The 56,183-nt window shown below is 62.3% G+C and carries 56 protein-coding genes and 2 pseudogenes (1 of these 58 cut by a window edge); 33 read left to right on the top strand and 25 right to left on the bottom strand.

Annotated features, from left to right (window positions below; genetic code table 11):
* A protein-coding gene (locus AC1TQG_RS25840) for a hypothetical protein (protein WP_482141706.1) crosses the window boundary here: on the top strand, positions 1-1,298 show its 3' portion. It extends 3,139 nt beyond the left edge of the window; the window shows 1,298 of its 4,437 coding nt (coding positions 3,140-4,437); its start codon lies beyond the left edge, outside the window; it ends in the stop codon at positions 1,296-1,298.
* 1 nt (position 1,299) lies between these two features.
* A complete protein-coding gene (locus tag AC1TQG_RS25835; protein ID WP_482141704.1) occupies positions 1,300-3,054 on the top strand; it encodes a hypothetical protein in 1,755 nt (584 codons plus the stop codon).
* A gap of 12 nt (positions 3,055-3,066) precedes the next feature.
* Here AC1TQG_RS25835 and AC1TQG_RS25830 read toward each other — a convergent pair whose 3' ends face one another.
* Entirely contained in the window at positions 3,067-3,591 is a 525-nt protein-coding gene (locus AC1TQG_RS25830; RefSeq protein WP_482141702.1) for a hypothetical protein, read from the bottom strand.
* A gap of 67 nt (positions 3,592-3,658) precedes the next feature.
* Here AC1TQG_RS25830 and AC1TQG_RS25825 point away from each other — a divergent pair, with 67 nt between their 5' ends.
* Entirely contained in the window at positions 3,659-4,093 is a 435-nt protein-coding gene (locus AC1TQG_RS25825) for a MarR family winged helix-turn-helix transcriptional regulator (RefSeq protein WP_482141700.1), read from the top strand.
* 71 nt (positions 4,094-4,164) lie between these two features.
* Here AC1TQG_RS25825 and AC1TQG_RS25820 read toward each other — a convergent pair whose 3' ends face one another.
* Complete coding sequence (locus tag AC1TQG_RS25820; RefSeq protein ID WP_482141698.1) at positions 4,165-5,157, bottom strand: adenosine deaminase; 993 nt, start codon at positions 5,155-5,157, stop codon at positions 4,165-4,167.
* A 262-nt stretch (positions 5,158-5,419) separates the two neighbouring features.
* Here AC1TQG_RS25820 and AC1TQG_RS25815 point away from each other — a divergent pair, with 262 nt between their 5' ends.
* Together AC1TQG_RS25815 and AC1TQG_RS25810 are read left to right on the top strand one after the other, a co-directional pair.
* A complete protein-coding gene (locus tag AC1TQG_RS25815; RefSeq protein WP_482141696.1) occupies positions 5,420-5,623 on the top strand; it encodes a zinc-ribbon domain-containing protein in 204 nt (67 codons plus the stop codon).
* A gap of 71 nt (positions 5,624-5,694) precedes the next feature.
* A complete protein-coding gene (locus tag AC1TQG_RS25810) occupies positions 5,695-6,207 on the top strand; it encodes a hypothetical protein (protein WP_482141694.1) in 513 nt (170 codons plus the stop codon).
* A gap of 222 nt (positions 6,208-6,429) precedes the next feature.
* On the opposite strand, the gene AC1TQG_RS25805 is transcribed toward AC1TQG_RS25810, so the two are convergent.
* Entirely contained in the window at positions 6,430-6,576 is a 147-nt protein-coding gene (locus tag AC1TQG_RS25805; protein WP_482141692.1) for a hypothetical protein, read from the bottom strand.
* Between the two features lie 145 nt (positions 6,577-6,721).
* Here AC1TQG_RS25805 and AC1TQG_RS25800 point away from each other — a divergent pair, with 145 nt between their 5' ends.
* The 3 genes from AC1TQG_RS25800 to AC1TQG_RS25790 all read left to right on the top strand — a co-directional run bounded on the left by AC1TQG_RS25800 (position 6,722) and on the right by AC1TQG_RS25790 (position 8,677).
* The gene (locus AC1TQG_RS25800; protein ID WP_482141690.1) at positions 6,722-7,318 is read left to right on the top strand and encodes a TetR/AcrR family transcriptional regulator; all 597 of its coding nucleotides are present in this window, start codon (positions 6,722-6,724) and stop codon (positions 7,316-7,318) included.
* 87 nt (positions 7,319-7,405) lie between these two features.
* On the top strand, positions 7,406-8,005 hold the full coding sequence (locus AC1TQG_RS25795; protein ID WP_482141688.1) for a TetR/AcrR family transcriptional regulator: 600 nt from the start codon (positions 7,406-7,408) through the stop codon (positions 8,003-8,005).
* A 72-nt stretch (positions 8,006-8,077) separates the two neighbouring features.
* A complete protein-coding gene (locus AC1TQG_RS25790; RefSeq protein WP_482141686.1) occupies positions 8,078-8,677 on the top strand; it encodes a hypothetical protein in 600 nt (199 codons plus the stop codon).
* A 193-nt stretch (positions 8,678-8,870) separates the two neighbouring features.
* Here the strand turns inward: AC1TQG_RS25790 and AC1TQG_RS25785 are convergent, their stop codons facing one another.
* The 6 genes from AC1TQG_RS25785 to AC1TQG_RS25760 form a co-directional block, all read right to left on the bottom strand.
* A complete protein-coding gene (locus AC1TQG_RS25785) occupies positions 8,871-9,872 on the bottom strand; it encodes a formamidase (protein WP_482141684.1) in 1,002 nt (333 codons plus the stop codon).
* A gap of 73 nt (positions 9,873-9,945) precedes the next feature.
* Positions 9,946-10,221 carry a hypothetical protein gene (locus AC1TQG_RS25780; protein ID WP_482141682.1) on the bottom strand — a complete coding sequence of 92 codons (276 nt, stop codon included), beginning with the start codon at positions 10,219-10,221 and terminating at the stop codon, positions 9,946-9,948.
* Complete coding sequence (locus AC1TQG_RS25775; RefSeq protein WP_482141680.1) at positions 10,218-11,573, bottom strand: cytosine permease; 1,356 nt, start codon at positions 11,571-11,573, stop codon at positions 10,218-10,220. Before AC1TQG_RS25775 ends, AC1TQG_RS25780 begins: the two co-directional genes overlap by 4 nt.
* Positions 11,570-12,367: a 5-oxoprolinase subunit PxpA gene (locus AC1TQG_RS25770; RefSeq protein ID WP_482141678.1), complete on the bottom strand. Its 798-nt coding sequence runs from the start codon at positions 12,365-12,367 to the stop codon at positions 11,570-11,572. Before AC1TQG_RS25770 ends, AC1TQG_RS25775 begins: the two co-directional genes overlap by 4 nt.
* A gap of 3 nt (positions 12,368-12,370) precedes the next feature.
* Positions 12,371-14,548 (bottom strand): amidase family protein, encoded by a 2,178-nt coding sequence (locus AC1TQG_RS25765; protein ID WP_482141676.1) that lies wholly within the window; start codon positions 14,546-14,548, stop codon positions 12,371-12,373.
* A 391-nt stretch (positions 14,549-14,939) separates the two neighbouring features.
* Positions 14,940-15,500 (bottom strand): helix-turn-helix domain-containing protein, encoded by a 561-nt coding sequence (locus tag AC1TQG_RS25760; protein WP_482141932.1) that lies wholly within the window; start codon positions 15,498-15,500, stop codon positions 14,940-14,942.
* Between the two features lie 100 nt (positions 15,501-15,600).
* Here AC1TQG_RS25760 and AC1TQG_RS25755 point away from each other — a divergent pair, with 100 nt between their 5' ends.
* Positions 15,601-17,016, top strand: coding sequence for an MFS transporter (locus AC1TQG_RS25755; RefSeq protein WP_482141674.1), 1,416 nt, complete (start codon positions 15,601-15,603; stop codon positions 17,014-17,016).
* A gap of 175 nt (positions 17,017-17,191) precedes the next feature.
* Here the strand turns inward: AC1TQG_RS25755 and AC1TQG_RS25750 are convergent, their stop codons facing one another.
* Positions 17,192-18,070, bottom strand: a complete 879-nt coding sequence (locus AC1TQG_RS25750) for an alpha/beta fold hydrolase (protein WP_482141672.1) — start codon at positions 18,068-18,070, stop codon at positions 17,192-17,194.
* A gap of 186 nt (positions 18,071-18,256) precedes the next feature.
* Here AC1TQG_RS25750 and AC1TQG_RS25745 point away from each other — a divergent pair, with 186 nt between their 5' ends.
* The 8 genes and pseudogenes from AC1TQG_RS25745 (at position 18,257) to AC1TQG_RS25710 (ending at position 24,638) form a co-directional block, all read left to right on the top strand.
* A complete protein-coding gene (locus AC1TQG_RS25745; protein WP_482141670.1) occupies positions 18,257-18,646 on the top strand; it encodes an ArsR/SmtB family transcription factor in 390 nt (129 codons plus the stop codon).
* Positions 18,643-19,743 (top strand): ACR3 family arsenite efflux transporter, encoded by a 1,101-nt coding sequence (arsB, locus tag AC1TQG_RS25740; protein WP_482141668.1) that lies wholly within the window; start codon positions 18,643-18,645, stop codon positions 19,741-19,743. The genes AC1TQG_RS25745 and arsB overlap by 4 nt, the downstream gene beginning before the upstream one ends.
* Positions 19,744-19,754: 11 nt before the next feature.
* Positions 19,755-19,934: pseudogene (locus AC1TQG_RS25735) on the top strand (arsenate reductase/protein-tyrosine-phosphatase family protein); the annotation flags it as partial.
* Positions 19,935-20,009: 75 nt separating this feature from the next.
* On the top strand, positions 20,010-20,432 hold the full coding sequence (locus AC1TQG_RS25730) for an arsenate reductase ArsC (protein ID WP_482141666.1): 423 nt from the start codon (positions 20,010-20,012) through the stop codon (positions 20,430-20,432).
* On the top strand, positions 20,429-20,836 hold the full coding sequence (locus AC1TQG_RS25725; RefSeq protein WP_482141664.1) for an arsenate-mycothiol transferase ArsC: 408 nt from the start codon (positions 20,429-20,431) through the stop codon (positions 20,834-20,836). Before AC1TQG_RS25730 ends, AC1TQG_RS25725 begins: the two co-directional genes overlap by 4 nt.
* A gap of 31 nt (positions 20,837-20,867) precedes the next feature.
* A complete protein-coding gene (locus tag AC1TQG_RS25720) occupies positions 20,868-21,926 on the top strand; it encodes an ArsO family NAD(P)H-dependent flavin-containing monooxygenase (protein WP_482141931.1) in 1,059 nt (352 codons plus the stop codon).
* 134 nt (positions 21,927-22,060) lie between these two features.
* Positions 22,061-23,410 (top strand): FAD-dependent oxidoreductase, encoded by a 1,350-nt coding sequence (locus AC1TQG_RS25715; RefSeq protein WP_482141662.1) that lies wholly within the window; start codon positions 22,061-22,063, stop codon positions 23,408-23,410.
* A complete protein-coding gene (locus tag AC1TQG_RS25710; RefSeq protein WP_482141660.1) occupies positions 23,403-24,638 on the top strand; it encodes an MFS transporter in 1,236 nt (411 codons plus the stop codon). The genes AC1TQG_RS25715 and AC1TQG_RS25710 overlap by 8 nt, the downstream gene beginning before the upstream one ends.
* Before the next feature lie 143 nt (positions 24,639-24,781).
* On the opposite strand, the gene AC1TQG_RS25705 is transcribed toward AC1TQG_RS25710, so the two are convergent.
* Entirely contained in the window at positions 24,782-25,162 is a 381-nt protein-coding gene (locus tag AC1TQG_RS25705; RefSeq protein ID WP_482141658.1) for a winged helix-turn-helix transcriptional regulator, read from the bottom strand.
* 81 nt (positions 25,163-25,243) lie between these two features.
* On the opposite strand from AC1TQG_RS25705, the gene AC1TQG_RS25700 reads away from it, so the two are divergent.
* Positions 25,244-25,654 (top strand): RidA family protein, encoded by a 411-nt coding sequence (locus tag AC1TQG_RS25700; RefSeq protein WP_482141656.1) that lies wholly within the window; start codon positions 25,244-25,246, stop codon positions 25,652-25,654.
* 347 nt (positions 25,655-26,001) lie between these two features.
* Here the strand turns inward: AC1TQG_RS25700 and AC1TQG_RS25695 are convergent, their stop codons facing one another.
* Together AC1TQG_RS25695 and AC1TQG_RS25690 are read right to left on the bottom strand one after the other, a co-directional pair.
* Positions 26,002-26,685: an SDR family NAD(P)-dependent oxidoreductase gene (locus AC1TQG_RS25695; RefSeq protein WP_482141654.1), complete on the bottom strand. Its 684-nt coding sequence runs from the start codon at positions 26,683-26,685 to the stop codon at positions 26,002-26,004.
* Between the two features lie 36 nt (positions 26,686-26,721).
* A complete protein-coding gene (locus tag AC1TQG_RS25690) occupies positions 26,722-27,111 on the bottom strand; it encodes an ester cyclase (RefSeq protein WP_482141652.1) in 390 nt (129 codons plus the stop codon).
* Positions 27,112-27,265: 154 nt separating this feature from the next.
* On the opposite strand from AC1TQG_RS25690, the gene AC1TQG_RS25685 reads away from it, so the two are divergent.
* Positions 27,266-28,123: a helix-turn-helix domain-containing protein gene (locus tag AC1TQG_RS25685; protein WP_482141650.1), complete on the top strand. Its 858-nt coding sequence runs from the start codon at positions 27,266-27,268 to the stop codon at positions 28,121-28,123.
* A complete protein-coding gene (locus tag AC1TQG_RS25680; RefSeq protein WP_482141648.1) occupies positions 28,120-28,776 on the top strand; it encodes an NADPH-dependent F420 reductase in 657 nt (218 codons plus the stop codon). The genes AC1TQG_RS25685 and AC1TQG_RS25680 overlap by 4 nt, the downstream gene beginning before the upstream one ends.
* A gap of 73 nt (positions 28,777-28,849) precedes the next feature.
* On the opposite strand, the gene AC1TQG_RS25675 is transcribed toward AC1TQG_RS25680, so the two are convergent.
* Entirely contained in the window at positions 28,850-29,887 is a 1,038-nt protein-coding gene (locus AC1TQG_RS25675; protein WP_482141646.1) for an NAD(P)-dependent alcohol dehydrogenase, read from the bottom strand.
* Between the two features lie 105 nt (positions 29,888-29,992).
* On the opposite strand from AC1TQG_RS25675, the gene AC1TQG_RS25670 reads away from it, so the two are divergent.
* The 3 genes from AC1TQG_RS25670 (at position 29,993) to AC1TQG_RS25660 (ending at position 32,636) form a co-directional block, all read left to right on the top strand.
* Complete coding sequence (locus AC1TQG_RS25670) at positions 29,993-30,565, top strand: TetR/AcrR family transcriptional regulator (protein WP_482141645.1); 573 nt, start codon at positions 29,993-29,995, stop codon at positions 30,563-30,565.
* A gap of 189 nt (positions 30,566-30,754) precedes the next feature.
* Positions 30,755-32,092 carry an APC family permease gene (locus AC1TQG_RS25665; RefSeq protein ID WP_482141643.1) on the top strand — a complete coding sequence of 446 codons (1,338 nt, stop codon included), beginning with the start codon at positions 30,755-30,757 and terminating at the stop codon, positions 32,090-32,092.
* A gap of 79 nt (positions 32,093-32,171) precedes the next feature.
* On the top strand, positions 32,172-32,636 hold the full coding sequence (locus tag AC1TQG_RS25660; protein ID WP_482141641.1) for an SRPBCC family protein: 465 nt from the start codon (positions 32,172-32,174) through the stop codon (positions 32,634-32,636).
* Between the two features lie 148 nt (positions 32,637-32,784).
* Here AC1TQG_RS25660 and AC1TQG_RS25655 read toward each other — a convergent pair whose 3' ends face one another.
* Complete coding sequence (locus AC1TQG_RS25655; protein WP_482141639.1) at positions 32,785-33,756, bottom strand: glycoside hydrolase family protein; 972 nt, start codon at positions 33,754-33,756, stop codon at positions 32,785-32,787.
* Between the two features lie 168 nt (positions 33,757-33,924).
* A complete protein-coding gene (locus AC1TQG_RS25650) occupies positions 33,925-35,574 on the bottom strand; it encodes an ammonium transporter (RefSeq protein WP_482141637.1) in 1,650 nt (549 codons plus the stop codon).
* A gap of 806 nt (positions 35,575-36,380) precedes the next feature.
* On the opposite strand from AC1TQG_RS25650, the gene AC1TQG_RS25645 reads away from it, so the two are divergent.
* Positions 36,381-36,809: an Ltp family lipoprotein gene (locus tag AC1TQG_RS25645; protein ID WP_482141635.1), complete on the top strand. Its 429-nt coding sequence runs from the start codon at positions 36,381-36,383 to the stop codon at positions 36,807-36,809.
* An 80-nt stretch (positions 36,810-36,889) separates the two neighbouring features.
* On the opposite strand, the gene AC1TQG_RS25640 is transcribed toward AC1TQG_RS25645, so the two are convergent.
* Positions 36,890-39,007, bottom strand: a complete 2,118-nt coding sequence (locus AC1TQG_RS25640; protein WP_482141634.1) for an oxidoreductase — start codon at positions 39,005-39,007, stop codon at positions 36,890-36,892.
* Positions 39,008-39,369: 362 nt separating this feature from the next.
* Here AC1TQG_RS25640 and AC1TQG_RS25635 point away from each other — a divergent pair, with 362 nt between their 5' ends.
* Complete coding sequence (locus AC1TQG_RS25635) at positions 39,370-40,302, top strand: MBL fold metallo-hydrolase (protein ID WP_482141632.1); 933 nt, start codon at positions 39,370-39,372, stop codon at positions 40,300-40,302.
* A gap of 109 nt (positions 40,303-40,411) precedes the next feature.
* The gene (locus AC1TQG_RS25630; protein ID WP_482141630.1) at positions 40,412-41,041 is read left to right on the top strand and encodes a DUF1353 domain-containing protein; all 630 of its coding nucleotides are present in this window, start codon (positions 40,412-40,414) and stop codon (positions 41,039-41,041) included.
* A gap of 388 nt (positions 41,042-41,429) precedes the next feature.
* On the opposite strand, the gene AC1TQG_RS25625 is transcribed toward AC1TQG_RS25630, so the two are convergent.
* Positions 41,430-42,944, bottom strand: a complete 1,515-nt coding sequence (locus AC1TQG_RS25625; RefSeq protein ID WP_482141628.1) for a Mur ligase family protein — start codon at positions 42,942-42,944, stop codon at positions 41,430-41,432.
* Between the two features lie 726 nt (positions 42,945-43,670).
* Positions 43,671-44,318 carry a hypothetical protein gene (locus tag AC1TQG_RS25620; RefSeq protein WP_482141626.1) on the bottom strand — a complete coding sequence of 216 codons (648 nt, stop codon included), beginning with the start codon at positions 44,316-44,318 and terminating at the stop codon, positions 43,671-43,673.
* 404 nt (positions 44,319-44,722) lie between these two features.
* On the opposite strand from AC1TQG_RS25620, the gene AC1TQG_RS25615 reads away from it, so the two are divergent.
* Positions 44,723-45,211 carry an FBP domain-containing protein gene (locus tag AC1TQG_RS25615; protein WP_482141624.1) on the top strand — a complete coding sequence of 163 codons (489 nt, stop codon included), beginning with the start codon at positions 44,723-44,725 and terminating at the stop codon, positions 45,209-45,211.
* A gap of 336 nt (positions 45,212-45,547) precedes the next feature.
* Here the strand turns inward: AC1TQG_RS25615 and AC1TQG_RS25610 are convergent, their stop codons facing one another.
* The gene (locus tag AC1TQG_RS25610) at positions 45,548-45,646 is read right to left on the bottom strand and encodes a VOC family protein (RefSeq protein WP_482141622.1); all 99 of its coding nucleotides are present in this window, start codon (positions 45,644-45,646) and stop codon (positions 45,548-45,550) included.
* A gap of 172 nt (positions 45,647-45,818) precedes the next feature.
* On the opposite strand from AC1TQG_RS25610, the gene AC1TQG_RS25605 reads away from it, so the two are divergent.
* The 4 genes from AC1TQG_RS25605 (at position 45,819) to AC1TQG_RS25590 (ending at position 49,104) form a co-directional block, all read left to right on the top strand.
* Complete coding sequence (locus AC1TQG_RS25605; RefSeq protein WP_482141620.1) at positions 45,819-46,643, top strand: sugar phosphate isomerase/epimerase family protein; 825 nt, start codon at positions 45,819-45,821, stop codon at positions 46,641-46,643.
* Between the two features lie 14 nt (positions 46,644-46,657).
* The gene (locus AC1TQG_RS25600; RefSeq protein WP_482141618.1) at positions 46,658-47,593 is read left to right on the top strand and encodes an aldo/keto reductase; all 936 of its coding nucleotides are present in this window, start codon (positions 46,658-46,660) and stop codon (positions 47,591-47,593) included.
* A 199-nt stretch (positions 47,594-47,792) separates the two neighbouring features.
* Complete coding sequence (locus AC1TQG_RS25595; protein ID WP_482141930.1) at positions 47,793-48,623, top strand: acyl-CoA thioesterase; 831 nt, start codon at positions 47,793-47,795, stop codon at positions 48,621-48,623.
* 64 nt (positions 48,624-48,687) lie between these two features.
* A complete protein-coding gene (locus AC1TQG_RS25590; protein ID WP_482141616.1) occupies positions 48,688-49,104 on the top strand; it encodes a DUF427 domain-containing protein in 417 nt (138 codons plus the stop codon).
* A gap of 60 nt (positions 49,105-49,164) precedes the next feature.
* Here AC1TQG_RS25590 and AC1TQG_RS25585 read toward each other — a convergent pair whose 3' ends face one another.
* A complete protein-coding gene (locus tag AC1TQG_RS25585) occupies positions 49,165-51,519 on the bottom strand; it encodes an arylsulfatase (RefSeq protein WP_482141929.1) in 2,355 nt (784 codons plus the stop codon).
* 197 nt (positions 51,520-51,716) lie between these two features.
* Between AC1TQG_RS25585 and AC1TQG_RS25580 the strand changes: the two are divergent.
* Positions 51,717-51,853 (top strand): annotated as a pseudogene (locus AC1TQG_RS25580) (dihydrofolate reductase family protein); the annotation flags it as partial.
* Between the two features lie 161 nt (positions 51,854-52,014).
* Positions 52,015-52,329 (top strand): amphi-Trp domain-containing protein, encoded by a 315-nt coding sequence (locus AC1TQG_RS25575; RefSeq protein ID WP_482141614.1) that lies wholly within the window; start codon positions 52,015-52,017, stop codon positions 52,327-52,329.
* Between the two features lie 173 nt (positions 52,330-52,502).
* Here the strand turns inward: AC1TQG_RS25575 and AC1TQG_RS25570 are convergent, their stop codons facing one another.
* From AC1TQG_RS25570 to AC1TQG_RS25555, 4 genes are all read right to left on the bottom strand, one after another.
* Entirely contained in the window at positions 52,503-53,360 is an 858-nt protein-coding gene (locus AC1TQG_RS25570; protein ID WP_482141612.1) for an arylamine N-acetyltransferase family protein, read from the bottom strand.
* Between the two features lie 148 nt (positions 53,361-53,508).
* Positions 53,509-53,865, bottom strand: a complete 357-nt coding sequence (locus tag AC1TQG_RS25565) for a hypothetical protein (protein ID WP_482141611.1) — start codon at positions 53,863-53,865, stop codon at positions 53,509-53,511.
* Between the two features lie 560 nt (positions 53,866-54,425).
* Positions 54,426-55,259, bottom strand: coding sequence for a nitrilase-related carbon-nitrogen hydrolase (locus AC1TQG_RS25560; protein WP_482141609.1), 834 nt, complete (start codon positions 55,257-55,259; stop codon positions 54,426-54,428).
* Positions 55,256-56,047: an IclR family transcriptional regulator gene (locus AC1TQG_RS25555; RefSeq protein ID WP_482141607.1), complete on the bottom strand. Its 792-nt coding sequence runs from the start codon at positions 56,045-56,047 to the stop codon at positions 55,256-55,258. Before AC1TQG_RS25555 ends, AC1TQG_RS25560 begins: the two co-directional genes overlap by 4 nt.
* Positions 56,048-56,183: the final 136 nt, after the last annotated feature.

The following is a 56,183-nucleotide window of genomic DNA, read 5'->3' as shown; positions in this document are numbered from 1 at the left end:
ACAACCCTGCACCGTTCTGGGCACTTCTTCGTCGGCGCCTACCCGGTCTCGCTGTCGAGCCCGAACCGGTCCGTCCGGCCGGACTCCCCGCGAACGCCCTGATCTTCACGGAGGCATGGTCGCTCGCCGGTTCCCTCCGGAATCTGATCGTGGGAACCCGCGCCCTCGGGCCCGAGGACCTGGTGCCACCCGGGGAGGCCGGATCGACGAGCACCACACAACGTCGGACCATTGATCTCGCCGACCTTCATACGCGCGCCGAGGCCGCGGTGACCGCGCTCGGGGCGCTCATCGACGCCGTTGAAGAACCCATCGCCCGAGTGGACGCCTTCGCCCTGTTCGGACTGGGTATGTCTGGTGACCCGACAATTCTGCCGGACAACGAACTCGCGGCACACATAGGTGGGTTGAACGCCGGAGCGCAACGACGGTTCGCGGCGGCCGATGCACTGCTCACCGCATTCAACGGAGAGCCACCAGAAGATGATGCCCGAGCGCAGGCCGCGCTGGCCGAAGTGATCTCGCAGGTATTCGACGACAAGCTGCCGGTATTGCCGGTGATCGAGCAGGGCCCCGACCCGGTTGCAGTGAGCCTCGCCGCCGGAGTCCGTGTGCTGCAGGAGAATCGTGAGGTATCCGACGGCCGAGACGTGCGGCCCTGGCTCACCCGGATCGCCCGGGTGCGACCCGCAGTGGCCCGCTACACCGAGACCTTGCTCCTACGAGAAGCATTGGGGCAGCGGGTACCGCTGCGCGTGGGACAACTACCGGACGGCGCCTTCGGCACCTGGATCGGCCTCCCGTTCGGCAAAGATACTCTGCCTCCGGATGTTTCAGTGACCGGGTTTGTTGTCGAGACGACTGCGGATGCGGTACCGGGACGGCTTGCCGGGTTTGTCGTCGACGAATGGACCGACGTGGTGCCCCGACGAGTATCCGTGCGCGACCAGGCCACCGGAGAGCCGACCGGTGCGCTGCAGGAAGTCGGCACCGCCGGACTCGCGGTCAATGCCAACGGCCCCAACGCCCGTGCGCCGCAAGTCCTGTTGCTCGCGGTGAGTCCGGACGACGCGCCGTGGTCGCCGGAAAAGGTGATCGATCTGCTGCGCGATACCTACGCGCTCGCACAGGAACGCGCGGTCACCCTGGAACGGCTTCCGCTGGCCGGCCGGCTGCTTCCGGCCGCCTACGTGCAGGACTGGTCGCTGCAGGGCGAACCGGTGCTGGACGTCGCCCGGCTGGTGATGAACGCGGGCGTCAAAGAAGCCATACTGACCCACGTCGCAGAAAAGAGCTGAGATGGCCGATCTGATCGCAACGAAGGCCTGGACCGCGACGATGGCGCCGCTGCTTCTGCGACCACCATCCTGGACTCGGCTCGAACCGCAGTCATTCTCGGGTGATCCCGGGCCGGGTTTGTCTGCGGCCGTGAGTGATCCGCTGTGGTTGTTGACGCGACAGTGGCAGTTCGGCGAGTTCGCGGGCGAGGATGCGGGAACCCCGCTGGCCGTACGCGTGGACGCGACAATTGCACCGGTGACGCGGTGGCAACCCGGCGATTGGACGGCAACCGAACCACAAGCCGTGCGGGACCTGACCAACGAACCGCTGGACGTGTCGGTCGAACGCGAGCCGATCGCCGGCCGCCCGGGCCTGCGAGTTCTTGCCCAAGCAGGTGCAGCCCTGCTCACCGCCCTGCGCGACGCCGGGCTGTCCGCAAGCGCCGACAGTCTGATTCGTGAGGCGCCCCTGCCGTTCGGTGACAAGACGGGTCCCGGCTGGACCGGCCCCGGCCTCCTCCTGCGTGGACGGGCCGTCGACGCCGAAATTGCCGCCGTCGCACTCGAACAAGCAAGTCCGAACCTGCCCGCCTGGCTCGACGGACCGCAGCGCACGGAGATCCTCGAGGTCACCAACCGATGGCGGCAGTGGTACCGCAGCGAGATCGCACCCTCCACCGACGCGTCGTCCTGGGTCGGCCGTCGACTCGAACACCGTTACAGCGTGGGCATTTCGACCGGTACAGCCCTGCGCGCCCCGGAAGCCGCCGGCGGCACCGCCGACTGGTGGACATTTGACAGCGACCCCACCGACCTCGGCCCACGCACCGACCCACAGTCGTTCACCCACCGCTCGGTGGCAACTCCACTGCGGTTCCCTGGCATGCCCGCCGACCGATTCTGGGAATTCGAAGACGCCCAGATCGACATCGGCGCACTCGAATCCGACCCGCACGACCTGGCCCGCCTGCTCGTCGCCGAATGCGCACTCATTTTCGGCTGCGACTGGCTCGTCGTTCCGATCGACCTGCCCACCAGGTCGCTGGCCACAGTCACAACAGTGACCTACCGCAACACCTTTGGCGAAACGTATCTCGCGGCGAACGCGCCGGACCGCGATCGGATCCTTCCCGAGGATCCATGGCGGATGTTCACGATCACCGGACCGGACAAGGCTTGGGAGAACCGCAGCGGTACACCCGGGTTCGACGGTCTGTTCGTCCCGCCCGCCTCGATCAGCTGCCTAGAGGGGCCGGCTGTCGAAGAGGTCCTTTTCCTGCGTGACGAAGCCGCCAACCTGGTCTGGGGTGTAGAGCGGATCGTCGAAGATCTCGCGGGCGACCCCCACCTCCGAGAAGCCGACCACCATACCGTCGAACCCCCTCTCTCCGGGCGTATCCCCGATGCCGAACTCGACTATCTGCTGCAGACGTCGGTCCCCGAATGGTGGATTCCTTATGTCGCCCGCATCGAAGTCGACGGACCGGTCCGACTGGCCCTTGTTCGTTCCGCGCTGCTGCGATTCGGTGAAGGTCTACCGCCCGATGGTGTGCCGATACGCGGAATCGGTCGTCTGCTCAACGAACCCGGTCACGCTGTACTCGATGATGCCGAGGTGCCCCGCGAAGGTGTACGAGTACAGCGAGTGCCCGTTCTCGCACGCCGGTCTGACGGGTCCTATGACAACTGGACTGCTCGCCGAGTTTCTGTGGGACGCGGCGAAGGGCGCAGTGGGCTTGAATACGACTCAGCCATTCCACGACGAAATGTGTGACCCCGGAACGGTTTACAGGGTCCTCGTGGCGAACATTGTTTCTTCCAGCTGCCAGCTGTGTCCGTCGTCCACTGAAACTTCGCCAGTCCATGTGAACGAGCGGGCGGTGATCTCGGTGAATCGCCACCGCAGCAACGGATCTTCATCGCGGCTGATGAGTTCGATGCTGCCGCAATCGTCGTTGTGTCCGATGAACTTTCGCACTCGCGAGTTGATTGGCTCTACCCAGGTGGATCGCCACGCATCGATCGCTGGATCGTAGAACCGGATCGTGGAACCGTGGAACGCACGGACACGCCCAGTCATCACCGGCGTCCCGGTTCCAGGCACGATCCATACATCCTGAATCGCTCGACCGCCCAGCACCCAACCGAAGTGCAGCTCCCCGTCGAGGGTGTCCAGCTCAGTCGCCGCCGAGACCCACCGCAAGTGCCACGAGCCGATAAATTGCCCGAACGTTTGCAGCTTGTCAGCGAGATCTTCCTCGGGCGCAGGCGCATACAGGTTCGTTCTCAACGCATCCACATTTGTCAACATGCTGACAGAGTGTCATGGTGGTGACGAATTGTCACCCGATTGACATACTTTTGTGTACCATCGCCTGGTGGACCGGGCCGAGATGTACCGACTATTGATCGCCGACGTGTACGAATTGGCCGGTACATCTCGTCGCACCAGCGAGTCGATCGCGCGGGACGCGAACCAGACGGTTGCCCGGTGGCATGCCTTGAGCGTGTTGTCCGAACCGGCCACCGCGGCCGGCGCGGCCCGGCGTCTGGGACTGTCTCGTCAGAGCGTGCACCGGGTCTGCGGCGACCTGATCCGAGACGGCCTCGTGGAGACCGTGGACAATCCCGACCACCAGACTTCGCCGCTCCTTCGGCTCACGTCCGAAGGTCGCCGGGTGCTTGAGCAATTGGTCGAGCGGGCAGACACTGATCGGGCGCGCCTCCTTGACCGCGCAGCTATCACGGCTGGACAACTCGCCAGTGCACGCGCTGTGATCCAGGCTGCAATTTCGGCCCTCGACGAAACCTGAGATCACCGACCCAACGAGTCGCACCATCAGAGCGCAAAGGTCCTGTGAGCGGACCCACTATCCGGTTGCGCTCAGAGCGTCTGCACCGCGACCGATATTTCCGCCAGGAGTTCGGCTTTACGGGCATCGTTCGCGAACGAACCTGTGACCGAATTTCTTGCCAACGTCGCGAGATCTTCAGCATTGAGGTCGAGCGCGTCGCGGACCCCGTTCAGGTTGTCGTCGACGTATCCGCCGAAATAGGCGGGATCGTCAGAGTTGACGGACACATTGAGGCCCTTGCGGAGCATTGTCCGCAGCGGATGGTCGGACAGCTGATCAACCGCTTTCAAGCTGACATTGGACAGCGGGCATACGGTCAACGGAACACGTTCCTGCACCAGGCGTTTGACGAGCCTCTCGTCCTCGAGGCACCTTATTCCATGGTCGATGCGTTCGACGCCGAGCAGGTCCAAAGCCTCCCAAATGTATGCAGGCGGGCCCTCTTCACCTGCATGCGCGACGAGGTGCAAACCTTCGGCGCGCGCCTTCGCGTACACATCCACGAACTTCGACGGCGGGTATCCGACCTCCGCGGAGTCGAGTCCGATCCCGAGCATCGGAGTTCCGAGCGCAAGCACGTCGTCGAGGACGGTCATGGCCGACGCCGCACTATGGTCACGCAGCATCGAAACGATCAGGCCGGTGCTGACACCGTGATTTTCAATGGAGCTACTGAGCGCCGAGGTGACTCCCTCCATCACTTCTTCGAGTGCAACACCCCGAACCAGGTGGGCCTGTGGGTCAAGGAACACCTCCGCATGTCGTACACCGGCGAGCGCTGCTCGCGCCAGGTAGGCATTCGTCATCTCGGCGAAGTCGGCCGCGGTCCGCAACGTCGACATGTTGGCGTAATACAGATCAAGAAATGACTGCAGATCCGCAAACTGGAACCGGCTCCTCAGTTCATCGACGTCGGCGTAGGGCAGGGTGATCTTGTTTCGTTCGGCGAGACTGAAGATGGTCTCGGGCTCGAGGGTTCCCTCGAGGTGGAGGTGAAGTTCGGCGACCGGTAGGGACGTCATTTGCGGTCCAATCATGTTGTGCAGGTGTCGAAGTGGCTCAGTGAGCGAAGTCCAGGGCGTTCGGTCATCGCATTCCTACTCGGACCCGGCGAACGGTCCACACTACCATTCGTGGTGTCGCCGGCCGGCCGGCCGGCTCGCACATGGACTGCTCCCCGATACGTCGCCTACTAACACGACGAATTCTGTCGAAAGGGGCGTTCTCGCCCTGTCAGTGTCACGGGGCACTCGGCGACCCAGACGGGGCCTCTATGCTGGCCTTGTGTTCTTCATCTTCGGTTACGGCATCAAGCGGCAACACATCGGCCCGGGTCAAACCCGAACGTGCCCGCACTGCCACAACACCACGCAATGGACACGCATCCAGCAATTCAAACAATTCACGCTGTTTTTTCTTCCGATCGCACGTTGGAAGCGTCGTCAACTCGAGCAATGTGGCATCTGCGGCACCATCACCGAGGTTTGAGCGCCTGGCCCGCGCTCTGCACGACCGACAGAGTCGAACGCGTACACGGCGCTCTCCTGTACAACTTGACCATGACAAGCCGCCGCGTATTCCCGCTCGCGCGCATCACGGGCCATGTCGCGTGGTGGATCTTTGTGGTCGCAACACTGTTCGCTGGCGGCATCAGCTGGACGGGCGCAAGCAATCGCTTGAACGGCAGCTTTATTGACGCCTCTTTCACCGCGCGATCAAGTCGGTGGACCGCCTACACCCCGCTGACCGACTCGCCGGTGGGCATTGCCAACTTCAGCGCTTCGGCGCCATATGACCGATGGACCGATCCGGAGTTCTGGTCGATGGTTGCGTTTGTTGTGGTGCTCATCGCCGCTGTGGCCGAAGCAATTTCGGCTCGTCGGTTGCTACCGGGGCTAGTTACGGTAGCCGCCCCGTGTGTGGCGTTGGGGCTACTGCTGCTGGCTACCCCAGGCATCCTCGACAGCGTCGAACTCGACACCATGTCCGCGATGGGTGTTGTGCTGGTCGCGATCGCGGCCCGAGAAGTATGGGCACGCCAATTCGCGCCCCGCCCACCGCTACCCGACTGAACGAGTTGTCTCAAGCTTCATCTGGCAGGGGCATCTCAACTCGATAGACGAATGACCGTCGGATAGTCGATTGCGGCCCAGAAATTTACGTCACCACCGAAGGATCGCAGTTCTGGTCAAATGTCCAGGCATCGGTAAGCTTGCGCGATGGATCTGGTCACGCTTGTTCTGGCGTCACCTCGGGGGCGTTCTTTCTGCGCCGCCATCGCGTACTTGTGCAGCTCAGATCAGCGAGTTGCGGCCAGACGCCGACCCCAGACTGCGGCGGACGTTCGCGAAGTCATCGAGGCGGTTGATCTTCAAGCGATCCCCAAACTGTCCGAACTCGAGTTGATCGAGGCTCTGGAGTTCGCCGCGAACTGCGCTCACTACTGGCAAGAACCAGACGATGAAGATGTGATCTTCGCCCGCCCGGAAATAACTGCCGCTCTACGCCCGGTAGCCGCCACTGTCTTGGCCGCGGCGCATACCGCTTGGTGGGGGGATGCTCCCCACTTAGTCAAGGAGTGCTGTCATGGCCGCTGCGCAGGGTGCTGCCCCGAAGTCGCCCCGTCCCATGCGCGCCGATGCCCGGCGAAACCGCGACGCCATCCTCAACGCCGCCCGCGAAACATTCGATGACGAGGGTGTTCTCGCATCTCTCGATGGCATAGCCCTGCGCGCCGGTGTGGGCAATGCAACGCTCTATCGCAACTTCCCCACCCGCGATGATCTGCTCGCGGCCGTCATGGAGACGAACACGGAAGCAGCGCTCAACGAGCCAGAGGAGCTGTCTCGATCGTCCACTCCACGCGAGGCACTTGCCGAATGGCTGTTCCGTCTGACGTGGCAGATGCGCATCTGCCACGACCTGCCGTACTGCATTTCCACAGCCCGCGAAGACCCGTCATCATCGATGAACGGGGCCTGCAATCCCCTATTCACCCAGACAAGCACCCTTCTCGATGCAGCGAAATCCGCCGGCGATGCGGTCGAGTCCATCACTGCGGACGAGGTGTTCGAGTTGATCACCGCACTGTCATGGGGTGTGGATCGCTTCCGTGACGACACCGAAGCCGCACGCCGCCGCGTTGCCATTGCGACAGCGGGCATCTTCACCCGACCTGGATAGTGGCGATGTTGCCTAACTGGGCCGGTGCGTAACGTGTGTTACGGTCACACATAACGCATGTTACGTATCACCGGGACGGGATCATCTATGACCGACGGGCCGACACAAGCTGTAGTCGACCGGATCTCCGCCGCTGTGTGGGCTGTGGCGGCCGACTGCGGCTTGGAGAACGTTTCGCTGCGTGCGGTCGCTGTCCGCGCAGACTGCACCACCGGCCTGATTATGCACCACTTCGGCTCGCGCACAGACGTTTTGGTTCACGCCTGTCGGACGATGTACAGCCGCGTCGTCACACGCGCCGACGCAATCCAGGAAGGCCGCAAGCCGAGCATCGACGTGCTTGTGGACGTCCTATCGGCCGTGCTGCCACTGGATCACGACCGGGTCGACGAGGTCCGCGTGTGGGCAGGCTTCGCCGCGACCGCCCTGGCGGAGCCGCAACTCAAAGAGGTCCACATCAACCACCACCGCCAGTGGGTCACGCGCATCACCGCCCTGGTCCAGGACCTGCGTTCAGACGCCACCGAAAACGACGTCGAAGATATCGCGAAGTCGCTGTCCGCCACCGTCAATGGTCTCGCCTTGACGGCCATCTTGGACACCGAGACATATCCGCCGCGAACGCAGCTACGCCTACTCACAATGTGTGCCGCCGAGGCGCTCAACTCGCTGACAACAACGGACTGATCCACATCCGAAAAGCCCGGCGAAGCAGAACCATTCCGCGTTTCGCCCTCCGATCGAAAAACGAGTTCAACGATGATTGACCCCCACTTCGTCCTGTTCGGCGCGCTGCTGAGCCTGGTCGGCTGTTCCTTCTACATCCGCGCAGTGCTGACAGGCTCGGCCAGTCCGAACAGGGTCTCGTGGTTCCTCTGGGCTGCAATGCCCGTCATCGCTTTCCTCGCGCAGATCGACGAAGGTGTCGGACTATCCTCAGTCCTCACCCTGTCCGTCGGCCTGGGACCGGCGTTCGTCTTTGCCTCGTCGTTTGTCAACCGGGAAAGCTACTGGCGCATCACGACGTTGGACGTAGTCTGCGGCGCGATCTCGGTGGCCGCCATCGCGGCATGGCTCCTACTGGACAGCGCCACGATGGCGCTCGTCATGGTCGTGATCGCAGATTCTGTCGCCGCACTGCCCACCATCGTGAAGAGCTGGAGGTCACCGCACACCGAGAGGTCGGACTACTACGTGCTCGCCGGACTCAACGGAGGGATCGCGTTGCTGACTCTGGACTCGTGGCGCATTGTCGACTGGCTGTTCCCCGTCTACGTTGTCGCCGTGACCACCACCATCGCTGCCACCATCGCGATCCGGCGCCGAGCGAACGCCACTCCGGTTGCTGTCACCAACTGACCGGCCCCGGGAGCACTCGCGGCAACAACACGATCAAAGGCGACCGGTCACCGTGGACCGAAGACTTCTACTCGTTCCACATCACATCCCCCGCTGCCGAGTGAATAGACCCTCGAGGAGGTGAGAGACAGAATCGGATAGTCCAGCGGCACACGCACCGAAGGCTGCTCGAGCTATTTCGGGATCGAAATGCTCACCGCGCCCGTACATTCTGCGGGGTATCCCACCCCGCGCCGGTCCCGTCCACGTGCTGCACGTCGGCTTCCCATGGCAAGCGGTACTCGCCCGCTACCAGATCCTGCATGAACGTGTAAGGACAATCTGTGGCCCCGCCGTCGACTGCTGTGTACCCGCGGTGCCCGAGTTGGTAGATGTTGTTCTCGACACCCCACCCCCGGCGCGCCTCATCTGCCCGGGCGGGGACGACCTCGGCGGTGACGACACGATCTGGCGATCCGTCACCCCGCACCAGCACGGTGCCATCGATGTCACACACCATCGCCTCACCCTGCGACCAGATGTTGTTCTCGTCCGGGCCGGCGAGCGCCACCGAGGCCGTATAGGCGAGGTTGTGAAAGGCGTTGGTCTGATTGGTGATTCGCCATGACTGCTGAATCGGGTAGGTGTATCCCGCCGTGCGCAGGATGACGTTGGCGCCCTTGTACGCTGCCTCCCGGGCCATCTCGGGCAACATTCCGTCGTGGCAGATGATGAGCGCGATCCGGGAACCGGACGGGCCGTCGCAGACCGGGATCCCTAGATCTCCGGGCGCCCATGGCTCGGCGGGCACCCACGGATGCATCTTCCGGTAGTAGAGAACCTCCTCGCCGTTGTCGTCGATGATGATGCCGCTGTTCCACGGCGCACCGGACGGGTTGCGTTCCATGATCGAAAAACACCCCCAGACCCCGGCCTGACGGCAGGCATCGGCGAGCAGCGCCATCTCGGGTCCGTCTCGGTCACAGAGCATCTCGTTGTCGAGCCAGGTGTCCGGGTCAAGACCGTTGATGCTGTACTCCGGCATCACGACCAGGTCGAGCGTCGGCATGCCCTTCTTCGCACCCTTGACGACACTGGCGAGTCGTTCGGCGGTCGTCTTCAGGTCTGCCGGGGTCTTGATGATCGGCACCCGGGCCTGCACCAGTCCCAGGACCAGCGCCCCGGGCGTCGGATTGAGTCCATCGAGTCCACTCATGGTTGTTAGTTCCTTACTGTCGCGGTGGAGAGCGACGACAGTTGTGGCCATCGCCCTCCGAATGGTCTGACACTCACGAAAGTTGCTGCAGCATCGCCCAGATGCGGGCATCTGCGCGGTGGTCAGCCTTCGGCGGACCATGGACTAGCGCAGCATCGACCGCAACGGCCTGGGCGCGAGCGGCGTCGTCGGTGCGTTCGACAAACGCGTGCAGATGATCGTCGAGCCTATTCATCTGTGCAAGTGCGGCTTCGGTGATCTCGACAGCGGTCACCGACCGGGAACGGACCGCTGCCGAGACCGCGGTGGCCGTCATTCGGGTCAGGTCGACGTCGGCCGGGAGCGTCATACAGCGACCTCGATCTCCGCCGCGACATCGTCATTCACCTTGGCAGGAGCAGCCGTCGGCACGAACTTGTCGATGATCAGATAAGCAATTGCGGCACAGACCATTCCGACGATCGCTTCGCTGAACTGCGGAGCCCAGTGATGCACGGCGTAGGCGCAAACGGCGCCGATGATCCACGCCGCGAAGGGTTGTACGCGGAACGCGGTGATGCCCCGTGTGGCGGCCCGGCGGGTGATGAGCTGATCCACGATCAGCACCGCACCGATCGACGGCACGAAGATGCCGAGCAGATTGAGCCAGGTCGAGAAGTGACTCCACACACCAGCCAAAGCGATGACCAGGCCGATTGCGCCGAGGATGAGCGTGAGCACCCGCATTTTCGAACCGGTGAGCTGGCTCCACCCCACTGCGCCGTTGTACAGGCAGTGTGAGCACACCGAACCGAGGTTGACGAACACGAAGAACACCGCGAGCGCAGTCAGGACAGCGCCATGATCGACGAGGATGGGCATGAAGTCGCCACCGTCGGTTGCCGGGTTGAGTGCTCCCCCCGCGGCCACGATCACCGCCCCGGTCACCATCGCGATGAGGTTGGCGACCGGAAAGGCGCTGAAGGTGGCGATCACGGCTTCTCTGCCGCCGCGTGACCACCGCGTGAAGTCCGCCGCCATGGTGCCCGAGTCGATGAAGGTGGCCACGACGATCGTCACTGCCGCACCGATCGAGAGAACGGTCGCGTCACTGGCACCGCCCTCATAGGAGGTGATCGCACCCCACCCGTTGCTCCGGGCTACCAGGACGATCGACACGACGCCTAGTGCGATGAACAGTGGTGCGGCAATCATGCCGATGACGGTCAATGCGCGGATCCCGATGAAGGTCACACCGATGTACAGCAGCCCGCCGATCAACGCGACCAACGTTTCGTTCCAGCCCAGCGACGTGTTCAGGGTGGCGCCAGTCAAGCCGGTCTGGAAAGCGAACCAGCCGATGACGACGGTCGCGAGAAAGCCGGTGACAATTTTGGATCCGTGATGCCCGAACGTCTCAGCAGCGCTGAGTGCGAAGTTCTTCCCGGTTTTGCCTGCGATGAATGACAGTGCGCCGACGTATCCGAACAGGACGAGGTTGCCGATGATAATCGCCGCGATGCCCTTCCAGAACCCGAGGCCATAGACGATGGTGCCACCGAAGATGGCACAGGTGAGGACCATTGGGAACCCGAACCACACCGCGGAGACCGACAGCGTCGATCGACGGTGCGAGTCAGGAACTGGCGAGTTCTCGAACTCTGAGTCGAGATGCAGTGTGCCGTGGTCGGGCTCTGCATTGGATTTGGCGGAGGTTGTCATGAAGCACCTTCTGGCATGGTTGCCGGCAACTGTGAATGTGCCGTGATGGATTCCCTGGGCACCGATGACGAGGGAGAAGTGAATGAGTAGCCCGCATCGACGAGGGCTGTTCTCAATTCAGCGAGTAGTGTTGGCGCGCTGGGTGAATCGCTGTGTACGCATACCGATCGGATGCCATGATCGCTTGGCCTGGCCAGTTGCGCCAGCGTGCGGGCGATCACTTGATCGACACCACCTATGCGATCAGCCGTTCGTTCATACATCTGCACCTGGCCATCGCGATAGGGCCGGTCGGCGAAAGTCTCGCTGACTGTACCCAGACCGAGTTCTGCCGCCCGGGAATGCAATTCGGAACCGGGCAGCACATAAACGAGCAGTGACGGATTGAGTTCGGTAATCGCAGCGCACACCGCATCGGCCAGATGCGGATCACGATTGACCATCATGTAAAGCGACCCATGGAGTTTCACATGCTGCATGGTGCAGCCGCGGACCCGAACAAACGAGTCCAGCGCACCGACCTGGTACAGGCACAGGTCATACGCCTCCTGAGGCGTCGTCGGGATCTCGCGACGCCCGAACCCGATTCGATCCGGGAGACCGACATGGGCACCGATCGCAACTCCATGGCCTGCTGCCAGATCAACACTCCGCCGCATGACCGCGGGGTCGCCGCCGTGAGCACCGCACGCGATGTTCGCCGAGGTGATCATGGGCATCATCTCGGTGTCGGCGCCGTAGTCGTAGACGCCAAAACTCTCACCGAGGTCACAGTTGAGGTCCAGGACCGGCATTGATCATCCCTCCACGTCTGCGGTCAGAGCCGCAGGTCGCCGAGGGTTCACTGCCAGTTCCCACGCACGCGCGAACCTCAGCAGACTGCGCTCGGACAAGGGGCGGCCGAGTACTTCGAGTCCGACGGGAAGTCCACCGTCGGTGAAGCCTGCGGGGATGCTCATGGCGGGCAGCGACGTCTGTGAGGCGATGACGGTGTTGGTCGGGAAATCCAGTGCAGTCCAGCGCTTTGCTGCAAGCTCTTCGCGGGTGGGTGCCGGTACCTGGACCGTCGGGTAGATCAGGAAATCTACATCGGCATCGGCCATCATCGAGATCAATGTGCGTCGCCATTCGTCTTGACGCAGACGGCGCGGGAAGTAATCGGGATCCTCCTCGGGCACAGATGGACCATCGGCGATGTCGGCGATCAGGTCGGTGAGTGGATGGAATCCACCGTCAACGATCTCGCGGAGCGTGGTGACGGGCGCACCCGGCCGTGCCTGCAGAAACTCTTCGATGTCGGTTTTCGACTGGATCGTGTACAGCGAAGTACCTGCCACCCACGCCGGCAGATCACCGAGTTCCAAACCGTCGACCACGGCAACCCCCCGCTGATTGAGCTGGGTGATGGCGTCTCGCACAACCGAATTGGTGAGACCTTGATCTACACCCTCACCAAAACCGTCCGTGAGCACGCCGACCCGGAACGACGAGATGGAGTCGGCGTCGACGTCGGCGATCGCCTCGCGGTAGTTCCCGACATCCGAGGTTGTGGTGGCGATGGAGGTGTAGGCATCGGCCGGGTCGTACCCGACGATGACGTCAAGGATCGCGGCAAGGTCGGGCACATTGCGCGCCATGGGTCCTGGTGTGTCCTGGAAGTGCAACAGCGGGGAGAAACCAGTGCGCGGGATGAGCCCGGTGGTAACGCGGAGACCGAACAGATTGGTGAACGAGGACGGCAGGCGAATCGATCCACCGGTATCTTCCCCGATCCCGACGAGGCAGAGGTTTGCGGTCACGGCTGCGGCCGTCCCAGCACTCGATCCCCCGGTCTCGCGATCGAGATCGTAGGGGTTCTTGGTGTGCTCGGTCCGTGACGAGAACGAGAACCACCCCGCGGCAAAGTCGCACATCGCCGTTTTACCGAGGATCACCGCGCCGGCCTTACGGAGCCGATCGATGACCGTGGCGTCGGCCTCGGGGATGTACTCAGCGAATGCCTTGTTACCGAACGAGGTTGGGATACCTTTCGTTTCCCCTTGGTCTTTGACCAGAATCGGCACACCGTGCAATGGGCCGACCAGAGTACCGGTGCGTGCGTACTGGTCATCGATCCGTGCGGCGTCCTCGAGTGCCGCCGGGTTCAGTGTGACCACCGAATTGATCTGCGGTCCGTCGGGGTTATCGGCTGCGTCGAGGGCCGCGATCCGGTCGAGGTACCACGCGGTGAGACCGGCACTGGTCGCATCGCCCGTCTCGATCATTCCGTGGAACGAACTCACTGACAGCTCTTGGTATTTCACCTGTTTCTCCTTGCCCGTACCGGCATCTGTTCCCAGTGCTCCGACGATGGTTTCTGCCGTGTGTTCGAGGTGATCTCGGGTGGCATCGAGGAGTGCGTCGAGGTCGCGAGCAAGCATCAGTTGATACATACGCTCGTGCTGGCGGTCGGCTTCCTCGAAGTTGTGCATGGCTGTCGCATAGATCGCCATATAGGGCTGGATACGATCCCAGATGTTGTGGATGAGCTCCATCAGGTAGCGACTGTTGCCACCGGCATAGAAGGTCTGATGAAACTTGCGATTCAGCTCGCGCCACTCGTGAGGGGTGATGTCCGGATCGGTCATCTGATCGAGAACCGAACGCAGGGCCGCGATTCCGTCGTCGTCGAGTTCGTCTAGCGCCCACTCCGTGGCAAGGGACTCGAGTGCCAACCGGATGGTGAAGAGTCTCCTGATCTCGCTCGGCGTCAGCGTGGTGATCGTGACAGCTCGGCGATCGAACGCCACCAGACCCTCAAAGTTCAGCCGTTTCAGAGCTTCTCGTGCCGGCATGGTCGAAACCCCGACCGATTGGGCGAGTGAGCGGATGGACACACGTGTCCCCGGAGCTATTCGGCCTTCAACTATGTTGCGGCGGATCTGTTGATAGACGCTTTCCGCCAACGTCGTCGGCGGCAAGACCTCGACTGCCATGTGATATCAACTCCATCCCTGATCCAACTGTGATCACACATGAAGGTTTCCGGTTGCCGATGACGGCTACGTTGTTGATTTGTTGCGGCTGTATGACGTCATCGCGGTCTCGTTACGTCCTGATGACGAGGTCTCAAAAGAGGGAGAATGACTACGCAGTGCGTAGGTCTTCTCGGGCGGGAACCGAAGAATCATGGTCAGCCCTGAACTCGTGCTGGACGAGTTTCTCGGACGTATCCACCACCCAACCCTTGCAAATCGGTGAAGCTGCCGCCGAGACCATCGGGTACGCAGGAACTTCCCGACGTCGCCATCTGGCCGGGATACACGCCTACGAGTGCGACGAACACCGAACAGCACTGTGTGGGTCGCATGGCTGAGCTCAACGCCGTTACGTTCGGATATGAGCCTTGTCTCCATGCGGGCCGAACAGATGGAGTATCTCGATCACCTGATCGTCAGCAGGCCCAAACCAGTGCGGCTCATTGGTATCGAACTCCGCTACTTCACCGGGGCCTAGTAGAACTTCATTGGCGCCGAGAATGAGCCGCACGCTTCCCGCGAGAACGTAAAGCCATTCGTATCCGGCATGAGTGACCAGCTTCTGAGGGCGAGGACCGATCACCTGCTTGAAGACCTGCACGCGCCCCGGATAACGCGTCAATGGAACCACGGCGCTCCCGTTACCACTGCGCCGCGGCGTGAGATGGACTCGGGGATCGCCGGTGGCAGGTGCACCGACAAGTTGGTCGAGAGCCACTCGATGCGTTCGAGCCAGCGGCACAAGCAGATCGAGAGTTGGGCGGCGCTTCCCGGACTCCAACCGCGACAACGCGCTGACAGATAGACCAGTGGCGTCGGCCAGCGCCTCGAGCGTCATACCGCGATCACGACGAAGTGAGCGCAAACGCGGCCCTATGTCGGCGAGCATCTGTGCAAGTTCGGCGTCCATAGCGTCCATTTTTGCACTTTTCGCAAATTCTCTATCGGGTTCGGCGGAGCGACTGCGACTATTCGCCCGACGAAACAGCCCACGACGATAGGAATCGATCATGAGTCCGCCAATCCGGCAATCCAAAACCAGCACGGCGCCGATCGATTACGCGGGCAACACCCAACGCCGCTGGGGAGTGCTCGCAATCTGCGCCGTTGGCATTTTCGTGGTCGGTCTCGACACAACGATTGTGAATGTTGCCCTGCCGTCAATAGGCGAGGATTTCGACGTCGGAACCAGTGGTCTCGAATGGGTCGTCAACGCGTACACACTTGTACTCGCGAGTTTGTTGATTTCATCCGGTGCGATGGCCGACCGTTTCGGGCGGAGACGGATCTTCCAACTCGGGCTAGTCGTTTTCGGTGTGGCTTCGGCGGCCTGTGCACTCGCGCCGTCTATCGGCGTTCTGGTCGCAGCACGTGTAGTTCAAGGGATCGGTGGATCGATGCTGAGCCCGGTCGCACTCGCCATCGTGGTCAACGTGATGACCGAACCCAAGGAGCGGGCCAAGGCGATCGGCGTGTGGGCTGCGGTATTCGGAATCAGTATGGCCGCAGGGCCGGTCACCGGCGGCCTCCTCATCGAGAATTTCGGTTGGCGGTCCGTGTTGTGGATCAACGTGCCGGTGATCGTTGTAGTCCTGGCCCTTAGCAGAGCATTTGTTCCGGAATCGCGTGCCCCACAGCCGAGAAGACTCGACGTACCTGGTCAACTGTTGCTGACCATAGTGATCGGCGGGATGGTTGCGCTCCTCATCGAAGGACCACAAATCGGGTGGACATCACCGGGTTCACTGGCCGGATACCTCCTCACGGCCGTGGCGTTGGCGGCTTTCACGCGGATCGAGTCACGGCGTAGCGAACCGCTCATCGATCCCCAACTATTCCGGCACACAGCGTTCTCTGCCGCCGTTGCAGGCGCCGTGGTGGTGTTCGTGTCTCTCAATGCGACATTGCTTCTCGGCACTCTCTACCTACAACACGCGCGAGAAATGACCCCAATGGCCGCGGGCGCCATCACTCTCCCGATGGCGATCGGCGCAACCGTCTGCGCGCCGTTGTCCGGGATGCTCGTCGGTCGTGTCGGCGCGCGAAGGCCACTGTTGATCGCCGGTGGTTTCACCACCCTCGGCGGCCTGTGTCTGGTCTCGCTCGACAACACCACGAGCACAACGACATTGCTCGTCGCCTACCTGTTTCTCGGCATAGGATTCGGCTTCTCGAATGCACCCATCACCACTACCGCTGTCAACGGCCTACCGTCTTCGCGCGCGGGTCTAGCTGGTGGAATAACCTCCAGCGCCCGCCAATTGGGAGCAGCGCTAGGCATCGCATTGGCCGGCGCAATGATAGCCGGCAGTGCACCGACTGACCTGGCACAAGCATCTCGGTTGGGGTGGATGCTCGTCGTGGTGTGCGGACTACTGCTCCTCCTGATTGCCCGCATTTCACCAACATCCGGCACGCAGAACTGACCAGCCGTCGACCGCGCCGATCCGGGTGAACCACGTGTCCCCAGACGCTCACACTCGTCGTCCAACGAGAACCACTCGTGTCACCCAAATCCTTACAGGGCATGGGTTATGAACTCCGGATCGACGCCAATCCATCGCACTGTTGATGGTGACCAGGCTCGCGACGCCCAGCAGGTCACCGAATACCGGTCACAGCCAGCAACATCTGTTCCCAGTGCCGCAGCGGTAACAAGTGCCCTTCGTCCTTGTAGAGGACCAGTTTGGCATTCGACAACTGCTTTGCGAGCCATTCACCGTTGTTCTGAGGCGCCATTTCGTCTCGGTCGCCGTACCAAAGGTGGACCGGTGCAAAGACGTCGGCGGGGTCGAAACCCCATGGACCGACGAATGCAACGTTGTCCCAGGCAATCGCCATGGGGCCCTGCCGCAATGCCTCTTGAAAGGAAACGAAGATCGCTTGTCTCGCTGCGGGATCGGCGACCACCTCAGGATCACTGGCTCCCCACATCCAGTCGATCCACGGCGCCTTCTGGTCATCCCGTACCGACATCATGGCATCGAGGAACTTCTCGTTGCCGGCCAGGAACTGTTCGGCTGCACGGGTAGGTTCGGCAGGCAGGTAAGAAAGCGCAGAGAGGTCGTTCTCGGTTAGAGCATCCATCGCACCAGGCATCTGCTGCACGGGCCCGAGTCCACCCGACACACCGACCCGGGTCACACGATCGGGCATCGCGGCTGCCGTCGCCAAGGCGAACGGTCCGCCCCCCGACCAACCCAAGGTGGCGAACCGGTCCACTCCGAGTTCGTCAACGATGGCCTCGACGTCCGCTGCAACCCGCCCGAGGCTGCTCGCAGCGGCATCGGACCGGCCGTAGCCTGGGCGGTCGAAGCTGATCACGCGTATGCCCATCCGGTGGGCGCGGTCGGCTCCGAAATCGACCTCTAGCCGCGATCCAGGTGTGCCGTGGAAGTGCACAACAGGCGCACCCGTCGTATCCCCGGTGTCTCGAACCATGACCGAACGGCCACCGACTACGACTTCGAACTCCATCATGGTGGCAGCGTACGGTGCGTACCGGGCGCAGCAGAGAGTTGCTCAGCTTGTCGAACCGATAGCCGAGTCCGAAATCCGTTCTTCTCCAGGTGAAGTGAATGAGCGCCGGACACGTCAGATTCGATCCGCGCCTGCAGCGGGCGTTGTTCACTTGACCTTTGATTCGGCGACCATCAATATAGATCTATGTCGAAACAGAGGTTGCCAGTCACCGATGTCGCCAGCGAGGAGTGCTGCTCACCGTTGATTCGCGAACCGTTGTCCGCACCGTGGGCGGGTGATCTGGCGCGGATGTTCAAGGCGCTTGGCGATCCGGTGCGCCTGCGGTTGCTCAGTTTGGTCGCCAGCCACGCCGGCGGTGAAGCCTGCGTCTGTGACATTTCAGATTCGTTCGACTTGTCCCAGCCGACGATCTCCCATCACCTCAAGGTGCTGCGTGAGGCCGGCTTGCTCGATTGTCAAAGGCGCGGAACCTGGGTGTACTACTGGGTGATTCCAGCTGCCCTGCAGCAACTCTCATCAGTGCTCAGCGCAGCTGACCCCACCTGTGACGACGCCCCGCTGGTCACCGCGTGAGTACCGCCGCAAGTACCGCCGAGCATCCGGCAGTCGTCGGAAAACTATCCACTCTCGACCGTTTCCTACCGGTCTGGATCGGCGTGGCGATGGTTGCCGGCCTCCTGCTCGGACGATTGATCCCCGGCCTGAACGACACTCTGTCGGCAATCTCTGTCGACGGCGTTTCCCTACCCATCGCGATCGGGCTGCTGATCATGATGTACCCGGTGCTGGCGAAGGTCCGGTACGACCGCCTCGACACCGTCACCGGCGACAAGAAGCTGCTCATCGGGTCGCTGGTACTCAACTGGGTGCTGGGGCCTGCTCTGATGTTTGCCCTGGCGTGGATCTTCCTGGCTGACCTTCCGGAGTACCGGACCGGTCTGATCATCGTGGGTCTTGCCCGCTGCATCGCGATGGTCATCATCTGGAACGACCTCGCCTGCGGCGATCGCGAAGCGGCTGCGGTCCTGGTGGCCATCAATTCGGTGTTCCAGGTGATCATGTTCGCCGTCCTCGGCTGGTTCTACCTGTCAGTGTTGCCGGGCTGGCTTGGCCTCGAGCAGACCGAAATCGACGCCTCTCCATGGCAGATCGCCAAGTCCGTCCTGATCTTCCTCGGCATCCCTCTGGTCGCCGGATTCTTGTCGCGCTATTTCGGTGAGCGTTCCAAGGGTCGCGACTGGTATGAAGCGAAGTTCATCCCAAAGATCAGTCCGTGGGCGCTCTACGGTTTGCTGTTCACCATCGTCATTCTCTTTGCGCTACAGGGTGATCAGATCACCTCCCAGCCCCTCGACGTGGTCCGCATCGCGATTCCGCTTCTGATTTACTTCGCGGTGATGTGGGGCGGTGGGTACGGCCTCGGCGCGGCAATGGGGTTGGGCTACGAACGCACCACCACCCTCGCGTTCACCGCGGCCGGAAACAACTTCGAACTCGCCATCGCCGTCGCCATCGCCACCTACGGTGCCACGTCCGGCCAAGCACTCGCCGGCGTCGTCGGTCCGCTCATCGAAGTACCGGTCCTGGTCGGCCTTGTCTATGTATCTCTAGCCCTGCGTAAACGGTTCACCCCACAACCATCGGTGACGGCAGCGACAAAGGGGTCTTGATGTCCGAATATCCCGGGCGGGTACACGTCAGGTCTGCCGGGTCTGCACCGACACACGAGATCAATCCCACCGTCGTCCACGCGATGGCCGAGATCGGTCTCGATCTCGGTGCGGAGTATCCCAAACCGCTCACCGACGATGTGGTCGCTGCCGCTGATGTAGTGGTGTCAATGGGTTGCGGCGACGCATGCATCAGCCGACTCCTCACCGAGTTGACCTCCACCATTTCCGCCTGACTACCCGCCTCCGACTCACGAAGGGCCTTCATGTCCACCACTCCCAGCGTGCTGTTTGTCTGCGTCCACAACGCCGGACGATCGCAGATGGCTGCCGGTTTCCTCTCTCACCTCGCCGGCGACACCATCGAGGTCCGCTCTGCGGGCAGCGCGCCGGCCGCGACGATCAATTCCGCCGCAGTCGAAGCGATGGCCGAAGAGGGCATTGACATTTCGGCCCAATCACCGAAGATTTTGACTCCCGCTGCAGTGGAAAGCTCGGATGTCGTCATCACCATGGGATGCGGCGACGCATGCCCGGTCTTTCCTGGCATCAGCTACCGCGACTGGGCACTGCCTGATCCAGCAGGCAAGGGCGTCGAGGCAGTACGCCCGATCCGGGACCAGATCAAGATTCTCGTCAAAGACCTGATCGCCGAACTCGTTCAAGCACGATCAGATACCAGCCGATGAGCACACCAAGCGTGTTGTTCGTGTGCGTGAAGAACGGCGGCAAATCGCAGATGGCTGCCGGTCTTATGCGCAAGGCAGCCGCAGACGCAGTCGAAGTCCACTCGGCGGGAACCCGGCCCGGCGGCTCGCTCAACGCATTGTCGGCACAATCACTGATCGAGGTCGGCGTCGACATCACCGCCGAACAGCCCAAACCTATTGATCCCGCCCTGCTGGCCCGGATGGACTATGTGATCACTTTGGGCCGCGAAGCCACCGTCGACCGGATTGATGGTCCGAGGTTCGAGAACTGGGACACCGACGAGCCTTTCGAGCGCGGTATTGACGGTATCGAGCGGATGCGTCTGGTCAGAGATGATATCGCTGCCCGCGTCGACGAACTCGTAGCGAGACTGCGTCGCTGATCCGTTGAGCGCAAGCAACATCGAGGTTCCAATCTCCACCACCTCGACCGATGTGGTCGTCGTCGGTGGCGGTCAAGCTGGATTGGCCGCCGGGTATTACCTGCGCCGAACCAGGCGCGACTTCGTCATCCTCGATGACCAACCTCGGCCCGGTGGTTCATGGCAACAGTATTGGCCGTCGTTGCATCTGTTCTCCCCCGCCGAGTACGCACGGCTGCCAGGCTGGCCGATGCCGCCCTGGCCCGACGGCTTTCCACCAGCATCACACGTCGTGAACTACCTCACCACGTACGAAAAAAGGTACGCGCTGCCCGTGCAGCGTCCTGTCACCGTGACCGGCGTCCACCGCACCGCCAACGGATACCGTGTGGACAGTGCCACCGAATCCTGGACCGCCGCAGCGATTATCAACACCACCGGAACATGGTCACGACCGTTTTGGCCCAGCTATCCCGGAATGCGCGACTACCGGGGTACTCAACTGCATGCCAGCAACTACCGCACCCCCACTCCGTTCGCCGGCCAACGCGTGGGCATCGTCGGCGGCGGCAATTCCGCCGCACAGATTCTCGCCGAAGTCTCCACCGTGGCCGACACCGTGTGGTTCACCGCGCATCCACCAAAGTTCCTACCCGACGACGTCGATGGACGGGTCTTGTTCAAAGTCGCCACCGAGCGAGCCCGTACCCTCGCCGCCGGCGGCACCGATTCCGGTGGCGTCGCCGGGCTCGGCGACATTGTCATGGTCCCGCCGGTCAAAGAAGCCCGCGATCGCGGCGTGCTACACGCACGGCCGATCTTCACCACCCTGACCGCTGACGGGGTCAGCGACGGTACCAGCACCGAAAAACTCGATGCGATCATCTGGTGCACCGGCTTTCGTCCCGCACTGCGTCATCTCCAGCCGATGCATCTGCGCTCGGACGGCTCAGCAGGCATCACACTGGATGGCAATCACGCGCACGGCGAGCCGTCGTTGGTGTTCCTGGGCTATGGCGATTGGACCGGCCCGGGGTCTGCCACGCTCATCGGAGTGGGACGCACCGCCCGCGCCGCCGTCATCGACCTGGTACACGATGTCCTCAAGTGACCATCGTCGGTGGTACGAACAGATACCGAAACGGTCACGACCACGCTATATCGATGACTGTCAATGTTGCTTATATTGATAACTGTCGATACAGTGGGCCGCAAGTACTGATCCTCGTCAATGGAAGGTTTCCCATGAGTTCCGAGTACCCCGTCGCAGTGGTAGGAGCCGGCCCCATCGGCCTGGCCGCCGCCGCACATCTGACCGAAACCGGTTCTGACGTCATCGTTCTCGAACGTGGACAGTCCGCCGGCAGCGCTGTCGCGGAGTGGAACCACGTGCGTCTGTTCTCCCCGTGGTCCGAAGTCACCGATCCCGCCGCAGCCCGCCTGCTCGCTCCCACCGGATGGACCCCACCCGAGGGTGAAACCTATGCGACTGGCCGGGAATGGGCTCGCGACTACCTCGAGCCACTCGCCGCGGCCCTTGGTGAGCGTGTCCGGTTCGATTCCGAGGTCATCGGCGTCGCCCGCCGCGGTCGCGACCGTGTCGTAGACGCCGGCCGCGATACCGAACCCCTTTCGGTCCACGTCCGCCACTCCGACGGCAGCGAGGAACGCATCCTGGCCCGTGCGGTCATCGACGCCTCGGGAACGTGGGGTTCACCCAATCCACTGGGCAGCGAAGGACTTCCAGCAATCGGCGAACGTGATGCGGCCGACCGGATCAGCTACCGCGTCCCCGACCTCACCGATGAGGCCACCCGGGCCCGGTACGCGGGCAAGCACACCGTCATTGCCGGCAGCGGGCACTCAGCCCTGACCGCCATCATCACCTTCGCCGAGCTGGCCGCCGAACATCCGGGCACCACGTTGACCTGGGCAGTACGCCGGCCCGTCACCGAATCTGTCTTCGGTGGCGGCGCCTCCGATGAACTCGCGGCGCGCGGAGCGCTGGGTCTGCGGGCCAAGAAGGCCGTCGATGACGGATACCTGCAGATCGTGTCCGGATTCCGGACCGAAGCCGTTGATCGTCAGGGTGAGCAGCTCACCCTTGTCGGGGACACCGGGGCCCGTATCGACGGCGTTGATCAGGTGATCGCCCTGACCGGTTTCCGGCCCGACCTGTCCTGGCTGTCCGAGGTGCGGCTCGATCTTGATCCCACGCTGCAGGCACCCAAGTTCTTGGCGGAGTTGATCGATCCGAACATGCATTCCTGTGGAACCGTCTACCCCCACGGCGTCGATGAGCTCACCCAACCCGAACCTGGCCTCTACCTGGTCGGAATGAAAAGCTATGGCCGTGCACCGACGTTCCTGGCGATGACCGGCTACGAGCAAGTGCGTAGCATCGCTGCAGAACTCGCCGGAGACCACGACGGCGCGCGCAAGGTCGAGCTGACCCTGCCCGACACCGGAGTCTGCGGCGGCGCCGGACTGTTCGACGATCCGAACGCCGAAAGCTCTGCCGGCGGCGGCTGCTGCGCCGCGCCCTCCGCCGAGCCGGAACTGATCAGCCTGAGCTCGCCCACCTCGAGTGACTGAGTCGATCACCGATCCAGCGTCACTACGGGAAATACCTCACCCCGGGCGACGCCGGGTCCTGTCGGTTCTGTGTGTCACCGAGATCACCAGCTGGGGCATTCTCTACTACGCGTTTCCTGTTCTGTCCCCATCGATTTCGGCCGATACCGGGTGGTCGACAAGTGCCGTCGTGGCCGCGTTTTCGATCAGCCAACTCATCGCGGCCCTGGTCGGTATCCCGGTTGGACGGATCCTCGACCGGCACGGCCCGCGCTGGGTCATGACCGCTGGCTCGGCCATCGCCGTCCCCGCGGTGGTCATCATCGCCACCGCCGAACACCTGGCCACCTTCTATTTCGGTTGGATCATCGCCGGAATAGCCATGGGCGCAGTGTTGTACCCACCGGCGTTTGCAGCATTGACCCGATGGTGGGGCTCCGAACGTGTCCGCGCGCTCATGATCCTCACCCTCGCCGCAGGATTGGCCAGCACCGTTTTCGCGCCGCTGACCGCACTATTGGTCGATCACTTTGATTGGCGGCGAACCTATGTCATCCTTGCCGCAATCCTGCTCGCCATCACGGTCCCAGCCCACTACCGCGGCCTCCGCGGCAGCTGGCCCCTCATCCCACACCAAGATCCCGCCACCTCCCCCGCCGACACAAATGACACCACCCGCAGCCGGCCGTTCATCGCACTCACCGTCGCCCTGAGCCTGGCCGCATTCGTCGCGTTCGCCGGGGTCTTCAACCTGGTACCGCTACTCCTCGAGCACGGTGCCGATCCCACCGTCGCTGCCACCGCACTCGGCCTCGGCGGTGTCGGACAAGTCCTGGGCAGAGTCGGATACCTTCCGTTGCAACGCCTCACCGGAACCAAGGGACGAACCGTCGGCGTCATCGCGGCCGTCGCGACCACCACGATCGCCCTGGGATCTACCACCTCGGTATTCGCGCTGGTACTGGTTGCCGTCGGCGCTGGACTCGCGCGCGGCATCTTCACTCTCATCCAGGCCACCGCCATCACCGACCGGTGGGGGCCGGCGCGCTACGGGCACCTCAACGGCGTCATGTCCGCGCCCATTGTCATCACCATGGCCTTCGCACCATGGGCAGGGGCACTACTTGCAGACTGGACAGGAAGCTACTCAGGCGCTTACCTCATCCTCGGCATTCTCGCCCTGGCAGCCGCCGCTCTCTCCGCAGCAAGCATGCCCCGCCGATCCAACGACCAAGTCACCGCGAAATAGACCAACAATCGTGCACACTCGCCGTCAACTCGGCTTCGCGCGATACTCGCCACCAGGCTCGTCGACAACCCCACCGCGACATTCACCGACGACCGCACAGTCGCCTGGTGACAGGCGAAGATTCAAACCATCCACGCCTATCGCTAACTGCCCTCCTCGGCAGTGTCGAACTTCAAGCGAGCTCGTTCGATGTCCGGCATGTGCGCAGTAGCCCATTGAAGGATCACGTCGACCGGTGGCCGGAGCGTCTTTCCCAGCGGGGTAATCCGGTACTCAACCGCGACCGGACGTGACCTGAGTAGGTTCCTTTCGATGATTCCGTTCCGCTCGAGCTTGCGCAATGTGGCGGTGAGCGACTTCTGAGTCACGGTCGGGATTGCCCGCCGCAGTTCGTTGAAACGGCAGGGGCGCTCACAGAGTTCGTTGAGGACCGCCAACGACCACTTGTCGAGCACCTGATCCAGCAATTCGCGGTGTGGTGCGCTGACCGTGAGCTCGGCCGGCGTCCTATGGGTTTCGGTCATGAAACCTAGTCTCCTTGAAGTGTCCTTGATATACCAGGTATCAGTTATATACCCACTCGAATTCATTTGAAGGAGACCATCTTGTCCGTCAACTACTCCACCCCCGAAGGCATGATGCAACCCACGCCCTACCACCACGTCGCGGTGGGTACGGGGTCGCGCCACGTCCACGTCAGTGGCCAGATTGCGCGATTGGCCGATGGAACACCTGTGGCCCCAGACGACCTGGCCGGACAGGTCGCGCAGGCTCTGCGCAACACTTCGACCGGTCTGGCCGGCGCAGGTGCCACGTTCGCCGATGTACTCAGACTGACGTTCTACGTCACCGGCTGGACGCCGGAAAAGATCACCCCGTTCATGGCCGGCGTCGAACGCGTTGCCGCTGACATCGGACTGCCCCTTCCGATGCCCCCCGCCTCATTGATCGGCGTCGACTACCTCTTCGAACCCGACGTACTCGTGGAAGTCGAGGCCACAGCGATCCTCGACTGACCGGGTTCACCCCGCGCTCTACGCGCGGGGTGAACCAACCGGACGCTTCCCCTCGAAGGACAGTTGGCTCCCGCACCGCTCACTTGTCGGGCGGCTACTTTTCGATTTCGACGACGAAGCAATACGACAATGGTTCGGAGCCGGCATGCTCGCCAATGTCGTCACCGCACTTAACCTCTCCGAGGTTGACGAGCCGTGGGCACGAACTATGAGCGGTGCGTGATCGGGAGACCGACTCGGTCTTGACTCAAGGCTAACTGCGTTTTTCGCGGTGGCGTTGGCGCAGATGCGTTCGTTATCACCCGGCTGCAACCCTCACTCGTGAAATCAGTTTTGGAGGATGTGGCTCACCAAGGCAATTCGCCCGCCTCGTGCTGGAACGTCCCGGTAGGGCCTTCCGGTCCGAGTGTCGCCCAACGCACGACGACCCGTGCGCTCTCGTCAGCAGGCCGGCCGATCCCGAAGGCGGCGGTCAAGTCCGTTGCGGTGGGTCCCGGCTCGACGGCATTGAACTTGATGCCCGGCTGCGACTTGGCGTACTGCACTGTCAGCATGGTCGCGGCAGATTTGGACGCCGAGTAAAGCGCGAGAGGCAGGTTGAACTCCGCCCGCTCGGGGTTGTTCACCGCCCAGAACGATCCAGCGCTGCTGGATACGGTGACCACGGTGGGATTGGACGACTTGCGAAGTAGCGGCAAGGCCGCCTCGGTTACTCGCACGATGCCGACCGCGTTCGTGTCGAACGATCGTAGCGCCGCAGGTCCGTCGAGCTCGGTCTCCAGGATGCCCGCATTGTTCACCAGAACGTCAAGGCTGCCTTCGGCCTCGTCGATCACCGCCAGTGCGCTGCGCACCGAGCTTTCGTCAGTCACATCGAGCTGAACGAATCGTGCGCCGATCGATTCCGCCGCCTTTTCTCCTCGCTCGACATCACGCGCGCCGATGTAGACGACGTGTCCGAGGTCGAGAAGCTGCTTGGCGGTTTCGAACCCAATGCCCTTGTTGGCGCCGGTAATCAAAGTGACGGTCATGATTTTCCCTTTTTCGAGATCAGTTGCGTGGGGTGGTCAGGCGGCGAGCTGGGTGCTCAAGGCGTCGGCATCGTGCAGCGCCGACATGTGCAGAAACTTCCCGTCTCGGATTGTGTAGATCGCGAACTCGGCAAGTTCGATGGACTTTCCGGTGGGTGCGACACCGAGCCATTCCTTCACAGGTGTGCCCGTGTTGGTCAGACGTGCAGCCAGCCGATCGCCATAGGCAACGAGTTCTTGTACCTCCCACTGGAAGTCAGGAACCGCGTCAACTATTCCGTTCAGGTCGGCGACGAGAGCGTCTCGGGAGCCCGGTTCGCTCTGCAACGTGACGTGATCGTGAACGAACTCGTGCATGCGGTCGAACCGATGAGCGTTGAGCGCCTCGATATAGCTCGTATAGAACTCGCGGGAGTCAAAAGACATTGGATTCCTTTCTGGGCGAGGCAAAGCCGGGCAACCCGCCCGAGCCGACTCTCCGAAAGTTATGCGCGGACAAGTCCTTCGACCAGAGTCCCGTCGTGCCCAGGGTGTGACAGGACCCCCTCTGACTGTGTCGCAGCGACCTATGCTGATCCGTATGAGTGAAACGACAAATGCTCTCGGTGCGTACCTGCGTGCTCGACGCGAGTTGGTGACGCCGCAGCAGGCGGGTATTCCCGACGGCGGTGTGCGACGCGTGCCAGGGCTGCGGCGTGAGGAAGTCGCCATGCTTGCCGGCATCAGCGCCGACTACTACCTGCGACTGGAACGAGGACGCGACCGCAACCCCTCACTACAAGTGCTCGAGTCGATCGCACGCGTACTGCAACTCGACGACGAGCATCTGGCCCACCTGATGACGCTGGTGGCGGAGGTTCCCCGTCGCCGCAAGCGCCGCAAGCGTTCGGTGACGCCGCCGGCCGGTGCACTCAAACTGCTGCATTCACTGGTGCAGCCCGCATTCATCGAGGATCGGTACTTCGACATCGTCGCCGCGAACAGCCTTGCGCAAGCCCTCTCGCCCGGTCTGAGCGTCGGAGGAAATCAGTTGCGAGGCATGTTCCTCGACCCCGCCGAGCAGGCCCTCTACCCGGAATGGGAGGCCGTCACAGAATGCTTCATCGCGAACCTGCGGCAGGCCGTCGGCAACGACGTCGATGATTCTCGGTTCATCGAGCTCACCGGCGAGCTGTCGCTGGCGAGCCCAAGGTTCCGACAGCTCTGGGCTCGGCACGAAGTCCGGGGACAGCGTGGGGTGCCCGTCCGGTTCGATCACCCCCAGGTCGGTGAGATGACGCTCAACCGTGAACGGCTCGCCATCAGCGGAACCGAGGACCTCATGCTGGTCGTATATCACCCGGACACCGGTTCCACTGCTGCGGAGAAGCTTTCACTACTGGCTTCAGCCGGGCTGCCCGCTTCGGGGGCGGTACACACTGTAACGAGCCAGCTGTGACGACCATAGGGATCATCGGCGCAGGAGAAGTCGGAAGCCAGATCGCCCGCGCCGCAATCGCTCACGGCTACACGATCGTCATCGCCAATTCGCGTGGACCGGAAACGCTCGCGAGCCTTGTCGCCGATCTGGGACCAGCGGCCCGCGCCGCACGCGCGGATGAAGCCGCAGCAGCAGGCGATTTCGCCGTCATTGACGTGCCGCTCACGCTGGTGAACAACATGCCCGTCGACGCACTCGCCGGAAAGATCGTGCTGGACACGAACAACTACATGGCCTGGCGCGACGGCCACTTCCCCGTCATCGATTCCGGCCAGAAGACGATTCACGAGCTGCGGCAGGAACAACTGCCCACATCGAAAGTCGCGAAAGCCGTCACCCACATCCAAGCACCGAGCCTGTTGAAGTTCGCACGCCCCACCGGCGCCCCCGACCGTATGGCATTGGCCGTCTCCAGCGACTACCCCGAAGCCATTGAGCTCGTCGCGCGGCTGTACGACGAGTTCGGCTTCGACACTGTTGACAACAGCCCACTGCGCGAATCCTGGCGATCCGCACCCGGAACACCCATGTGGAACTTTCACGACACAGGGCAGACCCGCGAAGAGCTCGTGCTCAATCTGGCCCGAGCGCAGCACGTCAACAACTCGTGACGCCGGCGGTCATCCAGGGAGCATCAAAACATCTGTTGTTGAGTGTATTTCAACACTTGTGACATCCACAGCCTCAACGCAGGTCGCTCATGTCGAGTACGAAGCGATACCGAACGTCGCCGCTTTCGAGACGTTGAAGAGCGGTCTGCACCGCGGCCGATGGCATCACCTCGATGTCGGCGGTGAGGTCGTGCTCACCGCAAAAGTCGAGCATGTCCTGGGTATACCGGTGTCCCCCGCTGCCGGCCGAACTCAGCGACTTGCGACCACCGAGAAGTTCGAGCGTGTCTACTGAGATGGGTCCCAGGAAACCAACCGAGCACAACGTTCCGTCCAGCGCGAGGCATCTGAGGTAGGGAGCAAGTTCGTGCGTGACGGGTATGCAGTCGATGATCAGGTCGAGCGTCCCGAGTTGTGCATCCATGGCGCTCTGGTCGGTAGACAAGACTGTGGAATCCGCACCCAGCGCCTTGGCCTGATCTGCTTTCTCTGCCGACGTCGTGAACACCGTCACCTCTGCGCCGAGTGCGTGCGCGAACTTCACAGCGAGGTGACCGAGACCGCCGATTCCAGCGACGCCCACGCGCACTCCCGGTCCGACGTCCCAGCGCCGCAACGGTTCCCAGACCGTGATCCCCGCACACATCAGCGGCGCGACCGCAGCGGGATCGAGACCGGGCGGGCGGTGGTAGACGAAGTGATCGTCGACGACGTACTCACTCGAAAATGCCCCGAGTGTCGTCGTTCCATCGATGCGATCGCGTCCGCCGTAGGTAAGTGTCGGGAACTCGCGACAAAAGTTCTCTTGACCTGCCCCGCACATATCGCACCGACCGCAGGAGTCGACAATGTTGCCGACAGCCACGGGGTCGTCTATCGCGAACCCGGTGACGGCATCGCCGACAGCGGTCACCACGCCGACAAACTCGTGGCCGGGCGTGACAGGGAAACTACCCGCCGGGTCCTTCATCGCGTGCAGATCGCTGTGGCACACCCCGCAGTGCGTTACCTGCACCGCGACGTCATGTGCACGTAGATCGCGCCGCTCAAAGTCCCACCGTTCCAGTGTCGATCCGGCGGAAAGTGCTCGATATCCGGTTGTCGGCCTCATGTGTCTCCTTCACCCTTCATTTTCCAACCAACTAGTTGGATACTGACTGTAGACGATGTGGGACGAGATGCAACCAACTGGTTGGTTTGCCGATATGCTGGGCCGATGGGAGACGCAGCGGCCACAAAAGTGCGGATACTGGCAGCAGGAACGACCGAGTTCGCTCAGTACGGCATCGCCGGAGCCCGGGTGGACCGGATCGCAGCACGTGCTTCAATCAACAAAGCCCAGATCTATAGCTATTTCGGCAGCAAGGAGCAACTGTTCGACGCAGTTTTCGACCATCGGGTCGACGTCGACGTTTCCACCGTCCCCTTGGACGCAACCGATCTCCCCGGCTATGTGACAGCGCTGTACGACATGTACCTCGGTGACCCGGACTTGGTCCGCTTGCTGACGTGGGCACGATTGGAGCGCACTCCGACCGGCGCCCTGTTCGGCCAACGAGGTGACCACGATCGAGACAACCTCGCAGCGCTCGCGGACGCACAAGAACGCGGTCTAGTGGTCAATGACATTGCGCCACAGGATATGTGGGCAATGATCATCTCCCTCGCCGCGACCTGGGCGCAGGCCGCGATCGTTCATGTCGCCGACGCGGACGAACCGGCTGCGGTCCACGAACGACGGAAAGCCGCCCTCGCCGCCGCGGCTCGGCGTGCTTTCTGCCTACCGTGACCGTCCGCATCCGCCGACAGTTGACCGCATCGACCTGAATTCGGGACCGCGGCGCTCCCGGCGGCACGGGCAGAGGTTTCCATTCTCGGCCAACTGGCTATGTCTACCGGCGACGAACACCTGAAAGCACAGACGATCCTCTCCGGGAGTGACCAGCAGTGCTTTCGGGCCTGCAACCAGGAGATGTGAATGACGGCCGAAGCCGATTCGGGAACACAAGCAACAAGCGATGAGCCCGCATCAAAACTGAAGCGGAAGATAACCGGTCCGCTGCTCTTCTTCTTCATCTTGGGCGACGTGCTCGGGGCGGGCATCTACGCACTGATGGGGGTCCTCTCCGAAGAGGTGGGCGGCGCGCTCTGGGCACCGCTCCTCGTCGCACTCCTGCTCGCACTGCTCACCGCGGGTTCTTACGCCGAATTGGTGACCAAATATCCGCGGGCAGGCGGCGCCGCCATCTTCGCCGAGCGGGCATTCAAACGACCGATCGTGTCGTTCCTCGTCGGCTATTGCATGCTGGCCGCTGGGGTGACCAGTGCGGCCGGACTTGCCCTCGCGTTCTCCGGCGAATATCTCAGTACGTTCATCGATGTGCCTGCCGTCCCGGCCGCCGTGGTATTTCTCGCGCTGGTGGCCTGCCTCAACGCCAGGGGTATCAGTGAGTCGGTGAAGAGCAACGTCGCGATGACGATCATCGAACTCAGCGGATTGGTCATTGTCATCGTCGTCGTCGCGATCATGCTCGGGGACGGAAACGGGGACATGTCCAGGGTGGGCGACTTCCCGGACGGATCAACCCCCGCGCTGGCCGTCCTCAGCGGAGCCATCATCGCCTACTACTCGTTCGTCGGGTTCGAGACCTCCGCCAACGTCGCCGAGGAGATCCGCAACCCGAGCCGGGTGTATCCGTTGGCGCTCTTCGGCTCGTTGGCTACGGCCGGAGTTGTCTATGTCCTGGTCGGGCTCGCGAGCTCGATCGCCCTGCCGGCGAGTGACCTGTCCGCGTCGTCTGGACCTCTACTCGCCGTGGTCGGGGAATCCGGCGTCGGCATCCCGGACTGGGTTTTCAGCCTGATCGCGCTCATAGCAGTCGCCAACGGCGCTCTGCTCACGATGATCATGGCGAGCCGATTGGCTTTCGGCATGGCCGAACACAAGCTTCTGCCGGGCATCCTGGGAAAGGTGTTGCCCAACCGTGGCACCCCCTGGGTGGCCATCGTCGCGACCACGCTGGTCGCCATGTTGCTCACGGTCATCGGCGACCTGTCAACGCTGGCCGAGACGGTGGTGTTACTACTACTCTTCGTCTTCATCTCGACAAACATCGCCGTGCTGGTCCTGCGACGTGATCAGGTGGAACACAAGCACTTTCGTATCCCGACAGTCGTGCCGATACTCGGCGTGGGATCATGCCTACTACTGCTCACCCAGCAGAGCGGTGAAGTATGGCTGTTCGGCGGCATTCTCCTTGCGGTGGGCGTGGTACTGCACTACGGCGCGACGTGGGTACGTCACCGCGCGTCCTGACCCTTTCGTCGAAGGCCACTACCCAATTCTGCGGATGGCAAACGTTGCCGCATTGCCGAACTTCCGGCAGTGTCGAGGTATGAGCGACAACACGAAGGTCACAGTTGAACGCACCATCGAGGCGCCCGTCGACGCAGTTTTCGATGTCCTCTCCAACCCCGAACGACACCAGGAACTCGACGGCTCCGGGTTCATCCGCGGCGTGGAGCACGCGGATCGGATCCAGAAAGTCGGCGAGGTGTTCACGATGAACATGCAAGGCGACCACATGGGTGGCGAGTACAAAACCGACAACCACGTGTCCGGTTACGCCAAGGACAAGCTCCTGGCCTGGAAGACCGCCCCCGCGGGCACCGAACCTCCCGGGTGGGAATGGTTGTGGGAGTTGGAGTCTCAGGGTCCCAATGAGACGTTGGTTCGCCACACCTACGACTGGTCGAAGGTCACCGACAAGAAACTGCTCGAACAGTTGAAGTTCCCGCTCGTCACCAAAGATCAACTGGAAGCTACGCTCGGCCGGCTTGCCGCGGCGTCTGCTTCCTGATCAACCTGTCGACTCCACCGGCATCGCGAGTCCACCACGGCCCTTGACGTGATCGGATGAAACGCGGTGCCGGCGGAGGGACGCTGCCACAGTGAAAGATCGTCGGGATTCTGGCGATTGCTGACGACGTGACCGTCACCAGCCGTCGTTATGCCGGCTCTCTCATCACACCGAAATGGCGCACCTTCCCGGAAAGGCCGGGAAGCACTTGCACGGGCGACCAGGTGCGCAGCCCGTCGCTGCTGTCGGAATAGAGATATTTTCCTTCGCGATAGGCGTCGAGATATAGCCGCCAGGAACCGTTTGGCAACTGAACCACGGCTGGGCCCTCCACCAGCGAGCCCCAATTACCAGGTGGGACAAATGAATAGGGTCCCGTCACCGACGGCGCGACCGCATGCTCGACGACCTTCTTCGTCTCGTTCTTCGTAAACGCATGATAGGCCGATCCCACCTTGACCACGGTGGTGTCGATGTGGTCCGCACCGATTCCGGCGAGCGGAGTAGGCAGGCCCCACAACCGCAGCGATGGTTCCAGCGCCGTCATCAGATACGGCACAAATCCCCCACCGGTCGACATCGACAGGATGACGTTGACGCGGCCCCCGTCCACAAACCATTCAGGCGCCCAGGCTTTCGTGGTAAACGGCGACAACGACGGTCCGTCCTCGAATCCGGCCGACCCCGAGGAGCCCGGCGGGCTCGCAGGACCTGTACCAGCACCGGTGCCTGGCATGAAGGCGCAACAAAACGGGACCGGGTAGGACGCCAGGAACGTCCAGTTGCTGCGGTCACTGCTGCGCGCGAAGCCGATATTCGCCCCGTCGGCCGTTGTGTAGGTGAGGTAATACAACCCGTCTGTATGCCGAAAGATGCTCGGGTCACGTACAACCCCGGACGGGGGCCGATAGGCCGAAAACCGGACGGGTTCGAATTGAGTGGCGTCCCCCGATTCGTACACGTCCATGTCCCGGTCGCTGGTGTTGCTGAACGCCACCATCGTGTATCGCCAGGCGGGCGGTGCGGCACCACTGCTCCCCGGGACAGCGACCAGCAAACCCGCGACCGCGAGCATCACCATCGACATGGCCGAATAGCAGGTTCGTCTGGTCGGCATCATTGATGCGTCTTTCCGATGAAACCAAATCCTGCGAGAACAGCCACTGAATACCTCTCCCCCACTGCGTGATTCACAAACCCCAACAAGCACTCGATCGGCAGACGTTCACGACCGAAATTTCAAGAGCCGTCCACTGTCAGTTCCGAACCTTGAAACGAAACCATCTGCTCATCGAGGTACCGGCCCCTGCACGTCTGACACCGGCAGGACGATCATCTCGACGAGGCCATCACCGAGGTCCGACAGAGCCTTCTGCACATCGGTGAGCGACTGTGCGGGAGTCAAGATCTCGAGGCGGACCCGCGGCGTCATCGTCACCCTGCGGGATTGCCCCCGGACCTTATGGTCGACCGGGGTCGCTGAGGTGATGAACACCTCTGACACCACGGCGCGACGGGCTCCGGCGGCGAGTACCTCCTGCTCCGCACCTTCGGTACCCGCAGAAGTGATGACTGCGGTAACGAGATAGAGCCCCTCACCGGTAACGACCGGTCGCGCTGCGACGGGGGTGGCGGCGGGGTCACCGGTGGGGATCGGCAGAACCGGGTCATCGGTGTACGCCGACATCCCCTGCTGGACCTCATCGAGGTGTTCTTCGTCGTCGGGGTTCACGCGAAGTCCGATCGTCTTCTCGATCGCGATTGCGATCACGAGAGTGAGCACAAACGCGTAGGCGATGACCGAGGCAAGGGCGATGACCTGTTCGCCCAGCAACCCCCACCCTCCGCCGTGGAAGACGCCGTCACGGCCGATCGAATTGATCGCTTTCTCACCGAAGAACCCGACGAGGAGAGTACCCAGGATGCCGCCGATGAAATGAACTGCGAGAACGTCGAGTGCATCGTCGAGACGGGCGAGGTCCTTGAGTCCGAGCGCGCTTTGACAGATTATTGCGGCGAGAACCCCGATGATGACAGCCGCGTATGTGTCTACGTAACCGGCTGCGGGAGTAATGGTCGCCAGGCCCGCCACCGCGCCGGTCACCCCGCCGAGCACGGTCGCATGCCCCTCGCGGAAGCGCTCGATCACCAGCCACACCACCATCGCACCTGCCGCCGCCACCTGAGTGTTGACCAACGCCTGAGCCGCAACTCCGTTGGCCTGCAGACTATCTCCGGCATTGAACCCGAACCAACCGAACCAAAGAATGCCCGCACCGACGATGACGAGTGGGATCGAGTGTGGCAACGGCGCCCTGTCGGGCCACACCTTGCGTCGTCCGAGAACGATCAGCAGCGCCAGCGCGGCCGCGCCTGCTGTTGAGTGAACGACAATTCCGCCGGCCCAGTCCTGAGCTCCGCGCTCTGTCAACCATCCCGTCGGCGCCCACAACCAATGGGTGACCGGTGCGTACACGATCACCGACCAGATCGCGATCAACACCGCCCAGCCGAAAGGCTTGAGCCGGCTGGCGACAGCACCGGTGGCCAATATGGGGGTGATGATCGCGAACATCAACTGATACGCGAAGAATGCCAGTGTCGGTATCGCGACCGTCCCGGTCACCGCATGGAGGTTCGGGTCAGGTGCCTCGGCGATGTCCTTGAGTGCGACAAAGCTGAAGTCGGCGATGAATCCATTGGCCCGATCGTTGCCGTACGCGAAGGTGTAACCGAAGAAGAACCAGGTCAGAGTAATGACCCCGAGCGCCACCATGTTGTGCTGGAGCATTGCCAGGGTGTTGCGTCGGCTGACCATGCCGGCGTAGAAGAATGCGAGACCCGGTGTCATGAACAACACAAGGGCCGCACATACCAGTACCCACGCGGTGTCGCCGCTGTTGATCGTTGCCGTTTCGGCCAGCGTCGTCGATGTCATCGGACTTACCTCCGTGTGCCTACTGTGGATCGGCTTTCGTGGGAACCTCTGGTTCGCGGGGGAAGATACGGATACGCCGGAATTGTTCGTGCGGTATCAGGAAGAGCCACGTCGCGTGCATGATGACCGTGAAACCCGCTCAGGGCGCTGCGAACCCGGCAATTCGCCACCCTGGCGAATAGAAGACGATGCCCAGCGCCACCACGATGAGCTCGCGCAGAACCCGAAGAGCCCGCCTGTCCGGAGCCACTGCACTCGGTCTCGACAAAGCGCAGGGGACCGTGGTTGGAAATCAGCGAGGACCACGACCTCGCAGGGTCAACACGCATCGCGACCTCCGATCGTGACGCCGATCCGGTCCACTGTCGTTCGCTGCACGCAAGGCAGTCTCGGCTCGTTGCTGAAAGGCGACTGTTGCGATCCGAATCGACACTACGCGCACGATTAACCATCGGTTGCGGAATTGCGAGACTTGCTTGGTGGCTGAACTCGAGCCTTTATCGAAGTCGGCTCGGGATGTTGAACCTCCACACGCCAAAGAGGGCTCCGCTAAGTGCCTGTGGTCTATCCGATCTCTATCTAAGCGAAGCTTTACGTTCTGGTTTCAGCGAGGGGCAAAGGTAGATGTGGAGATTCATTCAAGTGTTTGGTGCTGCAAAGTCCACCGCTCGGCACTGCTTCCCCACTCTGAAGCTGAAAACCACAGCGAGCAAACCTGATTCGGCCACTTTCATTCACTAGCGACGCCTTCGGGACCCTTTCGTACTCGAACCCGAGACGATCAACCTCAATACAGGAGAACAGCCATGTCCGTGCCACCTGTTCTGCCGTCGCCGCCCGAGTACTCACAGCCTCAATATCTGCAGCCTGCGCCGAAGAAGGCGAAGAAGTGGCCGTGGATTATTGCTGGAGTCGTCGGGTTGCTGGCCATCGTAGGTATCGTCTGCGGAGGAGGCGAGGACGACTCGAAGGCCACCACCGCTGTCGCACCACCGGCAGCTCCCGCCCCGACATCCACCAAAGTGGCGGTACCGGCACCCGCACCTGTGGACACCCCAGAAGTCGCACCTGCCCCGGCCAGGCCGCAGATAAGTTCCAGTCAGCGGAACGCCGTCCGGTCCGCCGAGCAGTACATCGAGATGACGTCGTTCTCCAAGTCAGGCCTGGTCGAGCAACTGGAGTACGAAGGCTTCACGAGCCCTCAGGCCGAGTACGGTGCCAACGCAGCGTACTGATGGTCCGGCCCAAACGTCTCAGGCACTTGCTCCTCGTACATCCAATACAAGTGAATGCCGCGGGTTCTCGTCCTCGGTGTTCACAGAGCCGTCGCAACCTGCCACGCAGTGTGGATCGCACCCTCGATGTAGTCGACACTCACCGCGTCACCGACTACGTGCACGTCGGGTACAGAACCAATCAGAGCGTCGGCGAGTGGCGCCTTGGCCGATACGCCCGAGGCCACGACAACCATGTCAGCCGGTGCCGTCATCGACTTGTCGCCGACGCGGAATTCGACGTGCTCCTTCGTGATTCGCTGCACCGACGCGTTGCGGTGGATCTTCACACCCTTCTCGTTTGCGTGCCGGACAGCGGTCCAACGCCGAGGCATCGCCATCGGCACACCAAGTTGCTGCCCCTCCTCGAGCAACGTGACGTTGCGGCCCCGCTCGGCAAGGAACTCTGAAAGCTCCAGTCCGACAAGAGAACCACCGATCACAACGACATCTTTGCCCATCGGCAGGATCGTGCGGGTGACGGTCCTGATCGCCGCGGGGCTTTTGGTGATGCCGGACAGCTTGCCCAACCGGCCCATGGTCCGCAGGAACCACGGCACCTGGGAGACGTCACCGGACCCGGTCATCAACGCACGCAGGGTATCCCCCGTATGTACGTGCGGCAGATCGCCACCTGGAACACTGGGGCGGTCACGGACCGCGCCGGTGGCCAGGACGACGACGTCGGGATTGAGTGCCTTGATCGATGCAACCGTGGCTTCGGTCTTCAGTCGGATATCGACGCCGAGGCGCTCGACCTCCGCCTTCAGCCACCTCAGTAGTCGCTGGTTGTCGGGCGTCGTCAGGCTCGAGAACCACAAAGTGCCGCCGAGGCGATCAGACTTGTCCAACACAGTGACTCGGTGTCCACGTTCGGTGGCCACACGCGCGACCTCGAGGCCGCCCGGACCCGCTCCGACGACAACGACGTGCTTGGGGGCCACCGTTCGCACGAACGGGAGCAAGGTCTCGTTGCCCAGCGCAGGATTGACCGCGCACAGCGGCGTCGCGTCCCAGAAGTTCTCCTGAACGCAGACATAACAATTGATGCAGGGGCGGATGCGCTCAGGCTGTTGGGCTTTGAGCTTCGACACCAGTTCGGGGTCGGCCAGCAACTGTCGGCCCATCGCGACGAAATCAGCCTTGCCTTCGGCAATTGCCTTTTCACCGACCTCGGGGAGCACGCGGCCCACGGTGATCACCGGAACCGACACGGCCTTCTTCACCTCACCCGCCAGATCGATATATGCGCCGATCTTGTCCGGCAGCGGTCCATCGGTGAAGTTGGAGAACGGATTACGACCCCAGCCGGTGACGTGGATGGCGTCGGCGCCTGCCGCCTCGAACAACGCAGAAGCCTGGGCGGCTTCCTCGGTGGTGAGGCCGTCATCCTCACCGAATTCTCGGCCGGCCACGCGGACGAGAATCGCCAACGAGTCGCCGACCTCCGCCTTGACCGCCCGGATAACCTCGCACGTCAACCGCGCGCGGTTCTCGAGCGATCCGCCGTACCCGTCGGTGCGCTTGTTGTCAGCGCGGCTCAAGAAGCCACCGAGGACGTAGCCGTGAGCGCAGTGAATCTCGACAGCGTCGCCGCCGGCAGCCTTCACGCGTCCCGCGGCCTCCGCGAAGCAGCGCACCAACCAGTCGATGTCGTCCTGGGTGGCCTCGTGATAGGTGGCCTGCTTGCCGCCGGATACAGCAGCCATCTTCTTCAGTTCTTCAGGTGTGTTGTCGGCCAGCGCCGACATATCGCGCGCACCGCCCGGTGTCGAGGGGACCAGAAGCGGGCGCTCCTCAATCGTGTCGATGCGCGCCACCTTGCCGTGGTGTGTCATCTGCACACACAACTTGCTACCGGTCGCATGGACGGCATCGGCCAGTGCCTTCAGCCCCGGGATGAACCGATCTTCGGACAGACCGGGTTCCTTGGTGCTGGCGCATCCGACCGGATAGGCAACGGCGCAGCACCCGGTGATGATCAGCCCGGTGCCGCCGGCCGCGCGGGCCACGAAGTGGTCGATATCGCCCTTCTCGATTTCCCCGTCTTCACACAGGTTCATGTCCATGGCAGGCAGCACCACCCGGTTCGGAACCGTCATCGGGCCGATGGTGCCTGGTGCGAGCAGGTGCGGAAAGGTCTGGCTTCGGATCGTCACCCGAAGACAGTAGATCTCGAGGGCACTGGTTCGTCGCCGCGTTCCCAATCATCGAGACTTCGCGTGCACCCAAGTTGGCCGCGGACGCAGTTTCTACCGTGTGTAGTGCCCGACGAACAGTGTGAAAAACGTCGGCCCAACGCCGCACGATCGGTGATCACACGCCCAACCTGGGCGAGTAACTGCTCGATCAGCGGCATGAGCCTGGCACGGATCGCCTGTGTATTCAATGCGATACCGTATCGATTTGAGTTCCACATCTCACCAACTCGCGAGACTGATGCACGTCACACCGCGACGGTGGAAACGACAGGAGCGGCGCGGTGGCTGTAGAACGGCAAATCCGTTCCCGTGAGGTGCACATGACAATGCCCGACCAGTTCCCACAGCTCGCGTCCACCTCCGATACCAACGCAATGCGGTGTGCGTTCCTCGGCACGTCCAGCGTGGTGCTGCGCGACCAGCACACCACGGTGCTCACTGATGGGTTCGTGACCAGGCCGCGGATCGCCCGGGTGGCGCTCGGAGCGCTACGCCCTGATCGCCAGATCATCGCGAGCACCTTCGCCGGGCTCGGTATCGCAAATGCGGCATCGGTCGTGGTGACGCATTCCCACTACGACCACGCACTCGATGCGCCGACGGTCGCGACAATACTCAACGCTGACTTGGTCGGCTCACACTCCACACAGGAGATCGCCAGCGGTTACGGTTTCGACCTGGACCGTTTTAAACTTGCCAACCCCGAACTGCCGTTGAGTTACGGGGATTTCACCCTCTCGATCCGAGAAAGCGAACACAGTCCAGGCGACCGATGCCCGGGAGAGATCTCGGGGCCGTTGACTCCGCCTGCGAGGGCCGGCCGGTTCCGAACCGGAGAGACATACTCGGCGCATTTCGCCCACCCGGCCGGCGACGTGATCGTTCACGGTAGCGCCAACTATCGCCCGGATTGTCTGGCCGGACTACACGCGGATGTGATCTTCCTCGGCGTCGGGTTACTGGGCAGGCAAGACGATGCTTTTCGTCGGCGCTACTGGAATGAAACCGTCGTAGCCGTTGGCGCCCGCCGTGTGGTGCCAGTGCACTGGGACCGTTTCTGGCGACCGCTGACTGCGCCGATGCTGCCGATGCCACGTCTGGTCGACGACCTCCGATCGACCGCCCGATTCCTACGCGATCGTGCCGAGGCAGACGGCGTCGAAATCGCCGTCGCCCCCGCATCGACCTGGTGCGATCCGTTTGCGCCGCTACTCGACCCACGAGATGGCCCAGACCGTGGCCACCGGGAATGAGTCACCTGGGTGGATGCGGGCTCGGGCAGGTCCGAGCGCGAAGTGATTCGTCGGCGCGAGATAGGACGAAATCGACACACCGACAAAAGGACAGTGCCACAGTGAAACCATGGCCTCGACCCCTGCGACGCCGATCACGGTCCGTCAGCTGACCGCTGACGAGCGAAAGCTGATCATCAACTCAGACCCCTGGAAGTTCTGGAAGACGGTCAACGCAATCGAGTACACCGGCGGACGCGGCGAACATTTCTACGTCGAGCCAGGGTTTCAGACCGATTTCGCCTCCGTACCAAGAGTTTTCGCGTGGTTCCTGCCGCGCTACGGTCGCTACACCCGGGCAGCGATTCTGCATGATCATCTGGCGGCCCGCGCACGAAAGACCGACTTTTCTTGGCGAGACGCCGATGGAATCTTCCGCCACGTGATGCGCGAGGACGGCGTCCCGTTTCTGCAGCGTTGGGTGATGTGGGCCGGCGTGCGATGGGGTTCGGTCACCCAGTTCCGCACCGGCGGGCTGAAGGATTGGTGGCGCGATGCGCCCCTGGTACTGGTGACCTCAATCGTGGTGCTACCGGTATTATTGGGTCCCGTCATCGCTATTACCTTGTCCTACTTGCTATTTCTCATCTACGAGACAACGGCATGGGTCGTACTGCGTATCGGCCGACTCGCGAAAAGGGCCATTGGCCGCACTCCCGACAAACCACTGAACAGGCCACTATTCAGTAGTCATACCTGAGCTGCGGTCAGCGCGATACCCGATGCCCCCGCGCCGCATCGGCATCCGGGACCGCGACTAGTCGGGAGGTTCACTGGTGCCGGCACCTTCGTCAGCGATGTCGTCGGTCCCGTCGTGGGTCGCAGAGGCTGGGTCTATCTCTTGTGCGGGGTCCGGGACGCTGACGTGTTTGTCTTCGAGATCGTCGACTAGTTTTTCAAGATCTGTGCGACTTTCTGAACGATCCTTCTCAGACAATTTTCCACCTTCCAGCGTCGACTGCCCACCGCGCCGAACAGCCGGTACCGCAAAAATTGCGGCGTATCTCCTGACTCATACCCAACTCGGCCCTGAGGGAAACCCCTGCGATGACGCGAGCGGATGCCTCAGTTCGTCCCGCACCGATACATCACGTACCGGCGCTGGTGATTGCGTGGTGGAGCTGCGCATGATCATCGAAATAGGCGGTATTCGCGCCCGACCGTTGAACGGTGTCGCTGCCACGGCCGGCCACCACCAGCACATCGCCCGGACCCGCGGCCGCCACCGCCAGGTCGAGGGCCGTCCGCCTATCGGGTTCTTCGACCACGCGAGCGTGGTGTGCCTGGCGGGCACCAGACAGGACCTCTGACCGGATGACGGCGGGGTCTTCATCTTCCGGGCTTTCATCAGTGATGATGAGCAGGTCCGCGTGGATCGCGGCGTACCGGCCCAGCGGCCGCCGTTTGCTGCGATCGCGGCCCCCGGTGGCGCCGGCCACCACGATCAGACGGCCACTCGCCAGTGACCTCAGATACGGCAGCAACGCTTGTTGACCGGCGGTGTTGTGCATGTAATCAACGATGGCGGTGAACGATTGCCCGGCGTGGACCGGTTCGCAACGACCGGGTATGGCGTGCAGTGATGAGATGCCCTCGACCGCAACAACAGTGTCCACACCGTCGGCGACAAGGGCGGTCAGTGCGACCAGCGCATTACTGACCTGATGCGGGCCCAGTACCTGCAACCGCACTGGTACCTGCCCATTCGGTGTATGCGCGACGAAACGGGAACCCGTCGCGGTCGATGACACGCCGTCGGCGTAGACATCGGCGGCCCGGTCGCCGGTCGAACACGTCCAGACCTCGGGGGTTGTTGTGGTGGCAGCCAGACGAGCACCGTAGGAATCGTCGATGTTCACCACCGCTTTGTCGGCGCGCTCGGGGATGAACATGGCCGCTTTGGTGCTGTAGTAATTTTCCATCGTGCCGTGGTAGTCGAGATGGTCACGACCGAGGTTGGTGAAAGCCATCGCCCGGTACCGGATGCCATCGACTCGCCGTTGATCGATGGCGTGAGAGGAGATTTCCATCGCGCACGCGGTCACACCCTCGCGCCGAAAGTGAGCCAGTGTTCGGTGCAGCGTCGTCGCCTCGGGTGTGGTGCGCTCGGGCACCAGATCACAGCCCGGTCCCCTGATTCTGGCGCCGGAGATCAGCCCCACCGCTTCCCCGGCGGCATCGAGCCCAGCGTCGAGAAAGTGTGCGGTGCTGGTCTTTCCGTTGGTGCCCGTGACCCCGAAGACCCGTAGTTCAGCGGTGCACGTGCGGTGAAACCAGGCACACAGCGGACCGACGACTGCTCGTGGATCGTCCACGATCACGCTCGGTAGCACCGCAGACGGCCGGTCGCTGACCACGACCACCGCACCGGCGGCCCGGGCTTCGAGTTCGAAATCCAGTCCATGCCAGCGCCCGCCGCGGAAAGCGACATAGGCATCACCTGCACATAACGTGCGTGAGTCGTCACCGACGTCCCGTACCACCGCGCGACCCGCACCCGGGTCGCCGACAAGCCTGGCACCCAGGAACCCGGCCAGAGCCGAAACCGTGATCTCTGCACCCGCGGCAGGCGCTGTGGAGGGATGGCCGGTGAGCTCACTCATCGAATGCAGACCGGCTCGACCGTATTCGAAATGGACAGGGGGAAGGCGGCCACCACAGTCGCACTATGGCGCCGTGAGAAACCAAAAGCGAATGTTCGAGTCGCAAGGCCGATCAAAACTCCAGCGTCGATCCCGCCGCGTGCTCGCGGTGTCATCGGCTGTTTCATCAGCGAGCGTTACCCACCCTCGAATCATCGCAAACCAACCGGGGTCGGACACGACACATATACAACCCGGTCCAGATGGAATACACGCCGCCCAGTGCAGGTTGCAAACACCGGCGGTGCCCGGTTCATTGCCCCGGGTCCTACACTCTGCCGCCACGAGCGGCCTATCGCCGAGAGGCGCATTGACGGGCACCGTCGTTCTGTACAAGAGCCGCTGACCTAAGGGTTAGCGGCTCTTGCCAGATCCGCGCGGGGTAATCCACTGATGGAATACATACCCGGCAGTCGCGGTTGTAGCAATCGACGGTGCCCGGTTCATTGCCCCGGGTCCTACACTCTGCCGCCGCGAGCGGCCTATCGCCGAGAGGCGCTTTGACGGGCATCGTCCCTGTGTACGGAGCCGCTGACCTCACGGTCAGCGGCTCTGTCATTGGTGGAGGTACGGATCTATCCGAAGACCCATGGCAAATGCTGCGTTTCGCTCGGGCAACGACGCTGCAGGGTTGGCATCGACCCAGTGTGGCAACGTATCTCATGTCCAGCGTGTATTTCCGCTGACTCAATGTTCGTTCCTCGCTTGATACGCGTACCACCCGGCTGTGCGATCGCCGCCGCCTGGAATGTCGATGGTGCGCCAACCCCGGGCGTGGGCACGGTCGAGAATGAGCCGCTCACAGCGTGGCCGATCTGTCGGAGTCGACCTCCACTGATCAACGAACTCGGCAATCTGAGGCAGAACGGTCATATGCCGGCCGCCATCAGAGCCCGGACACGGCGCCGCGGGAATATCGCTCCACAGATGGCCCCCGACGACCGGATGAACGAAACCATCACCGATTCGCGCCGACATCATCTTGCTGTATGCCCTTGTGCCCGCGGCATTCACGCCGTCTCCGTGGTCGCCACCCAGCGCCAACATCAGTTCCTCACCGAGCAACTTTTGATACTCGGTGGTTTCTTGGCACCCCTCCAAGACCGGCTCGCCGCGCTCCTTCCTTCGGAATCGCGACATAACCTCGGCGACCAATTCGGATACGTCAGGCGGAATGAGCGGCGGCACCTCACGTAAGCAACCGTCCATGATCCTCAGATACTGCCGACTTCCCAGGACGAATGTGTCCCAGGTGCCCTCACCAACCGCGCATTGGGTTGCCCGGCGGAGGAATTGGTCGAAAGCGTCGCGGCGAAAGGGAACAATGCGACGCATACTGTCCACCTGCGTAACGGTCATCGACCCAAATACGAACTGTTCGAGGATCGCGTCCTCAATAACGAGACTCACATGTATCCCCACGCACTGGGAGAACCGACAGACGACGCCGTCGGGCGTGGGGTCACCGACAACAATTACAACACACCCTTGTGGGCAGGGGAAGAAAACCGGCGTGGGAAGCTGCGCAGCGACTATGAATCCGCTTGTCCTCCGGACGGTCATATGGCATCCTGCTCGTCGTGTACCTACCGATGTCGTCGCCCGATGGGCGTCAGGAGGTTGCCGGCGTGATCGTCGGCAACATCTGACTTCGTCGCCCCGCAGACGCGTGTGCCATTCCCAAGGCCCGCGTCGGCTCTGCCACACCCATCGGCGAATACACACTGACCAGGACACTCATGCAACCCTTGACCGACCAACAGGTCCGTAATTCTCTCGTGAACGCATCCGTGCGCGAACGCAAAGCTCTGACACTTCCTTCCAAGTTCGATGAGATCGACTGGAACGAAATAGATTTTCTCGGCTGGCGGGATCCGAAATTGATTCAGGCCGGCTATATGGTCATCCCGATTGACGATGAGATGGTTGGCATCATGCTCAGACTCGGTGGTCGCCAGCCGCACCGACGTCCGCTGTGTTCGTTCTGTCAGGACGTCCAGTTACCCAATGAAGTGGCGTTTTACAGTGCGAAGCTTGCCGGGACGTCCGGACGCAACGGCAACACCGTCGGAACTTTGGTCTGCACGCATTTTCAATGCTCCGCGAACGCCCGGGCACGTCAACCGAAGATGTTCAGCGGCGACGATCCAGAGATCGTGAAGCAACAGCGCATCACGACCCTCCGAATACACCTATCCGGTTTCGCCCGTCGAGTCCTCAAGGGGTAGAGCTCATCCCGGGGTGCTCGGGAACGGTGACGCGCCGGATCAGAGGTCGGGAATTCGGAGTATCTGGCCGACCTTGATGACGTCCGGATCGGGAATGTGATTCGCCGCCGCGATCGGCGCGGTCAGTCAGGCGGTCCCGCATGGGGGTGGTGGAGCGACGAACCATGGCCCCGAGTGGTCGGCGTCGGCAGCACGATCGGAGACACCGTGGTCAATCCGCCGCGACGGGGACATCCGGAAACGACGACAACTACGGCGGCGGACCCGCGCTGCGTGCACTGATCGGGTGGGCCCGGACAAACCACCCGTAAGCGTGGGGCCGAGCCCCACACCGGGTCAGCCGGGTCCCTCCACCAACTCCAAGGTGTTTCCGTCGGGATCGGAGAAGAACGCAAGTCGTTGCGCGGGACCGATCTCGATCCGGTCCAACACCATGTGGCTCCAATCCCTGGCTCGCGCCGGCACGGAAGGAGCGACGCAAGAGCAACAGTTCCACAGTCGACAATGATATTCTGCAATTTCAGAACATGATTCTTGATGCTCGCCAAGCCGGAACAGTTACTCGGCCCCAGGGAGTTCGTCGGGACCCATCGAAAGCGAGAAGGCAATGGAGCGATTAGGAATCGAGATGCTCAGCGTCTTCGGGTTGCCGCCCGTCGAACACATCGAGCTGGCGGCAGACCTCGGCTGCCGTCACATCTCGTCGGCTTTGACGTCGTTCCCTTACGACCCACCCTTTTATCCACCGTTTTCACTGCGCGACGAGCCCGCTCTGCGGCGGGAGATGCGCGCAGCCATGCGGGACCGGGGGGTGACGATATCCCTCGGCGAGGGGATGTCGGTTCGTGGCGGCATGGACATCCGAGACAAATCCACTGACTTGGCGTTCATGGCCGAACTCGGGGTCGCCCGGGTCAACACCGTCTCGCTCGACCCAGATCTGAGCCGCAGTATCGATCAATTCGGCATCCTGGCGGAGATGGCAGCCGAGAGTGGGATCGAGACGACGGTCGAGTTCAGTCCAGGGACAACCATTGGTGATCTGAACACAGCCCTATACGCAGTCAAAGCTGTTGGCAGATCGGACTTCCGGATCCTTGTTGACACCATGCACCTCGTCAGGTCCGGGTCCGGCGCAGATGACCTCGCCGCAGTTGATCCAGACCTCATCGGCTACGTCCAACTCAGTGACGCACCGCTGGTCCCGGTCATCGGCAATTACATGGAGGAGTCCATGTTCGAGCGGATGTGTCCGGGAACCGGCGAGTTACCGCTCCGCGAAATCCTCGCCGCCCTGCCCCGCGACCTCGTCATCAGCCTCGAGTTGCCCATTCGCTCGGCGATGCAGGCCGGTGTGCCACTCTCTGCACAGCTCGGTAAGGCCTTGGAAGCAACCCGCAACATGCTCGCACAGATCGATCACATCAATTGACGGAGAACACACACATGACGCGTATCGGCACCTCGGACCTCGATGTCTACCCACTGGTCCTGGGCGGCAACACCTTCGGCTGGACCAGCGACCCGGCAACCTCCTTCGCCGTGCTCGACAGCTACGTGGCAGCAGGTGGCAACTTCATCGACACCTCGGACAGCTACACCCAGCCCGGCAAGACCGATGGTGACTCGGAAACGATTCTCGGACAGTGGTTCCAGAAACGTGAACGGCGCGACGACGTCGTCCTCGCGACCAAGGTCGGCCTGCGGGCGGAAACCTTTGGTCTGGCTCCAGACAACGTGGCCCGGGCCGCGGAAGCCTCACTGGTGCGTCTGAACACCGACTACATCGACCTCTACTACGCGCACTACGACGACCCGAAAACACCGCTGGTCGAAACGATCGCCGCGTTTGATGCCCTGATCCAGTCGGGGAAGATTCGACATGTCGGGATCTCGAACTACTCCGCAGACCGGGTGGCCGAGTGGCTGTCGGTGTGCGAGGACAACGGATTCGCCAAACCTATTGCCCTACAGCCCAACTATAGTTTGGTAGCGCGTGAAGGCTTCGAGGCAGAGATGCGGCCACTCGCCGAGAAGTTCGACCTCGCCGTGTTTCCGTACTGGGCATTGGCCAGCGGATTCCTCACCGGCAAGTACCGAACCGAAGCAGACCTCGAGGGGGCGGCACGCGGACCCCTCGCAGGCCGGTTCTTCAGCGCCGACGGGCTCGCGGTGGTCGACGAACTCGACACCATCGCACAGGCCCATGAAGTCGCGATCGCGACCGTTGCCCTCGCCTGGACGAGGCAACAACCGACGATCGTCGCACCCATCGCCAGCGCCCGTATCCCGGAACAACTCGATGCCCTACTCGCCTCTGTCGATCTCACTTTGACTGCAGCCGAACTAGATCGGCTGGACAGCATCTCTTCGGTCGGCTGAAACCGACAACTCCGCCGACACCAGTCACCCACGAAACCAAGTCTTGGACGAGGGCAGAAGTTATACCCACACAACAAGAGTGGCCTGGTACGTTGCTTCTCGACTGCAGCTTCCTCTCGATCTAGACCGCGAGTTAAGGACCGATACAGTGGCACCTACGGAATCCACGACCGACTTCACCGAGTCGTCCGTCGAGCGGATGCTCGACATCTTCGATGTCGAGGAGGCGGGGTCCGACCGGTTCACCGGCACCAGCGACGGCGGGGCGCGACAGGTGGCCGACGGCACGCAATTGCTCGCCCAGGCGATCGTGGCGACCGCCAAGCGTTTTCCCGGCAAGTCCATCAGGTCGGCCCGTGCGGTCTTCACCCGACCTGTCGATGCCACAGTTCCAGTCGAGTTCGAGCTGGACGTGATCCACGAAGGCCGATCGATGGCGAGCGCCAATGTGGCGGTGTGCCAGGGCGGCCGGCGATGCGCGATGGTGTCGGTGCTCGCCGATGTACCGACAGAAGACATCATCCGACACTCGGCTCCCCGCCCGGATGTGGCGTCACCCGCCGAGTCCAACTGGCGTGACATGCCCATGACCGGACGCGAAGTCCGCCTCGTCGACGTCGCGGACGTCAACAGCCCCGACGAGGTGGGTCCACCCGAGTTATACGCGTGGCTCAAGTACGACCCAATCCCCGACCGCGACGACCTGGCGAAGGCATTGCTGGCGCATTTCACCGGCCATCTGTCGGTTGCCACGACCATGCGGGCGCACGCCGGGATCGGCACGAGCCAGGCGCATCAGACCGTATCCACGGGAGTGATGACCGTGACCATCGGCTTCCACGAGCCGGTGGCGTGGGACGGGTGGATTCTCTACTCACATGAGAGCACGCAGGTCGGTGCCGGGATGACCTACGTGCGCGGCCAGGTGCATACCGAAGCCGGCGAGTTGCTGGCCTCCTTCACCCAGGAAGCCATCATCCGGCCGATCAGATCGACGGACGCCGGCATTCCATCGGCGAAGCGACTGTGAACCGCAGACGCATTGGCAGATCCCGCCTGTGATCGGCATTGCCATTCCTTCCCCAGGAGCCCATATGACAACGCAGCACATCAGCGCCTTCAAGGACAGACCCGACTATCGCGTGGACATCCTCGCCCGCCGAAATGTCGTGACGGCGTCTGTCGGTGGTCGACCGCTGGCGCAGACGTCCCGCTCTCTCCTCGTCGACGAGCAAGACCATGGTTTGGTCTTCTATTTCCCCCGCACCGACATTCACGTCGAGCTGACCCTCGACCCCGATACGAAGAGTCGCTGTCCGTTCAAAGGTGAAGCCACACACTGGCGTTTCGACAATGATGGCGATTCCGCGATCTGCTGGAGCTACGAGACCCCGTTCGAAGAGGTTATACGACTCCGCGGATACGTTGCGTTCTACCAGGATTCGGTCGACATCCGCGTGGGGCAGGCGCATCCTGCGGTGTCGTGGCGTCCGCCGGCGACAGGCAAATAGCGGCTTTCCTACCGTCGTCCGGGCATCACCCGGAGCGACGATCGTTCAATGCGATGAGGTTCACTGCCGTGAGATAGCCACCCTCGAGATGTCTTCGGGGTCGATGAGGTGGGAATGGTCGTCGTCGCCGACATCGATCTGAACCACATCGATGCGGCCGTTGAATTTGCTCGCGCCGGCGTAGGCAGCGCTGACGGGCAGACCGTAGTCGTCACCGATGTCGGTGGTCTCGTCAGCAGAGAAGATCAGCGGTTGGGTCTGTTCCACCCGGCCCTCGCCGACAGCGACACCGTCATAGAACAGGGTCACGCCTCCGCCCTTGGCGAGTCCGCCACCGTCATAGGCGAATTCGACGCGAATCTGATGACTCCCGGCGGGAAGTACCTTTTCGGCCACGACGGTGAACTCGGTCATTCCCAACAGGTTGTAGACAAATGCGGCGGACCCATCCTTGATATACAGCGCCCAGCCACCGAATCGGCCACCTTGCGCGATGATCACGCCGCTGGTGGTACCGGATGTCGCACTGTCGATCGCCGCGGTGACGCTGAACGACCGGTTCTTGATGTCGATGACGCTGTGCTCGCTGAGGCGTTTCATCCCGGGGAACAACACCTGGGTCGTGCCTTTGATCAGTTGCGGCCGGCCGGCGATTGTCGCGTTCAAGCGTTCGAAACGGCGGTCATCGATGGGCAGGACGTTGTACTTCACCGCCTCGATCAGCCATAGCCGCTGCAGCGCGGCCAGTCGCTCCGGCTGCTCTTGTGCGAGGTCGTGCGCCTGGGTCCAGTCGTTAACACCGTCGTAGAGCTCCCATACGTCGTCGTCGAGAGCAACAAGTTCTTCGGCTGGAAGCCAGGGAGTGCTGTGGCGGGTCACTGCGCTCCAGCCCTTGAAGTAGATCCCCCGGTTACCGGCCATCTCGAAATACTGCAGATCGTGGCGCTCGGGCACCTCGGCCGCATCGAACGTGTACGCCATGCTCACACCTTCGATCGGCGCCTGCTGGACGCCGTTGACGAACGTTGGTTCAGGCAGTCCTGCGGCCTCGAGAATTGTTGGTGCCACGTCGATCACGTGGGTGAACTGCGACCGGACCTCACCCTTGCTCGATATCCCGGCCGGCCAATGCACGATGGTTCCGTTGCGGGTGCCGCCCCAGTGTGAAGCAACCTGTTTGGTCCATTGCATCGGCGTACACATTGCCCATGCCCAGCCCACCGAGTAGTGGTTGTAGGAATCGACCCCGCCCAGTTTGTCTTTCATCTCGGCCATGAACTCTGGCGTTTCGATCGCGGCAAGACCGTTGAAGTTCGCCATTTCGTTGAACGCACCGTTGACTGTGCCTTCGGCTGAGGCACCATTGTCACCGATGATGTAGTAGATCAGTGTGTTATCCAGCGCGCCAACGGCTTCTACGGCGTCAATGACTCGGCCGACGTGAAAGTCGGTGTGTTCGAGGAAACCGGCATAGATCTCCATCTGCCGCTCCAAGACGGGTTTGAGATCATCACTCATCTCATCCCACGACGGGATCGCGTCCGGACGCGGCGTGAGCACGGCGTCGGCCGGGACCACTCCGAGTTCCTTCTGCCTCGCAATGATCGCCTCCCGCTGCGCATCCCAGCCGCCTGCGAACTTGCCGGCATATTTGTCGGCCCATTCCGGAGGCACGTGGTGGGGTGCATGAGTGGCGCCGGGCGCGGAGTAGACGAAGAAGGGTTTCTCGGGAGCAAGTGCCTTTTGGGTCCGCATCCAGTCGATCGCACGGTCGGCGAGATCTTCCGTGAGGTGATAGCCCTCTTCGGGGGTCTTGTCGGCCTCAACCGGTGTGATTCCTTCATACAGAGCCGGATAGTACTGATTGTTCTCACCGCCGATGAAACCGTAGAAGTGCTCAAAACCCCCACCTCCGGTCGGCCACGCATCGAACGGACCCACCGGCGAGGTTTGCCATGGCGGCACTTCGTGGCACTTCCCGAACTGAGCCGTCGAATACCCGTTGAGTTTCAACGTCATCGGCAGCGCTGCTTTGGTGTTGGGTCGCACCCCCGACGAACCCGGCGCCGCCGTGGCGGTCTCGGTGATCATCCCCATCCCGACCGAGTGATGGTTACGGCCACTTAGTAACGCGGCCCGAGTCGGCGCACATAGCGCGGTCGTATGAAACCTGTTGTAGGTCAGCCCACCGGCCTGAAGACGCTCGGCCGTCGGTGTGTTCGATGGACCGCCGAATGCGCTGCTGGCTCCGTAACCCACATCGTCGAGCAGGATGACCAGCACATTCGGTGCGCCCTCGGGTGGCAACAAGGGTTCGATCGGCGGAAAGCTGGTGTCGGGATCCTTCGCGTCGTACGTCACCAATCCCAGGTACTCGCGATCTGGAATCGGAAGATTCCCGCGGCCCGCACTCAACTTGTCCACCATCGTCGACTCCTCATCGTGGCCGATCACTGCACGGCTGCCGCTCAGGACGCGAGCCGCCGATACCTCACCGGAATCGAGATCCAACTCAACTACTCCTGCCGCCGCTCAAGTCTGCAAGGACATCCCACATCTGCGCCTCACCCGAGATGGGTGAGAAGCCCGTGCACCGGAGGTTGAGGCCAGGCGTCCAGGTTGCGGTCTTTCCGGTGATCACCGGAAAGACCGGAGACGGTGCAATCTTCGAGGGTGCAGCAGATTTCGATCTGGAGCTGATCGAGGCGCGAACACTAGATGGCAACACCAAGAGCTCATATACCGGCCTGATCCCGCACCATGCCATGCGAGATGTGCCGGGCGGCGGGGGTCTCAGAGGCGGAGGATCCCAAGTCTTCGATGGCTGAGAATTGGTAAAACAGCGATTCAAGGATCACACCGCCGAGACGGAATACGGTGAGTACATCCAACGGAGATCAGGAGCCCCGTATGCCAAAGCTGGAGATCAAAAAGACATCTACGCTTTCTCGCAAGCAGGCGTCAGAAAAGCTGATCGCGCTCGGCCGAGCATTGGCCGAGGGAGTCGAGGTCGAACTCGGCTCCGGCGGCGACTCCATCACTGTCGAAGTCGCGGACCAAGTCCAGTTCGAGCTCGAAGTCGAAGTTGACGGAGACGAAACCGAGATCGAAATCGAGATCAGCTGGCGTGACAGCGGCCCGAACAATTCGGAGAGCGCTCCCCCGGCAAAGGCGCCATCAAAGACGACTCGCCGCGCGGCCCCACGCAAAGCAACCAACAAGTAAGCCGCACTGCTGCAATCGGTGTAAGCGAAGGACATACCCTTGGCGCCCAACTACGGGTGAGGACCAGTGGCCCAATGGCATCGGCAAATTGTTGTTGGTAATCGCGCGAGGTGGGGTTGGTGGCGAACATCATGCGTAGGGTCACTGCCGGCAGTTTCCGCTGCGGCCAGGATCTAAGTGTCTAGGACCGCCTCTACACGTTCGTTCAACCCATCGAGCGCTGTCACGTCGATACCGAAACGTCGGTCGAGGAGCTCGATCACCTCGGCGGCGGACTCGAATCTGGTCCGGGTGGAGGTTCCATCCCGATGATGGACGGTCAGGTTTCGCCCGCGGAGATTCCACCGGGCGTCATCGGTCACTCGCGCGACGGTCATTCCCACGACGAATATCGATCCGGGGTAGGTGGATACGTACCAGCTGCCGACCTGGAGATCGATCTGCGGCACCGCTTTTCTCGAGAACGTGTACAACGGATGCCAACTTCCACGGAGGAGTGCTTCGAGCCGGTATTCGTCTGCGGCCCTTGAGATCCGGTAAGGCTCGTGCCGCGTCGATTGGACCTCGTCGACCACCATCCGAATCGGGGACGACAACGTCTGGCCACCAAAACCCACGTCCACGAGGTACTCGACACCGGTGTCGGGAACAGTCACCGACAACACGTGGTGTGTCCGGGCCGGTACGGGAGCATCGGTGCCGAGCATCCACACCACACGACCGGCCAGCGGCCGAACGTCGAAACCCACCGCCTCGAGGGCGTACCGCATGAGTCCGTTGTGTTCATAGCAATAGCCACCACGACGACGGAACACAAGCTTCTCGGTCAGCGCTCGGGCGCTCAGATCCACCACCGGTATGCCGAGCAGTGGGTCTAGATTCTCGAAGGGAATGGTGCGGGTGTGGGCTGCGACCAGCGCGTGCAAGGTCTCAGGTGTCGGAGCAACCGGCTTGTGGACGTCGATACGAGCGAGGTAGGCGTCGATGTCGACGGACGGTTCAGCGGTGTCGAGCTTCCCGGATATGGCCATCTCTCGATGATTCGCCCTCAACCCCACTTGAAGTCAAGCCCCTGCGAGCCACATATTCGATGGCGAATACTCAATTGCCGACATCGGGAACGATCTGCACGCCGGGTCACTGGCAATCCGCGCACCTCTCCTTTCGGATGAACGTTTGCTACGCCGCGGGAAACTCGAGATTCACCTTCGGGTGGTGGCGGCCGCGAGGCTGCAATGCCCCGACCCAGAGCCCGTCGATCACACTCGCGACGAAGATGCTGCTGTCGACTTGGATAGTGGTGCCTAGATACAGTCGCCCGTTGACGACCATGCGGCCACGGCCGAGTATCGGCAAATAGTCTTCTGGCGGTACAGGATTGGATACCACGTCTGCCACATCCCATGGGAACGGATCACCATCAGTTGCGTCTCGGACCGCTCGCACCGAGTTCTCCAGTAGCAGCGCGGGGTACAGCCGGCGCTCTGCGGGATCGGCATCGGGTTGGGCCGAGGAGTGCGTGGAGACCGTCGTCATACTCCTCTCACTCTCGATTGACCGCACCAACAACCAGTTCGATCAACACGACGCCGGCCGTTTTTCATGGTGATTGTCCAGGGTGGTGCCGCCCAGGAATATCACTGGGCGGCACCACCTGCGAAAAGGGTTTCAGTCGCCTCTCGGCGACTCAGTGTGGGTGGTGCTCTCCAAAGGTCGCCAACCCGCGAATCGGGTGGGGACCACGGATTCCATCAGCTAACTCGATAGGCACCTCCTCGACATCATTCGGACATGAAAGTCGGGAACACCGCAGCGCTCGGCACGAGCTCGATGACTGCGCGTATCGCGGGTCAGCGCTCGCTCGTCAGCCGGATACGGGTTCGATGGATCTGGCGATATCCGAAGGCTCGATCTCGATAAGCCACCTCCTACATCACTCGCGGGCCGCCACCCTGGCGGGCGACCAATCTGTGCAAGATCTTTTTTAGCACTCTGATCCACTGACCGCAACAATCCCCTCAAGAGACTTGCCGCACACGAAAGTTGTTGGTGTACAGGACTACTGATCCCAGATTAGAGACTGAGCGCCGGGACGCTCAAGTAGCCACCGATGATGAGGACGCGGTATACAGCTCGAGACGTCGGTCGTCGAACACATGATTGACGGTGGAGATCTGTCTGTCGCGAGCTGTTGTCAGCGAAAGTTGAGCGCCCGCGAACCCATCGGCGTCCGGTCTGTCGAGCACCCATCCGGCCGTGTCGATGACGGCCGAGCCGCCGGTGAAGTCCTGGTCTCGCTCGCGTCCGGCGCGGTCGGCACAGGCGATGTAGACGTGATTGATTCGGGCTGCGGCCCGAGCCAGCATGATCTGTGGGGGTTCGTCGCCGTAGGGTCGGGTTTCGAGCGCCCAGTTGGTCGGCACGGTGATCAGGTCGGCACCCCGCATGGCAAGGCTCCTGGCCATTTCCGGGAACTCCAGGTCGTAACAGATGAGCACACCCACTCGGCCGAACTCGGTGTCGACGATCGGTGGCGCATCGACGCCCGCAGTGAAGAATCGCTTCTCGAGGTTCCAGAGATGCGTCTTTCTGTAGACCGCTTGGACGCCGTCCGCGCTGACCATCGCCGCGCTGATATAGACGCTGTCACCCGACTTCTCGGCGAACCCGCCGACAACCAGTCCCGGTGAGCCCGCGAGCGCCTGCGCCCATCGCGCAAAGACCGGATGCGTAGTCGTGATGGCACACGAGTGGACCTCGTCCATCGAGTCAAACATGTAGCCGCTCAGAGACAATTCGGGGACGACGATAATGTGGGCACCCCGCTCACGGGCGGCCTCGATCGCATTCACGGTGAGCTCGATGTTCGCATCGAGATCGAGCAGCCGAGGTGCCAGCTGCACCACGGCCACCTGCGCAGGCGGGGTCATGCGTTCCGTCCCAGCGGGAATCGCTCGTCGCCACGCAGCGCCAGGAGGTCTTCGAGTTCTTTCGCGGCATTCTTCAGATCTGCCACGGCCTGGTCGATCTTCGGCTCCAGACGGAAGGTCGGCCCGGAAACACCGAGAGAGGCGATCAGCACTCCCCGGTAGTCGCGCACCGGCACCCCGACCGCCGCCAGTCCTGCCTCGAACTCGTCCACGACGATTGCATGCCCGTCGTCGCGGGCGCGGGCGACTGCCTCGATGAGGTCGTCGACAGTCTGGACGCCGCCCTCGGTCGCACTGCGCAGGTCATATCCGGCGTACATCTCGCGGATTTCGACAGACGTCCGGTCGGTGAGCAGCACTCGGCCAACGGACGTCGAGTACAGCAACCAGTGCGCAGACATCGCTTGAATCGAGTGATTGGCGGTCCGCTCGGCCACCGACAGCGCCTCGAAACCAGAGCGGACAGAGAGGTACACCGACTCGTCCAGGCGAACAAGTAGGCCGTCGAGCACTTCGCCCGCGCATTCCAGCAACCGCTGGTCACCGCTCACTTGCGCCATGTTGAAGATGCGCCACCCCAACCGGAAGGCACGAGTCTTGGGATCCCTGTCGACCATCCCGTACTCCATGAGCACCTTGAGGCTGCGCGAGATCTGACTCTTGTCCATATCGAGGATCTCGGCGATTTCCGTGACGCCGAGCCCGCCACCCTCACGGGCACGGCGGGTTTGCAGCGTGAGTAAAACCTCGAGACCTCGGCGAATGCTCGTATCGCGTGTTGGCGGCATGATCGTAGCCTCCGTCACCAATTGCAATGCGCGCAACAGCAAATGGCTCATTTGCAACATCGGAAACACATTCTTAACGTCCCCGTCACCAACCAGGTACTTCGCGGGTGAAACATTCACTGTGTTCATACAGCAA

The organism is Williamsia sp. Y844 (assembly GCF_056786475.1).
The sequence above is the reverse complement of the archived record's forward strand: the minus strand, read 5'-3'. Positions and strand labels throughout refer to the sequence as shown.

What these genes read in the sequence shown, in the direction of transcription:
- AC1TQG_RS25595 (WP_482141930.1), top strand. Translation starts at nt 47,793, where the DNA reads ATGCTCGACATCTTCGATGTCGAGGAGGCGGGGTCCGACCGGTTCACC.
- AC1TQG_RS25620 (WP_482141626.1), bottom strand. Translation starts at nt 44,318, where the DNA reads ATGCGTCGCATTGTTCCCTTTCGCCGCGACGCTTTCGACCAATTCCTC.
- AC1TQG_RS25760 (WP_482141932.1), bottom strand. Translation starts at nt 15,500, where the DNA reads ATGGACGCCGAACTTGCACAGATGCTCGCCGACATAGGGCCGCGTTTG.
- AC1TQG_RS25820 (WP_482141698.1), bottom strand. Translation starts at nt 5,157, where the DNA reads ATGACGTCCCTACCGGTCGCCGAACTTCACCTCCACCTCGAGGGAACC.
- AC1TQG_RS25560 (WP_482141609.1), bottom strand. Translation starts at nt 55,259, where the DNA reads ATGACCCCGCCTGCGCAGGTGGCCGTGGTGCAGCTGGCACCTCGGCTG.
- AC1TQG_RS25625 (WP_482141628.1), bottom strand. Translation starts at nt 42,944, where the DNA reads ATGAGTGAGCTCACCGGCCATCCCTCCACAGCGCCTGCCGCGGGTGCA.
- AC1TQG_RS25775 (WP_482141680.1), bottom strand. Translation starts at nt 11,573, where the DNA reads ATGACAACCTCCGCCAAATCCAATGCAGAGCCCGACCACGGCACACTG.
- AC1TQG_RS25605 (WP_482141620.1), top strand. Translation starts at nt 45,819, where the DNA reads ATGGAGCGATTAGGAATCGAGATGCTCAGCGTCTTCGGGTTGCCGCCC.
- AC1TQG_RS25780 (WP_482141682.1), bottom strand. Translation starts at nt 10,221, where the DNA reads ATGACGCTCCCGGCCGACGTCGACCTGACCCGAATGACGGCCACCGCG.
- AC1TQG_RS25590 (WP_482141616.1), top strand. Translation starts at nt 48,688, where the DNA reads ATGACAACGCAGCACATCAGCGCCTTCAAGGACAGACCCGACTATCGC.
- AC1TQG_RS25835 (WP_482141704.1), top strand. Translation starts at nt 1,300, where the DNA reads ATGGCCGATCTGATCGCAACGAAGGCCTGGACCGCGACGATGGCGCCG.
- AC1TQG_RS25610 (WP_482141622.1), bottom strand. Translation starts at nt 45,646, where the DNA reads ATGGTGTTGGACCGGATCGAGATCGGTCCCGCGCAACGACTTGCGTTC.
- AC1TQG_RS25785 (WP_482141684.1), bottom strand. Translation starts at nt 9,872, where the DNA reads ATGAGTGGACTCGATGGACTCAATCCGACGCCCGGGGCGCTGGTCCTG.
- AC1TQG_RS25765 (WP_482141676.1), bottom strand. Translation starts at nt 14,548, where the DNA reads ATGGCAGTCGAGGTCTTGCCGCCGACGACGTTGGCGGAAAGCGTCTAT.
- AC1TQG_RS25615 (WP_482141624.1), top strand. Translation starts at nt 44,723, where the DNA reads ATGCAACCCTTGACCGACCAACAGGTCCGTAATTCTCTCGTGAACGCA.
- AC1TQG_RS25770 (WP_482141678.1), bottom strand. Translation starts at nt 12,367, where the DNA reads ATGCCGGTCCTGGACCTCAACTGTGACCTCGGTGAGAGTTTTGGCGTC.
- AC1TQG_RS25630 (WP_482141630.1), top strand. Translation starts at nt 40,412, where the DNA reads ATGGCCTCGACCCCTGCGACGCCGATCACGGTCCGTCAGCTGACCGCT.
- AC1TQG_RS25745 (WP_482141670.1), top strand. Translation starts at nt 18,257, where the DNA reads ATGTCGAAACAGAGGTTGCCAGTCACCGATGTCGCCAGCGAGGAGTGC.
- AC1TQG_RS25645 (WP_482141635.1), top strand. Translation starts at nt 36,381, where the DNA reads ATGTCCGTGCCACCTGTTCTGCCGTCGCCGCCCGAGTACTCACAGCCT.
- AC1TQG_RS25675 (WP_482141646.1), bottom strand. Translation starts at nt 29,887, where the DNA reads ATGAGGCCGACAACCGGATATCGAGCACTTTCCGCCGGATCGACACTG.
- AC1TQG_RS25790 (WP_482141686.1), top strand. Translation starts at nt 8,078, where the DNA reads ATGATTGACCCCCACTTCGTCCTGTTCGGCGCGCTGCTGAGCCTGGTC.
- AC1TQG_RS25670 (WP_482141645.1), top strand. Translation starts at nt 29,993, where the DNA reads ATGGGAGACGCAGCGGCCACAAAAGTGCGGATACTGGCAGCAGGAACG.
- AC1TQG_RS25635 (WP_482141632.1), top strand. Translation starts at nt 39,370, where the DNA reads ATGACAATGCCCGACCAGTTCCCACAGCTCGCGTCCACCTCCGATACC.
- AC1TQG_RS25795 (WP_482141688.1), top strand. Translation starts at nt 7,406, where the DNA reads ATGACCGACGGGCCGACACAAGCTGTAGTCGACCGGATCTCCGCCGCT.
- AC1TQG_RS25690 (WP_482141652.1), bottom strand. Translation starts at nt 27,111, where the DNA reads ATGTCTTTTGACTCCCGCGAGTTCTATACGAGCTATATCGAGGCGCTC.
- AC1TQG_RS25830 (WP_482141702.1), bottom strand. Translation starts at nt 3,591, where the DNA reads ATGTTGACAAATGTGGATGCGTTGAGAACGAACCTGTATGCGCCTGCG.
- AC1TQG_RS25565 (WP_482141611.1), bottom strand. Translation starts at nt 53,865, where the DNA reads ATGACGACGGTCTCCACGCACTCCTCGGCCCAACCCGATGCCGATCCC.
- AC1TQG_RS25705 (WP_482141658.1), bottom strand. Translation starts at nt 25,162, where the DNA reads ATGACCGAAACCCATAGGACGCCGGCCGAGCTCACGGTCAGCGCACCA.
- AC1TQG_RS25665 (WP_482141643.1), top strand. Translation starts at nt 30,755, where the DNA reads ATGACGGCCGAAGCCGATTCGGGAACACAAGCAACAAGCGATGAGCCC.
- AC1TQG_RS25555 (WP_482141607.1), bottom strand. Translation starts at nt 56,047, where the DNA reads ATGCCGCCAACACGCGATACGAGCATTCGCCGAGGTCTCGAGGTTTTA.
- AC1TQG_RS25695 (WP_482141654.1), bottom strand. Translation starts at nt 26,685, where the DNA reads ATGACCGTCACTTTGATTACCGGCGCCAACAAGGGCATTGGGTTCGAA.
- AC1TQG_RS25685 (WP_482141650.1), top strand. Translation starts at nt 27,266, where the DNA reads ATGAGTGAAACGACAAATGCTCTCGGTGCGTACCTGCGTGCTCGACGC.
- AC1TQG_RS25570 (WP_482141612.1), bottom strand. Translation starts at nt 53,360, where the DNA reads ATGGCCATATCCGGGAAGCTCGACACCGCTGAACCGTCCGTCGACATC.
- AC1TQG_RS25575 (WP_482141614.1), top strand. Translation starts at nt 52,015, where the DNA reads ATGCCAAAGCTGGAGATCAAAAAGACATCTACGCTTTCTCGCAAGCAG.
- AC1TQG_RS25600 (WP_482141618.1), top strand. Translation starts at nt 46,658, where the DNA reads ATGACGCGTATCGGCACCTCGGACCTCGATGTCTACCCACTGGTCCTG.
- AC1TQG_RS25655 (WP_482141639.1), bottom strand. Translation starts at nt 33,756, where the DNA reads ATGATGCCGACCAGACGAACCTGCTATTCGGCCATGTCGATGGTGATG.
- AC1TQG_RS25800 (WP_482141690.1), top strand. Translation starts at nt 6,722, where the DNA reads ATGGCCGCTGCGCAGGGTGCTGCCCCGAAGTCGCCCCGTCCCATGCGC.
- AC1TQG_RS25660 (WP_482141641.1), top strand. Translation starts at nt 32,172, where the DNA reads ATGAGCGACAACACGAAGGTCACAGTTGAACGCACCATCGAGGCGCCC.
- AC1TQG_RS25730 (WP_482141666.1), top strand. Translation starts at nt 20,010, where the DNA reads ATGTCCACCACTCCCAGCGTGCTGTTTGTCTGCGTCCACAACGCCGGA.
- AC1TQG_RS25810 (WP_482141694.1), top strand. Translation starts at nt 5,695, where the DNA reads ATGACAAGCCGCCGCGTATTCCCGCTCGCGCGCATCACGGGCCATGTC.
- AC1TQG_RS25750 (WP_482141672.1), bottom strand. Translation starts at nt 18,070, where the DNA reads ATGATGGAGTTCGAAGTCGTAGTCGGTGGCCGTTCGGTCATGGTTCGA.
- AC1TQG_RS25755 (WP_482141674.1), top strand. Translation starts at nt 15,601, where the DNA reads ATGAGTCCGCCAATCCGGCAATCCAAAACCAGCACGGCGCCGATCGAT.
- AC1TQG_RS25650 (WP_482141637.1), bottom strand. Translation starts at nt 35,574, where the DNA reads ATGACATCGACGACGCTGGCCGAAACGGCAACGATCAACAGCGGCGAC.
- AC1TQG_RS25725 (WP_482141664.1), top strand. Translation starts at nt 20,429, where the DNA reads ATGAGCACACCAAGCGTGTTGTTCGTGTGCGTGAAGAACGGCGGCAAA.
- AC1TQG_RS25715 (WP_482141662.1), top strand. Translation starts at nt 22,061, where the DNA reads ATGAGTTCCGAGTACCCCGTCGCAGTGGTAGGAGCCGGCCCCATCGGC.